Source organism: Ruegeria sp. AF3, assembly GCF_056536285.1.
The window spans coordinates 346,030-403,700 of sequence record NZ_JBQFJM010000002.1; the positions used below are offsets into that span (position 1 = coordinate 346,030).

A 57,671-nucleotide genomic window follows, 5' to 3' on the forward strand; every position below is an offset into this window, starting at 1 on the left:
GCATTATGCGCCGCTTTATGGGGAAAACATGTTTCTGTATTGCGGGCAGGCCAATCCGTTGTTCAGCCAGTCCGCTGACACGCTGAGCTTGCGGGACATTCAGGCGTTCAACTATGCGGGTCTGAACGTGAACTCGCCCAACCTGATCTACGGCCAGCAACTGGGGTTTCGGCGCGCCGCCAAAGTGCAGAACGAACAAGCCCTTGCAATACTTATTCTGTCGGGCAGCTATCTGGGCTTTCTTCCGGACCATCTGGCGCAGGAATTTGTTGATAAGGGGCTTATGAGGCAGGTGATGCCGCAGGAAATCAAATACAGAACGCGCTTTGCGGCGGTGACGCGGAAACAGCCGGATCCGACACGCGCGGCCAAACTGTTTCTGGAAACCCTGCTGAGCGTCCATTCCGAAGTGCCCTGAGCCCGGCCTCGTCGCCTGTTTGCGCGAGGGCACCCCGTTTATTAACCGAAGACATGCGCCAGCCGGGGGCGCACGGCCGCGCTTGTCGTGTCCACTAGGGCGAAAGGCACGGTGAAAATTGGTCGAAAACGTCTGATTGAAAACAAATTTGACTTGGCAATTCCAGTTTGATTTCAATCGGCGAAGACCATCACCTCTTGCCCCCAGATAACCGGAGAGCTGCATGTCATCCGACCCTGTTGCCGCCTTGCGCAATCAAACTGATCACGAGGCGCAATCATGAGCCGCGATGCCTTGCTGCAACCTTATCAGCTAAAACACCTGACGCTGAAAAACCGGATCATGACAACCAGTCATGAACCCGCCTATCCCGAAGGTGGGATGCCGACGGAACGCTATCGTGCCTATCACGAGGTGCGGGCCAAAGCGGGGGTTGCGATGACCATGACGGCGGGGTCGGCCGTTGTCAGCCGCGACAGCCCGCCTGCGTTCAACAATATCCTGGCATACAAGGACGAGGTGGTCCGCTGGATGGCGGAGCTGACGGATGCCTGCCATGCCCATGGCTGTGCGGTGATGATCCAGCTGACCCATTTGGGGCGGCGCACGGGCTGGAACAAGGGTGACTGGCTGCCGTCCCTGTCGCCGTCGCACGACCGGGAACCAGCGCACCGGGCCTTTGCCAAGAAGATGGAAGATTTCGACATCGCGCGGATCGTGACCGATTACGCCGATGCCGCCGAACGGATGCAGGCCGCCGGGCTGGATGGAATTGAATTGCAGGCCTACGGTCATCTGATCGATCAGTTCTGGTCGCCGATGACCAATCGGATGGAGGCGCCCTTTGGAGGCAATCTGGACAACCGGATGCGCTTTGGTTTCATGGTTCTGGACGCAATCCGCGACCGCGTCGGGAGCGATTTCATCATAGGGGTCCGTTACACCGCCGATGAGGTGGAAAAGGGCGGCATAACCGAAGCGGAAGGGCTGGAGATTGCCCGAAGGCTGCGCGACAGCGGTCAGGTCGATTTCCTGAACATCATTCGCGGGCGTATTCATACCGACCCGGCCATGACGGACGTGATCCCGGTTCAGGGCATGAAAAGCGCACCCCATCTGGATTTTGCCGGGCGGGTTCGGGCCGAGGTTGGGATGCCGACCTTTCACGCCGCGCGCATTCCCGATGTGGCGACGGCGCGGCATGCGGTGGCCTCGGGCCTGCTGGACATGGTCGGCATGACCCGCGCGCATATGGCAGATCCGATGATCGTTGCCAAAATCCGGGCTGGACGGGAAGAGGACATCCGGCCCTGTGTCGGTGCCACTTACTGTCTTGACCGCATTTATCAGGCGGGTGAGGCGCTGTGTGTCCACAACCCGGCCACCGGGCGCGAATTGTCGATGCCGCATCTGATCCCCGCCGCTGAAACGCGCCGCCGCGCGGTGATTGTGGGCGCAGGCCCCGGCGGGCTTGAGGCGGCGCGGGTCGCGGCCGAGCGCGGGCATGACGTCACCGTTATTGAGGCCGCCCCCGCACCCGGCGGTCAGGTGCGGCTGACCGCGCAGTCCCCGCGCCGGGCCGAGATGATCGGGATCATCGACTGGCGCATGGCCCAATGCGCCGCACGCGACGTGACATTTTGTTTCAACACCTTTGCGGACGCCGATGCTGTAACTGCGCTTGCGCCGGACATGGTGGTGATCGCAACCGGCGGATTGCCCGAGGTGACGGTTCTGGAGGCGGGTAACGATCTGGCGGTTACTGCCTGGGATATCCTGACCGGTGATGTGCGCCCCGGCGACAATGTCCTTATCTATGACGATGCAGGGGATCACCCGGCCCTGATGGCGGCTGAGGCTATCGCGCAAGCGGGGGGGCGGGTAGAAATCATGACCCGAGACCGCAGTTTTGCCCCCGAAATCATGGGGATGAACCTGGTGCCCTACATGCGCGCCCTGCAAAAGACCGGTGCCGAGTTCACAGTCGCCCGGACGCTGAAATCATTGGTGCGATCAGGCAATCAGCTGGAGGCAGCCATTGGTACGGATTACTCGGACCTGATAGAAAAGCGCCTGTATGATCAGGTGGTTGTCAATCAGGGTGTTTTGCCGCTGGATGATCTGTACTTCGATCTGAAACCGCTGTCGCGAAACTTGGGCGCCGTGGATTATGAAGCGCTGGTCGGCGGGTCCGGCCCCGTGTTTCCGCAATCGGTCCCAGAGGCGGGGTTTGATCTGTACCGGATCGGCGATGCCATTTCATCACGCAACACGCATGCCGCCATTTATGATGCGCTGCGCTTGGGGCTTCGATGGTGAGGCCATTGAAAAACCCCCCGGCCAAGCACGCCACAAACAGCTTTTCACCTGACAGTCAGTCAAAGGACCGGACATGAGCAACACAGAGGTCATCGAAACCGTTTGGATTCCCATGCCGGACGGCGCAAAACTTGCGGCACGGCTTTGGCTGCCCGGCTCGGCCCGAGCAACGCCCGTTCCCTGTGTTTTGGAATACATCCCCTATCGCCGCCGGGATCGCACCCGGATGCGGGATGAAAGCATGCATCCGCATTTCGCCGCTGCAGGCTATGCGTCGATCCGGGTGGACATCCGCGGCTATGGCGACAGCGACGGGATCCCCGAGGATGAGTATTCGCATCAGGAGATTCAGGACGGGCACGACATCATCCAGTGGATTGCCGATCAGGACTGGTGCGACGGAAATGTCGGAATGTTTGGCAAAAGCTGGGGGGCATATAACGCCTTTCAGGTGGCCGCTACCCGCCCGCCTGCGCTGAAGGCGATTGTGCCGGTGATGGGAACGGATGACCGCTGGCGCGAGGATATTCACTTTTACGGCGGCTGTCTGGCCAATGACAATTTCTGGTGGGGCTCGATCATGCAGCTGTACAATGCCATGCCGCCCGACCCTGAGATCGTGGGCGCGGATCGCTGGATCGACATGTGGCGTGCACGGTTGGAGGGGGCTGAATTCTGGCCCGCCATGTGGCTGGAACATCAGACCCATGATGACATGTGGCGGCGCGGCTCGATCTGCGAAAACTATGCGGATGTCGATGTACCGGTGTATTCCTTTGGCGGATGGATGGACCTGTATCGCGACACTCCGTTCCGCATCGCGGAACACCTGAGTGGGCCGGTCAAGATCCTGATGGGCCCCTGGGCGCATCTGTACCCGCAAGAAGGGGTGCCAAGGCCCCGGGTCGATTTCGTCGGCGAGGTGATCCGGTTCTGGGACCATTGGCTGAAGGGGATCGACACCGGCCTGATGGACGAGCCGCCCTTGCGGTTTTTCCTGCAGGACAGTGCCGCCCCGTCCGGAACTCATGTGCACCGCGAGGGGCGGTGGATCCAGGAGCCCAGTTGGCCATCGCCACATGTCAAGGACCAGCCCTTGTGGCTGAATGACGGAACGCTGGACGCCTCCGCCGGGTCGGGCGGGGAGATGTCGGTTTGTTCGCCGCAGAATTTCGGGGCCGCAGCGGGCGACATGTGTTCCTTTGCAATACCCGGAGATATGGCGGCAGATTGCCGGATCGAAGCCGCAGGGGCGCTGCAATTCAAAGCAGAGCCACTTGGAGAGCCGATCGATATTCTGGGCCAGCCCTCGGTAGACCTGACAGTTTCTGCCGATCGGGCGCAGGGTTTTGTTGCGGCCTTGCTGGTGGATGAGGCCCCGGATGGCGCGCAGACATTGATTGCACGCGGGTTCTGCAATCTGACCCACCGGATCAGCGACACTGAACCGACACCGATCACACCCGGCGAAGACATGCACGTGACTGTCCCGCTTTATGGAACCGGTTATCGGGTGTTGGCGGGTCATCGCATCGTTCTGCAAATCGCGTCCGCCTATTGGCCGGTCCTGTGGCCAGCGCCCGAGCCGGTTACGCTGACGATCCAACCCGGCACATCGCGGCTGATCCTGCCCGTGCGCAGCCAGCATGATGACGCGCCAGCCCCACGCCCCTTGCCCGAACCTCGGGGTCCCGACGTCGCCCCGCGGAAGACGAACGTTCGCTCCGGTTCGATGGAGCGTTCGGTCCACACCGATCTGACCAATGGCGAGGTGACACACAGGTATTTCCTTGACGGGGGTGTCTTTGGGCCGGTGGGCGATATTCGCCTCGACGATATCGGCACGGTGCTGAGCGATATGTCGGATCGACGCTATACCATCCAGCCGGATGATCCGTTGTCGGCAGTAGCCACAATGGAGCAAACCGCCGGTTTCGACCGCGAGGGGTGGTCCGCCAAGATCTGGACCTGTTCCGAACAAAGGGCGACTGCGACCGAATTTCACCTGACCGCTCGCCTAAAGGCGTGGTCGGGTGACGACCTGATCTTTGAGGAAGAACAGTCTTTTGTCATCCCCCGCAACGGGATGTAGGCGCAGAATGGTTTACAGACCTGCCGTCTTGTGATGCGTGGGCTGGTGTTCCCCTCGCGGGATCGAAATTGTTCAGGGCTCTCATCCGGGGGCAACGTGCATCAATCGGAACCTATCTTTGAGCGGGATTGCAAAACCCTGTAGCAATGACGAAAGAAAGCAGGACGAAGGAGAGTTGCCTTGACGAGTTTTTCTGAGAACCTGCGCGCCCTGCGGCATGAGTTTCACCGCAACCCCGAGCTTGGCTTTCAGGAGGACTGGACCAAGGCCCGGATCGCCGATCACCTGAGAAGCCTTGGCATCGAAGTGCATGAGGGTGTCGGCGTTGTTGGTGTTCTACGAGCGGGCCATGGCAACCGGTCCATCGGTCTGCGCGCGGATTTCGACGCGCTGCCCATTACCGAAGCCAACAGCTTTGCCTACAAGTCTCGGAACCCGGGCGTGATGCATGCCTGCGGCCATGACGGCCATACGACGATGCTGCTGGGCGCGGCCGAGCTTTTGGCCAGGGATCAGGGCTTTGACGGCACCGTTGTCTTCCTGTTCCAGCCCAACGAGGAGCACGGGCTGGGCGCGCGGGCGATGATTGAGGAAGGCGTCCTGCGGGATTTTCCGATTGACGAAATCTATGGCGCGCACAATCTGCCGGGCGAACCCGTCGGGCGGGTTTCAACCCGCGCCGGTGTCATTTGTTGCAGCGAAAGCCTATTCGAGATCACCATCACCGGTCAGGGCGGCCATGCCTCGATGCCCCATGTCGGGCGCGAGACAATCACGCCCGCAGCAGAGCTTGTTCTGGCCTTGCAAACCATCGTTTCGCGAAAGCTTGCCCCATTGTCTGGCGCGGTCGTTTCCGTGACCGAGTTCATCACCGATGGGCAGCGCAACGTCCTGCCGGGTCGAACAGTGTTGAAAGGGGACGCACGGGCGATGTCCCCCGATGACCGCGCGCGGATTGAAAACCATATGCGGCAGATCGCGGCGGGCCTGGCGGAAAGCCATGGTGTCGCGGTGACGGTGGAAATCCGGACCGAATTCATCGAGGCAATCAACGATGCCGACGCCGCAACCCATGTGGTTTCAGCAGCAAAAACGCTGGGCCTTGAGGTTGACGGCGACCGGACTGCCATGTCGTTTTCCGAGGATTTCGCGGAATTTGCGGCTGCGGTTCCGGGGTGTTTTCTGCTGATCGGCAATGGAACCGAGGGGTCGAATGGCCGCCCCCTGCACGCGGACGATTATGATTTCAACGACGCGCTGCTGCCATTGGGGGCAAACCTGTGGGCCGAACTGGTGCGGCAACGTCTGCCAGTGACCACCTGACTGCGCAGGACGATCCGTGGATGTTTCGGATCGCTTCCTCTGGTCACCTCAAACATTCGCCCACGGATGCCGGACTTTTCCAGAATGATCAGCGTGCCGCTTCGGTGGACACGCGTGCCGAACCCGACCATTCAGCACCGGATGCGCCGGTCAGGAACCCATCGCTTAGCCTTATACCGGGATCGTCCGTGCGCAGGGCATGTTCCAGATCGCCCCGGTCAAGTTGACCATCCAGCCGCTGACGGTAGAGCGCGCAAAGCCTTGGGAACCCCTGAGATTGCGGCGACAGTCGCAGGGCCGAGACGCCCGCGCTTTGCAGCAACTCGATCTGGTGATCCGTGCAGGCATAGCTGTCTGACAGGGTCTGCACACCGTTCATGGCCATGAACGGCTGTCCATCGCCGGTCAGCACATCCAGCCCGTTGGGATCGTTTTCGCAGGCAAACTGGCAATTATCCTTGCTGCGCCCATGCAGGCGCGCATGGTAACACCGGCCGGAGATGGCCAGCGGCAGGCGACCGTGGCCCCAAACCTCGACCGCGACACCCAAACTGGCGGCGGCCTGTGCCAGAACCCTGACCGAGGCGATTGGCAGTTCCGGCGGCAGGCATATGCGACGCGCCCCGCGTGACGCCAGCCATGCAAATGTGCCTTCGTTATAGACATTGATCAGCGGTCCGACATCGAAATCGGTGTTTTCGGGCAGATGCGCCAGCGCGGTCAGGTCGTTGATCTCGACCGTGACCCCCAGATCCGCCAGATCGGCGGTCAGCTTGCGTTCACGCCTGAGCGTCACCAGTGCAAGACTGGTCAGCGCAACCTGTTTGCCAGCCTCAACCAGCCGGGCAATCGCGTCGGGGATCCGGTCCTGATAGAACGGCAGGCGCTTGGAGCAAACCAGCTCACCCAGCACGATGCGGTCGACGGGGGTTTGGGCCAGATCCTCATAAAAGGATGCCCAGTTTTCGGCGGGCCAGAAAAACTGGTTGGGGCCAACGGTCAGTTCCATCGCGCTATCTCCAGGTTTTTTTGTAGGCGCCGGTTGTCATGGACTGCCCTTCGGACAAACGGGCCAGCATCCCTTCGGGCAGAGGGCGCCCGGCCTCAAGCGCGTCGACAGCGGCGCGGAAATTCCGAACCACCTGCGCGACGTAGGATTTCGAACGCTGGCGCCCTTCGATCTTCAGCGCGGTAACACCGGCCTTCTGCAATTGCGGGATCAGCCGTTCCGCGTTCAGGCTGACGGGGTCTTCGAACAGGTGGCCCGTCTTTTCACCTGCGGAAAAGCACCCTTTGCACAATGTCGGATAGGGTGCAGGCTGGTTTCGCTCGACCCGGTGGATCAGGTAGCCACCCAGACGGGTGTTCAACGCGCCCTTGTCGTTCTGGTATTCAACATGGCTGGCGGGCGAACAGACGCCATTCATGTTCGGAGACAGCCCGGTGGCATAAGAGGACAGCGAACAGCGGCCTTCGGCCATCACACAGAGCCCGCCGAACACAAAAACCTCGGTCTCGACTTCTGTTTCGGCGTTGATGGCGGCGATTTCGGGAACCGACAGCACGCGCGGCAGGACTACGCGTTTGACGCCGAAGGTTTCGGCATAGAAGTTGATCACATCGGCGTTTGCGGCTGCGGCCTGCACGGACAGGTGCCTGCGCAGCCCCGGATGGTTGCGCGCGGCATAATCCAGCAACCCTATATCGGCGAGGATCACGGCATCCGCGCCGCAGGTTTCCGCATCGGCCACGGCGCGGTGCCAGATTGCTTCGCTGCCCGCGAGGGGAAACGTGTTGATCGCAACCAGCACCCTGGCCCCGTGGTCATGGGCAAAGGCAACACCCGCGCGCATTTCGGCCCGGTCGAAGTTCAGGCCCGGAAAGTTGCGCGCGTTGGTTTCGTCATTGAAGCCGCAATAGACTGTATGCGCCCCGGCCTTGACGGCTGCGCGCAAGGCGGCGGGCGTTCCTGCCGGGCAGACGATTTCCATCACCATAGTACAGCGTCTTCCGGTCGGGCCAGGTACAGGCCGGTTCGACGTTCCACCAACGCGATGAGCTGCTTGAGCGGGCGCGCAAGCGGGCCGGAGAGGGTTGCGGCCTCGTGCGCGAGGTCCAGTTCCGCGTCGTCGATTGCATTGCGTAGCGCCAGCGCCGCAGCCGTATCGCCCTCGACCACCAGATCACGTGAGAAGAACAGCGCATCGCCGTCAAACGCGCCGTGAACCAGCCCAAGAAGGGCCGCCAGAGGGCCGGAAATACGCGCAACCCCTGTCCCGCCGCGCCGGGTCAGTGTCACCTTTGGGGCACCGCCATTCGGATTCAGCAGCAGGACAACAGGCAAATCCGTCGGATCAAGAACGAAAACTGATCTTCCGTATGCGCCAAGCCGTTGAAACATTTCCGGGTTTTTCTTTGCCAACTGGCGCGTGAAGACCGTCAGCGACAGTGATAAGGGGGCAAGCGGCGCTATCCGAAGCGTGGCCGCCAAAGCCGCCGGGCAGCGCGGTATCGTGTTCTCAGGAACGGGCAATGAGACCTCCTGCTGTCTCAACGTTGTGACCTTGGATGCCTTCCTAGGACGATCGCGGCAGGGGTGACTTGACGGTTGTCAATTCGACCCCTCGCTTTCGTTGCTAGAGGGTGGACACCACCGTCGGAGCAACCCCATTCGCACCCTGCCGCAATATCCCAGCCTTCGGCATTTTCTGAAATGGTGCGAGGACACCGGACAGTTCAGGCGCATCCCTGATCCGGTTTCCGTACGCCATCAGATGACCGCTGTTCACCGCGCCGTGCTTGAGGCGGGCGGACCGGTTCTGCAATTTGACCACCCGACTGACCTGCCCACTGATCGGCTCGATACCCCCGTCGTCGTCAACCTGTTCGGAACAGCGGAACGGGTCGCTGCCGGGCTGGGTGTCACACCCGCCGGGCTGGACGATCTGGGGGCCTTTCTGGCGGCGCTGCGAGCCCCGACGCCGCCGGACGGAGTGCGGGACGCGCTGGCCAGATGGCCGATGCTGAAGGCGGCCCTGTCGACCCGACCGAAACTGGTCAGAACCGCCCCGGTGCAAAGCCTCTGCCACAGCGGAGCGGATGTGGACCTGACCGCGCTGCCAATCCAGACCCACTGGCCCGGCGATGCGGGGCCGCTGATCACGTGGCCCGTGGTTCTTACCCGGCCCTACGGCAGCGATGCAAACGCGGCGCAAGGCTATAACGCGGGGGTTTACCGTGTTCAGGTGCTGGACCGGAATCGTGTCATCATGCGCTGGCTGCCTCATCGCGGCGGCGCGGCGCATCACAGAAGCTGGGCGAGGTGCGCCGAAAAGATGCCCGTCGCCATTGTGCTGGGCGCAAACCCCGCGACTTTGTTATCGGCGGCCTTGCCCTTGCCAGAAACGGTATCCGAGCTGACATTTGCCGGTGCCCTGAACCAGAAGCGCCCACATCTGATCCCGGCCAGAACTATCCCCATGTTGGTCCCTGCTGACGCTGAGATTGTTCTGGAAGGTTGGGTTTCACCAAGCGAGACCGCCCCCGAGGGGCCTTTTGGGGATCACACCGGCTATTACAACCCGGCTGAACCCTTTCCGGTGATGCAGGTCAGCGCTGTCACCCATCGGGACGCGCCGCTGTATCTTTCGACCTATACCGGGCGGCCACCGGACGAGCCGTCAATCATTGGCGAGGTATTCAACCGTCTGGCCCTGCCGACCATCCGCGCGCAGATCCCCGAAATCCACGATCTTTGGCTACCGCCCGCCGCCTGTTCCTATCGCATGGCAATCGTTGCCATCGACAAACGGTATCCGGGGCAGGCCCGGCGCGTGATGATGGCCCTGTGGGGAATGCTGCCGCAATTCAGCTATACGAAAATGATCATCGCGGTCGATGCCGATATCGATCCCCGAAACTGGGAGGATATTGCTTGGGCGCTTGCCACTCGCATGGACCCGGGCCGGGACGTGATGGTGCTGGACAGGACACCTATGGATTATCTGGATTTTGCATCACCCGAACCCGGTCTGGCCGGAAAAATCGGCATCGACGCCACGACGAAACTGGGCAGTGAAACGCTGCGGGAATGGGGGACTGTGATGCACACTGCGGATGGAGATCACGCCTTTGCGGAAGACCTTGTAAACCGATTGATGCCGGAGCTGAGAGCATGACAAACGCCCGTGTTGTTTTGGGGGTATCCGGTGCGTCAGGCGCGGCGTTGAGCCTTGCCGTGGCCCGGTGCCTGGCGTCATCGGATATCGAGGCCGATCTTGTGGTCAGCGCAGCCGGGATGCGGACCCTTGCGCAGGAATGCGGCCCGGACGCTTTGCAAAACCTGCGGCAACTGGTGACGCGGCATCACCCGAGCGCCGATATCGGTGCCAGCATTGCGTCCGGATCGGTTCCGGTATCCGGCATGATCGTTGCGCCCTGTTCCATGCGAACACTTGCCGCGATTGCGCATGGGCTGGACGATAACCTGCTGACGCGCGCCGCCAGTGTTCAGCTCAAGGAACGCAGGCCGTTGGTTTTACTGACACGCGAAGCGCCGCTGACGCTGGCCCATTTGCGCAACATGACGGCGGCGGCAGAAATGGGGGCCATCATCCTGCCCCCGGTTCCTGCGTTTTATCTGAAGCCTGACACCCTGATGGATATCGTGTCCCAGGTCGCTGCACGCGCGGTGGACTGCCTGCGCATTTGTGACCCGGTGGCGCAGCAATGGCGCCCGCAATGCGCAGGTGAGTGAGTTCGGACGCCTCCGGCGGGAGTATTTGGAAAAAGATGAAGTCGCCTGAAGTGCCGAGACGAGACATCTTTTGGAGCGTCTTATTGGCCTTGCCTGCCTGTAGACGGGTTTTGAGCGTTAACACCGCAGTCTGGCGCCTGTCGGGTCAAACGGTGCCTCGGCCAGTAGGCGCGCCTTGTGCGGTTTGCCGATGACCTGAATGACCACCTCTTCGCCCGGCTGTGCCGTGTTTGGGTTGCGGAACCCCAGCGCCAGCGATTTCCCGACCGAATAGCCGTATGCCCCCGAGGTGACACGACCCACGGGCGTGCCATCGGGGGTAAAGATCGGCTCACCCCCGGTTGCGTCGGCATCTTCGGTCACATCCAGTTCGAAGACGGACAGCACCTCGCGCGCGGGGTTGTCCTTGACGGACAGATAGGCGTCTTTGTGCAGGAAATCCTTGTCCAGCTTGATCAGACCCGCCAGCCCGACCTCTTGCGGCCAGTATTCCTGAGAATACTCTCGACCCCACGAGCCATAGCCCTTTTCGATCCGCAGCGCCCCCAGCGCGCGCCCGCCCACCGGACCGCCACCACAGTCTTTGGCGGCCTCAAGCAGGGCGGTGTAGAGCGCCACCTGATCCCCCTCGGCGCAGTGCAGTTCCCAGCCCAGATCGCCGGTAAAGCTGACCCGGATGGCCACGCATTCGACGCCAGCGACCGTGATTTTCTGCGACCGCATGAAGCGGAACGCCTCGTTCGACAGATCGGCATTGGTCAGGCGTGCCAACGCTTCGCGTGACCTGGGGCCTGCGATGTTGAACCCTGCGATGCGGTCGGTGGCGACCTCAAGCGTGGTGCCCTTGGGCATATCGACCATGTTGAAGAAGCGCTGATGATAGCGTTCGGCCATGCCGGACCCGACCATCATGTATTCATCCTCGGCCAGCTTGGTGATAGTGAAATCGCCCGCCACACCACCGCGAACCGAGATCAGCGGCGTCAGGCAGCTGCGCCCCACTTCGGCAGGCACCCGATTGGCCACCAGACGGTCCAGCCAGTCATGGGCACCAGGGCCCTTGATCACGTAATTGGCGAAGTTCGAGATGTCGATCACGCCCACGCTGTCGCGCAGCATCTGCACCTCACGGCCTACGGGCTTCCACCAGTTCTGGCGGGTAAAGCCAATGGTCTCTTCCACCTCGGGTTCATCGGCGAACCAGAGCGGATGTTCCCAGCCGCAATTGAGGCCAAAGACGCAGCCCATCTGCTTCTGCATCTCATAGGCGGGGCGCACACGGGCCGGGCGGCCTGCGCTGCGTTCTTCGTTAGGGAAATGGATCTTGAAGCGGTGGGTGTAGGCATCCTGAACGCGGGCCTTGGTGAATTTCTTGTCGGCCCAGTCGCCAAAGCGGGCCAGATCCCAGGCGAACATGTCATATTGCGGCTCGCCCTCGATCATCCATTGCGCCGCCAGCAGACCCAACCCACCGGATTGCGAGAAACCGGGGATCAAACCACCGCAGAGGAAATAGTTCTTCAGCTCGGGCACCGGCCCCCAGAGCATGTTGGCGTCGGGCGACCAGATCATCGGCCCGTTGATCACGCGTTTCACCCCGGCTGTGGCCGCGACCGGCACGCGTTCGGTGGCGCGGATCACGTTTTCCATGATCCGGTCGAGATCGTCGGGGAACAGATCATGGGCAAAATCCAGCGGCGTGCCGTCTTCGGCCCAGAATTTCATGTCTTTCTCATAAGCCCCGATCAGCAGGCCGTTGCCTTCCTGCCGGAAGTAGTATTCGCCGTCGCGGTCAGCGATCGAGGGCAGACGGCGCACCAGGCTGGCGACCTCGTCGATGCTTTCGGTCACGAAATACTGATGCTCGGTCGGTTGCAGCGGCAGGGTCAGACCCGCCAGCGCCGCCACCTCGCGCCCCCAGAGACCGGCGGCGTTGACAACCCACTGGGTGTGAATATCGCCTTTGGGCGTGCGCACGATCCAGCTGCCGTCGGGCTGTTGTTCGGTTCCTGTCACCGGGCAGAACCGTTCGATGGCGGCCCCCATGGCGCGGGCCCCGGCGGCATAGGCGTGCGGCACGCCCGACGGGTCGACATTGCCGCCATCGGGTTCGTACATGATGCAGCGGATGTCATCGAACTGCGCCAGCGGATGCAGTTCCTTGGCTTCTTCACGGCTGACTTCGTAGAAGTTCAGACCATAGAACCGGGCCTTGGCCTCTTGCAGGCGCAGCTGGTGCTCACGCTCTTCGGTCTGGGCCAGATAGAGCGAGCCGGGCTGGAATACGCCGCAGCTTTGGCCGGTTTCCTGTTCCAGCTGTTTATACAGATTCATCGTATAGTGCTGGATGCGGGTGATGTTGTTGTTATCGTGCAGCCCGTGAATATTCGCCGCTGCGTGCCAGGTCGAACCGGAGGTCAACTCGTTCCGTTCCAGCAGGACAACGTCGGTCCAGCCAAGTTTGGCCAGATGGTACAGGATCGAACAGCCGGCAAGGCCCCCTCCGATCACGACAGCTTGTGCATGGGTTTTCATGAGTGCTTGTCCCTTGGTCCGCCGCAGCTCAGGCGGCGATTTCTTTCATGACAGCCAGAAATTTGGCGACTTCGCCGATTGAGTTGTAGTGGCACATCGAGACCCGGACGCAGGCGTCATAACCCAGCGGCGTCAATATGTTGCCAGAATAGTGGTCGGCCTTGCGCAAATGGGTGCGAATACCTTCATCGTTCAGCCGTTTGACGACATCCGCCGAGGCCACGCCCTGTACGCGCAGCGACACCAGCCCTTCGCGTGCGGGGTTGTCGGCACCGCCCAGAATGGTGACCTTCTCCATCTCGGCCAGACCGCTCAGGTTGCCGGTGCCGTGGATCATCGCGTCGGTCAGTGCCTTTTCCTGCGCGTGAATGGCGTCACCCGCTGCCAGAAATCTGGCACGCCGGTCGGTGGCGTCGCTGACCTGACTGCCAAGCCATTCGAAATAAGACACAACGTCGGACATGGTCGCATAAGCCCCGGTGTCGCGCGTGCCCATTTCCCAGTTATCTGCCGGGCCGTCCAAAAGGGCATTGTGTTCAAGCCGCGTCAGCCGGTCGGAAATCCACGCCACGCCGTAGCCATGGCGCGAAAACACCTTGTAGGGCGAGATCACGTAGCCGTCGACGTCATACGCGCTGAGATCGATCCGGCCATGGGCGGCGTGCTGGATGCCATCGACAATTATGAAACAATCTGGCGCCACGGCGCGGATCGCTTGTGAAACTGCGGCCACATCAACGCCCATGCCCGTCACGGGTGAGGTGTGCAGGATTGTCGCCACTTTGGTGTCGGGTGTAACAGCTGCGGCATAGGCCCCGGCTGTCACGGTGCCGGTGTTGTCATCGTGGGGCACCAGCACATGGGTCTGCCCGGCAATACGGGCCCAGCGATCACAGGCTGAGCGTGTGGCGGGGTGTTCCAGTGTCGACCCCAGCACAATCCCCGGACCGGTTCCGAGACAGGCGTTCATGATCAGCCGGAACAGAAGTTCTGTGCCGCTTTCACCCACAAAGAACTGACCACCGGGTGCATTCATGAAATCCCGCATATCGGCCTTGGCCGCGTTGATCGTGGAAACCAGAGCATGAGACCCCGGATTGTCACGCCCCTGATTGTCGGGAATTGCGGCGTGACGCGCCGAGCTGTCCAGCACGGATTTCAGTGTCAAAGCCCCACCGGCGTTTTCGAAAAATATCCGCTCGCCCTGTTCGGGGCAGTGATCGATCTGGGCAAAACGGTTGCGGATCTGGTTCAGCAGGTTTTCCGAAATTTGACTCATGAAAAGCGGCACCTTTGTGTTTTGTGAACGTATGATGTTTCAGACAAGCCTAAGATGGTTTCCCCGCAGGGCTGGCCAAATCTCCCGTAACCGTGCGGATGGTTCAACATGTGCTTCATTCCCGAGCGGCCCTTATTCCGACTATGGCGTCGAGGGCGCGGTATCTTGTTCTTTTGCGACGTAAATACAGTCACGTCTGCGACACGGCGTGTTGAGTAGGCCAGAATACCCGCCCCATGTGTCGGGGCGAACCTGCCTTTGAGGCAGGCAGCCATCCGACGTGGGTTCCATGCTTTTGCCTGATCCGCGGCTATAGCAGATCAAACAACCGCCCCGGAACATTTCTGTGCCTTGGCAGGTCAAGCGCCCGCATTAGGGCAAACATCATGGCCTGATTGGACGTCACAACAGGTTTATCAAGGGCCGCTTCGATCCGGTCTATGGCCTCGACCGCGCGCATGTCGGTGCAGCTGAGTATGATGGCTTCGGCCTTTGGGTGGTCGGCCTGCATGGCAAGGTCTAAAACCTCGTCCGGGGTCAGTTCTCCCTGCCCGTAATTGCCCAGCTCGCGGCCGATATCGGCGCATTTCACCGTTGTGATCTGGTTTTGCGTCAGAAAATCCATGGCCTGCGTGTTGATCTCGCCCAGATAGGGTGAAGAAAAACCGACGCTGGACACGCCGAGCGCATGGATCGCACCAACCAGCGCCCCTGCGGCGGTAATACACACGGCGCCCGACGCAGCCCTGATGTCCTGCGCCAGCTGGTGATCAAAGGACGGGCCATGGGTCAGCGTGGCCGAGGTACAGCCATAGAGCACCACATCGGGCCGAACGCCCGAGATCATCTTGAGGTCATGGCTGATATCCGAGGCCCCCAGACCCGCCATCTGATCCGAGCCGGGGATCTCATCCACGTCATAGCCACCCATTCGCTGAAAATGCACCGTCGTGTCCGGGCAGCGCATCAGCATCATGTCAGCTTCGAGATTGGTGTTGGTAAAGGGCACCAGCACCCCGATTTTGGCCCGTGTCCGGGTTTCAAAGGTCATGACGTCACCTCTTTCAGAACAGTCAGGCAGCGCTCCATCACTGCCGTGTCACAGATCGTGGCGCGCAGGCAATCCGCGAGGCAATAGCCGCCCATTCCGCGCATGAGCAAACCCGCTTTGCGCAACGCTGCATCCGCTTTTTGCGCGGTGGCGGCATCGGCAAATCGGATCAGGACAAAATTGGTGTGGCTGTGCGGAACAGATAATCCCAGCGCCCGGCACCCGTCGGCAAAGCGATCCCGGATGGCGGCGGTTCTGGCAACCGTGTTGCGCATGTGGGGCTGATCTTGCACCGCTGCCGTTGCCATGGCCTGAGAGGGGGTCGATACGTTGTTGGGGTTGAGCAGTTTTCGCAGCTCAATCGCGACCTCAGACGGGAACAGACCCCAACCCACGCGCGCGCCCGCCAGACCGTAAGCCTTTGAGAAGGTGCGTATGACCACAGTATCCCCACGTGCGACGAGGGCAAAGATTTCAGCCGGGTCGTGGTCGCGATCAGCGAATTCTGCATAGGCCTGATCGACCACCAGCAGCACGTCCTCGGGCAATGTGTCGCGCAGGCGGATGATCTCGGCATTCGGGATCAGGGTGCCGGTCGGGTTGCCGGGGTTGCAGACAAAGACGATCCGGGTATCTGGTGTAACAGCCGCCAGAATGTCGTCGACCGAGACGGTCAGATCAACCTCGCGCGCTTTCACATAGTCTGCACGCACCTGCGCCGTCGCTGATGCCACATAGGCATAGCCGTAATCCGTGCCCAATACATGGTCGCCCGGCCCTGAATAGGCGCGGATAAGGCAGCCGATCAACTCCATCGATCCGGCACCGCACAGGATGTTGTCGGCTGGCACCCCGTGCACCTGAGCGATGGCGGCGCGTAGGTCCGACCAGTCGGGATCGGGATAAAGCGGCATCCGGTGCAATGCCACCTTCCCCGCCGCAATTGCGGCAGGGCTGACCGGGAAAGCGCTTTCATTCTGGGCTAGAGATACAGTGTCCGGCCCGCCCAGATCGGCCAGCGCATAGGCCGCCATGGCACGAATGTGATCAACCGCGCGGATCATGAGGCACTCCCATAGGCTTTGGCCCCTTCTTCCGTGACCAGACCGCGCCTGAGGTCCAGCGCCAGCGCCTTTGGGTCGCGCGCGGCCGGATCGCCAAAGCCGCCGCCACCGGGCGTGTCGAAGATCAGGTAATCGCCGCTTTCCACGCGTAGCTCGCCCTTGCCCGGAATGTCGCCGCCGCCATCGCGGAACCGGATACGTCCCGGCGCGCCGGCCAGGCCGCCCATGCGGCCCAGAGCGGGGAATTTCAGACGTTCGACCGACAGGAAGACGATGAAGGGGGCATCGTTGGCGGACGTCATCTCGATCCGCTGCCCCAATCCGCCCCTGAACTGGCCTGCGCCGCCCGAGTCGGGCAACAATTCGCGTCGCCACATGATCACCGGTGCGACACTTTCGGTTATTTCGACCTGCGAGCCGAACACCCCCGAAGGGTAGGCTGTCGCAGACAGGCCATCCGCATGGGGTCGCGCCCCGGTGCCGCCGTTGTGAACGGGTTCGATGGCAAATTCACGCCCGCCATTCGCCGCCACTTCGGGCGCGTGGCGCATTGGCAGATCGAACATGCACGAGGCCCCTTCGGCGGGCACCTGATCGGGCAGCGCCTGATGCAGGCAGCCCAGAACCAGATCCGGTGTAACCTGCCCCAGCGTATGCCGCATGGCCACAGGCACCGGATGCTGGGCGTTCAGGATGCAACCTTTGGGGCCGTCCACCGTGAAAGGTTCCAGCGAGCCCGCGTTGTTCGGGATATCCGGTCCAACGATGCAACGCAGGGCAAACACCGTATAGGCGGTCGCATAGTTCAAAGGCACGTTGATGCCCTTCTTCGAACACCCTGACGTGCCCGTGAAATCGACATGCATCCCTTCTTTGGTCACAGTGAGCGTTGCGTGCAGCTCCAGCTCTGCCTCATAACCGTCCATGCGCAGCACGTTTTTGTAAACGCCCTCGGGCACCTCGGCGATGGCCTGCAACGCACCTTTACGCGAGGTGTCGATGATATAGGTGCCAAGCCTGTCCAGATCATCGATCCCGAACTCCTCCATCATCGCAACAAGGCGGTTCACCCCGGCCTCGCAACAGGCGATCAGGGCGTAGATGTCGCCCTCATTCGCCACAGGCTCGCGCGAGTTGGCGCGGATGATTTCCATCAGCAGCGCATTGGGCGTTCCGGCCTCGACCAGTTTGCAAGGCGGGATCAGCAGGCCTTCGTCATAGATGTCCGAGCCTTCAGGCCCCATGCCAAGACCACCCAAATCCACCAGATGCGAGGTGCAGGAGGTAAAGCCCACCACCCTGCCGTCCTTGAACGCGGGCATCATCAGCAGGAAGTCGTTCAGATGCCCCGAGGCCAGCCATGGGTCGTTCGTCATGTAGATGTCGCCGGGGCGCATGTCCTGTACCGCGAAACGGGCGCGCAGGTGCAGCACGGCCTCGGCCATGGTGTTGATATGGCCCGGTGTTCCGGTCACGGCCTGCGTCAGCATCCGGCCATTCACGTCGAATATCCCGGCGGAAATGTCACCGCATTCACGCACGATGGGCGAAAAAGCTGCGCGGATCAGGGTCTGGCCCTGTTCTTCGACCACAGCCAGCAGACGGTTCCACATCACTTGCAGGCGGGCGGGGGACAGATCAGCGGTCATCATGCGCCTCCTTTCTGGTCCTGTATCAGGACAAGGTTGCCGATTGCGTCCATCTGGGCCGAGAAATCGGCGGAAACGAGTGTGGTTGTTTGTGGTTCATGGATCAGCGCGGGGCCTGCCACATGGTCACCGGGGCGCATATCGGCGCGGGCGAGAAAGGCGGCCTGTTTTACCGTGCCATCCAGATCACAGGTGATGGGGCGCGTCTGCGTGACCTGAAATGTGGTTTTGCCCGGCGTTTCCAACACCGTAGGCACCGCTTTGTCCGGGGTGGCAACGCGAACGGCCCAGTTGAGAACCTCGATCTTCATCCCCGGCACAGGACGTGAGAATTGTTTGCGGTATTCTTCTTCGAATGCGGCTGTCAGCGGGGCGATATCCGGGCGTGTCAGGGCGCGGTCCGGCAACGTAATCTCGATCTCATGCCCTTGCCCGCTATAGCGCATAAAGGCGGTGCGCAGGGTTTCGGTGGGTGCATCCCCTGCCCCTTGGGCGACGACCTCTTTTGCTTCGGCAATCATCGTATCGAACAGGGCGTTCACCCCGTCCATGTCCATGCTGTCGAGCAGAGAATAGCGCGAGCGGACGATTTCGAAGGATACCGGGGCAAACAGGAACCCAACCGCCGAACCGACACCGGGATTGGGTGGGATCACGATACGCGACACCCCGGCGGACCGGGCGACGCGGGTGGCATGCAGCGGCCCGTTGCCACCAAAGGCAATCATGGTGCGCGGGCCAAGGTCCTTGCCGCTTTCAACCGCGTGCATCCGCCCGGCGCTGGCCATGCTTTCGACAACGATGCGGCTGACCCCATCTGCCGCACCTGTTGCATCCAGCCCCAGTTTTTCCCCGATCACACGTCTCAGGGCGGCCTTTGCGCCATCGGGGTCAAGCTGGATATGCCCCTCGGCAAAGGTGTCGGGTACGATATAGCCCAGAGTGATGTCGCTGTCGGTCACGGTCGGATCGGTTCCGTCGCGCATAAAGGCGACCGGTCCGGGTTCCGAGCCTGCCGATTTCGGCCCGACCGTCAGACGCCCGAGACGGTCCACACCCGCGATCGAACCGCCGCCAGCGCCGATTTCAATCATCTCGATCACCGGAATGCGCACCGGCATTCCCGACCCTTTGATGAACCGTGCCGCGCGGGCGATTTCGAATGAGCGCGATGTCTGGGGGCGTGCCTTGTCGATCAGACAGAGCTTGGCGGTGGTGCCGCCGACGTCAAACGACAGGACCTGATCCAACCCGGCACGCGCGGCGATGCGGGCGGCCAGAATGGCCCCTCCGGCGGGGCCGGATTCCACCAGACGAATGGGGAAACGCGTGGCGGTGCCGATCGTGCACATACCGCCGCCTGCGGTCATCATAAGGATCGGACAGGTTACACCCTCGGCCCTGAACTGATCCGCGAACCGGGTCAGATAGCTTTCCATCAGAGGCTGAATATAGGCGTTGGCCACTGTGGTGCAGAGCCGGTCAAACTCTCGCGCTTCGGGGCTGACATCGGACGAGATCGAGACGGTCAAACCGGGGCGGCATCGCGCCAGACGATCGCGCAAACGCCGTTCGTGGGTCGGGTTGGCGTAGGAGTGCATCAGGCAGATGGCCACCGCCTCGGCCCCGCTGGCGTCAATCTCGGCCAGCAACCGGTCTACTTGCCCTTCATCCAGTTCAATCAGCACCTTGCCTTCTGCCGACATGCGTTCGCGTATGGTCAGCGAGCGTTCGCGCGGCACCAGCGTATCCGGCTTTTCAAGGTTAATGTCGTATTGGGAATACCGACGCTCGTACCCGATATCGAGAATATCGCGGAACCCTTCGGTGCAGACCGTGGTCACGACCGCCCCGCGCCGTTCGATCAGCGCGTTGGTCGCCAGAGTGGTTCCGTGAATAAATCCGGTGACATCATTCAGCGACCGGCCAGCCTGCGCCATGACGCGCCGTGCGCCCTCCAGTGCGCCTTCTGCCGGGTTCCGGTGGGTGGTCAGGGTTTTGGTAGAGGCCAGTATCGTCTCATCACCCGAGACGAGGACCGTGTCGGTAAAAGTGCCGCCAATATCGATGGCGAGGCGCAGAGCGGTTGTCATGAGGTATTCCGTTGTCGTCTGAAAGCAGGCAGGCAGAACGGCCCCGCAGGGCGGTTACCGGCGCGTCGTGACCAGATCACAGCCGGTCGCACGGCGATCCAGACGGGTGGGAATACACTGACAGGTCATACAGTTTTGTCCCCTACTGTGCCCCGCTTCACTAGCTGGTTTACGACAGATTGGCCCGCAAGCGACACATTTGTCACCGCAGAGGGTTCTGCCCTGAACCTGCCTGGGGTCAGTCTAAGGGTGCTTTAGGTGAACCGTTTCGCCGGTTTGCAGGGCCTGCTGCGCCGCCAATCCCATTCGCACCGCCCACAAACCGTCATGCACTGTCACATCCGGTTCGGCCTTGTGCCCGCGCACCAGATCCAGAAACCCCCTGTGCTGATAATAGGTCGAGCCGTTGTGGTCACCGACAGCCAGCAAGCGGGGATCGACAGGGATATCGTGCGATATTGGCCCCTTGGGGTCCCGCGGGCTGACGATGACCTGCGGCACGGGCGGCGATCCCAGATGGTCGGGCCAGAACCGTCCCGGCCCCGGCACCAGAGCCTCGATCTTGGCGTTGGGCCCGATGGCCGAAATCTCTTCCTGATAGCGGGCGCCTTCGGCGAACATGCACAGCTCGAGCATCGCGCGCGCGCCATTGGCGAAATCGACCAGAACATAGCCATGATCCAGTATATCGGGTGTTTCGCCCCCGTAGGTTTCGTCCAGATGGTTCACCGCCTGCCCGCCGCTTGCGGTGATCCGCACCGGGTCGGATTGCAGGATCAGCCGCATCAGATCGAAGAAGTGGCAGCATTTTTCAACAAAGGTGCCGCCGGTGTTGCGGTTGAACCGGTTCCAGTCGCCAACTTTGCGCAGAAACGGAAAGCGATGTTCCCGGATCGACAGCATCCGAACCCCGCCAGTGTCCCCGATCTTGTCGATCAGGGTCGCGATGGGCGGCATATAGCGGTATTCCATTGCGACCCAGATCGGGTGTGGATAGTCGCGCTGAACCTTCGCTAGCCTTGCGGCGTCCTGGGGGTTGGTGAACAGGGGCTTTTCCACCAATAGCGGCAAGGGGCGCGTTTGCGCGATTTCACAGATCTGGTCGACATGCAGGTGATTTGGGCTGGCTATGACAAGGCAGTCCAGGTCTTCGATATCCAACACCTCTTGCACCGAGCGTGCCAGAACCGCACCCGGCGCAATCGCCCGCGCGGCGTTTGCCATCCCGGGATCGGGTTCGAATATCGCCGCAACACGCGTGCCGTCCAGCAGGGCGATGTTGTGCAGGTGTTCCTGCCCCATCATGCCACATCCGATCAGCCCGTAATTGATGGTCCGGGTCATGCGCGTTTCCTTTTACTTCAGACGTTGGACATAGGTGGCCCGGTCCGGGTCGAACCAGGTCTTGGAAAATTCGACAGGTTCGGCCTTGTCCGACCAGCTGAACCGTTCGATATAGCCCACCGTTTCACCGGCGGCTTTGGTGAACGCCGCGGGCGTCCAATCGGGCAGCTGGCCAATCGATACGCGATCTTCGGCCCGTGATATCCAGAAACCCAGCTGGTGCTGATAATAGCGGTAGAGCGAGTCCGACAGCAGGCTTCGCTTGATCAGGCCGGCTGATTCGTCCAGCCAAATTTCCTCGACCGCGATGATTGTGTCATTCAGATAGCGCATCCGACGTACGCGCGATCCGGTGTCCGAGGTGCCAAAATCCGGCAGATCGGAAGGTTTCTTCAGATGATCGACGGACAGGATATCCGCACGCGGCAACCCGCCCCCTTGGGGCAGTTCCAGCCGGAACATCGCGTAGACGCTGTTCTGAGTTCCGGTCTCGCGGATGTAATTTCCTGACCCCTGAATACGCTCCAACATGCCTTTTTTCTCAAGCTCTGCGAGAGATTTTCGCAGCGTGCCGACCGACACGTTCAGCTCGGCCGCCATGTCGCGTTCTGGGGGCAGACGCTCACCATCGATCAAGCGGCCCGCAGCGACATCGCGGATCAGCAGCTCGGCAATCTGAACGTAGATAGGCAGGGCATTGGGGTTTCGGGTGTTGGGGGGCATTTCAGGCGCTTCATTCGGTCGCAGGAAAAATTGATACACTATTGATCTACATCAATGTGATTGCTACGCAAGAGGAAAGTAAAAGATGCACGGAGCGTGAATCAAATGACCATCGTCCCCATCACATCCCCTGATCTGGATGCGGCCGAGGTTTCGTGGTTCGCCGCCTTATGTTCGGACGATTATCAGTTCCTGGGTGTGCCCGATGGTGATCTGCGGTCCAGCTGGGAGCATTGCTCGGCCATCGTGAAAGAGGCCGAGGCACAGGGGTTCCGCAACATCCTGTGCCCGTCATCGTATCAGGTTGGGCAGGACACGCTGAGCTTTGTCGCCGGGTGTGCGCCGATCACGCAGAAGATCAACCTTTTGGCCGCCGTGCGCTGCGGCGAGATGCAGCCGATCATGCTGGCCCGCACGATCGCGACTTTGGATCACATGTTGAAGGGGCGGCTGACCGTCAACATCATTTCATCCGATTTTCCCGGCGAAAAGGCCGACAGTGCCTATCGTTATCAACGGTCGCGCGAAGTGGTCGAGATCCTGAAACAGGCCTGGACGCAGGAGGAGATCAACCATGCGGGCGAGGTCTACAACTTTACAGGTCTGACAACGGACCCGGCGCGGCCCTATCAGACTGGCGGGCCGCTGCTGTATTTCGGCGGTTATTCGCCCTCGGCGCTGGAGCTGTGCGGCGAGCATTGCGATGTGTACCTGATGTGGCCGGAAACCAAGGATCAACTGGCCGAGCGGATGAAAGCTGTTCATGCAGTGGCCGAAAATTATGACCGTACGCTCGACTATGGCTTGCGGGTTCACATGATCGTTCGCGATACCGAAGCCGAGGCGCAGGAATACGCGGATTACATCGTTTCAAAACTGGATGACGACTATGGCCGCGCGATCCGCGAACGGGCGTTGGATGCAACGTCGCTTGGCGTAGCGCATCAGGCCAGGAATCGTGATCTGGCGGATGAATATGGCTATGTGGAACCCGGTTTGTGGACCGGCGTCGGCCGCGCCCGCTCGGGCTGTGGTGCGGCACTGGTTGGATCAACCGATCAGGTCATGTCAAAGATCGAAGATTACCGGAAGATGGGCATTCGCGCGTTCATCTTCTCAGGCTATCCGCACATGGATGAGGCCAAGCATTTCGGTGCTCGTGTGATGCCGCATCTGAAAACCTGCTCGCTTCCCGAAGCCTACGGGCGTGTGCCCAAGACACCCCCGGCCACACCGCTGGGCAACGGAGTGCGCCGCTGATGCAACGTGTGAAACTATCCGACACACTGGAAATGAGCCGCCTTGTCTATGGCATGTGGCGGCTGGGTGACGATAGCGACACCTCGGCAGGGCATGTCGAGGCCAAGATTCAGGCCTGTCTTGATCAGGGCATCACCACCTTCGATCAGGCCGATATTTATGGTGGTTACGCGGCCGAAGCCGTTCTGGGCAACGCCTTGCGCGCCAATCCCGGCCTGCGCCAGAACATGGAGATCGTCACCAAATGTGACATCGTCGCGCCTGTGGGGCGGCATTCCGATGCGAAGGTCAAATACTATGACACCTCGCGCGCGCATATCCTGAAATCCATCGACATGTCCCTGTCGGAAATGGCCATCGACCACATCGATCTGCTGCTGATCCACCGTCCTGATCCGTTCATGGACCACCACGAAACCGGGGCTGCGCTGGATGAGGCTGTCGCCAGTGGCAAGGTGGGCGCGGTTGGTGTTTCGAACTTCCGCCCGTGGGACTGGACCCTGCTGCAATCGGCGATGAAAACCCGGCTGGTCACCAACCAGATCGAGATCTCACTGGGCGCGATCGCCCCTTTCACCAATGGCGATCTGGCGTTTCACCAGCAGCATGGGCACCACCTTATGGCGTGGTCGCCGCTGGGGGGTGGGCTGCTGATGGCCGGAAACCCGCCCGTCGGGGTTGTCGCTGATGAAATCGCGGAGGAGTTCGGTGTAGACCGGGCCGCTGTGGCCGTCGCCTTCCTGCTGGCTCATCCGGCGGGCATTCTGCCGGTTCTGGGCACCAACAACCTGAACCGTATCAAACGCATCTCAAACGCGTTGAACGTCACCATAGATCGCGAAACCTGGTTCCGCCTGTACGAGGCGGCGCTGGGGCATGAGGTAGCATGATGAACGCAATCTCAAGGAACATGACCCACACCTTTGTGCCACATAAGGACGACACCCGGACCCTGCGGGATGCTTTTGGTCGGTTTGCAACCGGCGTTACCATCGTGACATGCGACAGCGGTGATGGCCCTATCTGCATCACGGCCAACAGCTTTTCGTCACTGTCGCTGGACCCGCCACTGATCATGTGGGCCGGCGACCGCAACTCGCGCCGGTTCCCTTATTTTCGCGCGGCACGGCATTTCACGGTGCATGTGTTATCGTCGGCGCAGGCCGAGCTGTGTTTTGGATGCTCGAAAGATGCCCATGCCCTGCGCGACATCCGGCATGAGCGCTGTGCAAACGGCACCCCGCTGCTGTCGGATTGTCTGGCACGTTTCGAATGCGAACAACATGCCTATCACGACGCGGGCGATCACGTGATCGTGGTGGGCAAAGTCCTGAAGGCCAGCATGAGCGACGGCGACGCGCTGACGTTCTACGCCGGGAAAATGGGCCAATTCGCGCAGCACTAAGCGCGATCTGACGACCGCGGGACACACCTGCGGCTGAACAAGGGAGGATCCGCATGGGCGGACTGGCATCGGTGCTTGCGCCGATTGCATTCGTGAACGAAACCGCGCTGCGTCTGGGCCGCGCGGTTGGCGTCGTTGCGATTGCTTTCATGGTCATCGCAATCCTGATTCAGGTGTTCTTCCGATACGTTCTGGGCAACGCCCTGCCCTGGCCGGATGAGGCCGCGCGGTTCTGCATGTTGTGGATGACCGGTTTGATGGCACCGACGGCCTTTCGGCGCGGCGGTTTTGTAGCTATCGACATGCTGCAACGGTTTCTGCCGCGTATGCTCGGCCTGTCACTCAATCTGTTCCTCCTACTGATCTCGCTGGCCGTGCTTTTGGTTGCGGTCAAAATCGGCTGGTCCGAGGTCACGGGCTTTGGCGGCAGGTTTGCAACCGCCGCCCTGTACCTGCCGACATCGCTTGGGTTTGACGAGTGGTACCGCATTCCGCGCAGCTGGATGATGGCCTCGCTGCTGGTGGGGATCATTCTGCTGATCTCGGTCAATATCGAGCTTATCCTGCGTTCCGTGGTCACCTTGCTTGGCGGCGCGCATCTGTTGCCGGACATTCCCGACGCAGCCGTGGGGGCCGAATAGATGCTGATCTGGTTCCTGCCTACGTTCCTGATTTTCCTGCTGATTGGCCTGCCGGTCTTTTTCGCGCTTCTAGCGGCACCCGGCATCTTGCTGTGGCTGAACGGACAGACGAACGACATCACCCTGCTTTATCGTAATGTCTACAACGGCATGGACAGTTTCCCGCTGATGGCCATCCCGTTCTTCATGCTGGCCGGTGAAATGATGAACCGCGGCGGCATCACCATCCGCCTTGTCGAATTCAGCCAGGCCCTGATGGGCCACCTGCGCGGCGGACTGGCGCATGTAAACGTGCTGAGCTCGATCCTGTTCGCGGGCCTTTCGGGATCTGCGGTGGCTGACACATCCGCTCTGGGGTCGATGCTGATCCCGGCGATGGAAAAACAGGGCTACACCCGCAAATTCGCCGCCGCCATCACAGCCGCGAGTTCGGTGATCGGGCCGATCATCCCGCCCTCGGGCATTATGATCATCTATGCCTATGTCATGGGTGAAAGCGTGGCCGCCTTGTTCCTTGCGGGGATCGTGCCCGGAATCATGGTGGGTGTCGGCCTGATGGTGATGATCAAGTTCATGGCCGACAAGTACGATTTTCCCGTCGCCAGCCGGAAATACACATGGGATGAGCGGCGCAAAGCCAGCCTCAAGGCGTTCTTCCCGCTGATGACGCCCGTGATCATTCTGGGCGGCATTCTGGGGGGCATCTTTACTCCGACCGAGGCCGCCGCTGTTGCTGTGGGCTACGCCTTTATCATCGGATTTTTCGTTCTGCGTACACTGACCCTGAGGGAAATTCCGGATGTTCTGAGCAATGCAGGTATGACGTCGGCCGTGGTGCTGCTGCTGGTTGGCGCAGCAATGGCGTTCAAGACCGTGGTCAGCCTGAGCCATGCCCCGGAACAATTGGCCTCGTTGATCCTCAGCCTGTCGGAAAATCCGCTGATCCTGTTGTTTCTGATCAACCTGTTGTTGTTTATCGTCGGTATGTTTCTGGACGCAGGCCCCGCGATCATCATCCTTGGCCCGATCCTTGGTCCCATTTTCACCGGCCTCGGCGTAGACCCGATCCATTTCGCCATCATCATGAGCGTCAATCTGACCGTCGGCCTTGCCACGCCCCCTATGGGGCTGGTGCTGTTCGTGGCCGCCGCCGTGTCGCGGGAGCGGGTCGAGACGATCGCCAAGGCGATCCTGCCGTTTCTGGCGGTCGAAATCATCGTGATCTTTCTGATCACCTACATCCCCGCACTATCCATGACGATCCCGAGGATAACGGGATTTGCAAACTGACTGAGTATCACAGGGAGGAAACGCATGCTCGGAAACTTCATCAAAACAGCGGCGATTGCCACATCGCTTGTGGCCGCGTCTGCGGTCGCTGCGGTGGCTGCGGACTATACGCTGCGCGCCACTGCCAATTCGAACGAAAATGACGAGGATTACGACGGTCTGATCGTTTTCAAGAACTATGTCGAGGCGGCGTCGAACGGCGCCATCGAGGTTGAGCTGTTCATCGGCACCCAGCTGTGTTCGAACGGTGCAGAATGCCTGCAAGGCGTGGCGGATGGCACCATCGATATCTATATCTCTACCTCGGGCGGGGCCTCGGGCATCTTCCCCTATGTGCAGGTTCTGGACCTGCCCTATCTGATGGCCGATGACCGGATCGCCGAGCATGTTCTGTCGGGCGATTTCACCCGTAAGATGCGCGACATGGCGCTGGAGGATTCAGGTGGCGCGATCCGCCTGATGACCATCGGCAACACCGGCGGCTGGCGCAACTTCGCCAACACAAAGCACCGCGTCGCCGAGCCTGCCGACATGGAAGGTCTGAAAATCCGTACCGTCGTCGCCGACCTGCCACAGGAACTGGTCAAGGCACTAGGCGCGTCACCTACACCGATCCCGTGGCCGGAACTTTTCACCAGCTTCCAGACCGGCGTCGTCGAGGGGTCCAAGAACGGCATCACCGACATCATGGGCATGAAGTTCCCGGATGCCGGCCTGCAATATGTCACGCTGGACGGGCACGCCTATATGGGTGCGCTGTGGTGGATGAACAACGCCAAGTTCCAGGCGATGCCCGAAGATATGCGCCGGGTCGTTGTCGATGGGTTCTACGCCCTGCAACAGGCCACTTTTGCCTCGCCCAAGCGCAAATCGATTCAGGCCTATGAGGACTTCGTCGCAGGTGGCGGTGACCTGTATGTCCCGACACCCGAGCAGAAGGCTGCGTTCAAAGCCGCGGCTTCACCTGTCTATGACTGGTTCCAGACCAATGTTGCCCGTGGTGATGAAATCTTTGCCGCGCTGACCGAAGCGGTCACGGCGGCTGAGGCGGACGTGAACGCCTCGCGCAATGCAGACCTGAACTAAACGGACGGGTCGGGCCTTGTGGCCCGGCCCTTATCGAAACGGGTACATCCACCCTTTGTAGTCGTTGACCAGAACATGCGCCTTCTCGATCTGCTCCGGCGACATTTTCTTGATCACTTCCTCAAGGCTGATCGCCGCATCGGGATCGCCGCCAATGGCGCTGAGCGTGTACCACATATAGGCCCGCACCAGATCGGGGGCGGGCAATCCCAGACCCAGTTCGTAGTACCAGCCGACCCCCGACTGCGCCCCCGGATGCCCCTTCATCGAGGCACGCAGATACCATTCAAACGCTCTTTCGTGGTCCTGCTCGACCCCAAGACCCAGCCCGTACATCACACCAATCAGTTCCTCGGCCTCGGCATTGCCCGACCGGGCGGCGGGCAGCAGTTCCGCGCGCGCGGCTTCAAACTCTCCGGCCTCCATCATGTCACGGGCCTGTTCCAGCTCAGCCAGAGCCGGGGTCGCAAGAAAACAAAGGGTAAAGAGAAACTGGCGCATTGGGCGATTGTCCTCGTTTGGGCGGGGGCCGCGGTGGCGCAGGACCTGCCGCGCCCGCTGACAGATGATGACTTTATCCCATTTGATATGGAACAGGCCACTATCGGTCATCAACTGTTTTACGATCCGATCCTGTCAGGCAATCAGAACATTTCGTGCGCCCATTGCCATCACCCCGATTTCGGCACCTCTGACGGGTTGTCCCTGGGGATCGGCGAAGGCGGACAGGGTCTTGGCCCGGACCGCACACCGGGTACCGGGGCGGACAAGATCCGCAAACGCATTCCCCGAAATGCGCCGGGGTTGTGGAACCTCGGGGCAAAGGACATCCGTACCGTTTTCCACGATGGCCGCCTGAGCATCTCGGACATCTATGGCAACGGGTTCAACTCGCCTGCGCAGGAATGGCTGCCCGGGGGATTGAACTCGCTTCTGGCGGCGCAGGCCTTGTTCCCGCTGACCGCGCAATTCGAGATGGCCGGTAATGTCGCTGAAAATCAGGTGACCGGCGCGGTTCACGACAGGATCGACAAGGGCTGGCCGATCCTTGCCAAGCGCGTGCGGACCGATCCGCGCTATGGCCCCGCCATAGTCGCGGCTTTTGACAACATCGAGACCACCGAAGACATCACGATCACCCAGATCGCAAACGCGCTGGCGGCCTTCATGGCCATCGAGTGGCGCAGCACCGACAGCCCATTCGACCAGTACTTGGCCGGGGACAAGGATGCGCTGTCAGGCGTCCAGAAAGACGGGATGAACCTGTTTTATGGCAAAGCGCGATGTGCGACCTGCCATGCGGGTCCGTTGATGTCGGACCAAGAGTTTCACGCGCTAGGTTTGCCCCCTTTCGGGCCGGGCCGGACCCGGCAATGGGACCCATATGCGCGGGACGTTGGACGGATGGCGGAAAGCAACCGTCTGGAAGACGCCTATCGCTTTCGCACGCCGATGCTGCGCAATGTCGCCCTGACCGCGCCCTACGGGCATAACGGTGCTTTTGCGGACCTCGAAAGCATGATCCGTCACCATCTTGACCCCCAGACCAGCCTTGCCAAATGGAAACCCGACATGGCTGCGTTGCCCAAGGTTCCCTGGCTGCAAAAAGCGGATTTCGTGGTGTGGGAAGACCGGTACGAAATGGAACGCCAGCGCAGCAGGATCGACATTGCGCCAGTGACGCTTTCGGATGCGGAAATCACCGCCCTTGTCGCATTTCTGCATTCCCTGACGGGCACTGGCGTTGGCTCTCCTCCTTTCGGGGTGCCTGCCGATTTCAACCCCTGACGGCGGTTACGCCATAATGACAATTGATCCGGCAAAATGTCGGATTAGTCGATCACTTCGTCAAATTGCGGCCTATGAAATGTCTGGCCAGCCCTGCACCATAATATCAGGAACAGAAATTTACGGAGACGTTGATGTCCTGGAATATTTGCGTAATCGGGGCAGGCAAGATCGGTCAGATGATCGCGACGCTGCTGAGGGCCTCGCCAAACTATAAAGTGACCGTGGCCGATCATGACCTGAAAGCATTGGGCGATATCACAAGGCTTGGTATTGGTACAAAGCAGATTGATGCCCGGGATGCGGACAGTCTGGCAAAGGAACTGACCGGGTTTAACGCCGTGGTTTCAGCGGCACCGTTCTTTTTGACCCCGAACATTGCCAAGGCCGCCAAAGAGGCGGGCGCGCATTATTTCGACCTGACCGAAGACGTTGCGGCCACCGAGGCCGTACGCCAGCTGGCCGAAGGCAGTGAGACAGCTTTCATGCCGCAATGTGGTCTGGCACCTGGTTTTGTGGGTATCTCCGGAGCCGCGCTTGCAGCGGAGTTCGATGAGCTGGACAGCCTGCATATGCGGGTGGGGGCACTGCCGCTTTATCCGACCAATGCGCTGAAGTACAATCTGACCTGGTCGACCGATGGGTTGATCAACGAGTACTGCAATCCTTGCGACGCCATTGTGAACGGCAAACTGGTCAAGACAGCACCACTGGAAGATTACGAGATTCTGGGTCACGATGGTGTGGAATACGAGTGTTTCAACACCTCGGGCGGGTTGGGCACGCTGCCGGAAACGCTGGAAGGCAAGGCGCGGGCCGTGTCTTATCGCACGATCCGGTATCCCGGCCATTGTGAAATCCTGAAGCTGCTGCTGCACGATCTGGGGCTGGAACGCCGCCGCGATCTGCTGAAAGAGATCTTCGAGACCGCCCTGCCCCGCACCGATCAGGACGTGGTGCTGGTCTATTGCACGGCCAAGGGTATGATCAATGGCGTTCTGCGCGAGAAATCCCTGATCAACAAGAGCTTTGCCCGCACCATCAACGGACAGGTCTGGAGTGCCATTCAGGTCACGACAGCTGCGGGTATTCTGGGCGTCGTTGACCTGATGCGCACCGGCACGCTGCCTTCGAAAGGGTTTGTCCGGCAGGAACAGGTCAAACTGAACGACTTCCTGAAAACAGAATTTGGCCAGCTGTATCGTGCTGGTGACGTGACCCGGCAAAACAAGGCGGCCTGAGATATGAAAGACATCGTAATGACAGCCCAAACCACGCTTGCAAATCTGGATCTGACGGGTGCCGCATTGAAGGGCGGCACCCTGAAAGTGACGTCGCCGATTGACGGCAGCCTGCTGGCCGACGTGCATGAAACTCCGGCCACCGAAATGGACGCGATCATTGCCCGCGCCAAAACCGCGTTCAAGGCGTGGCGCGTTGTGCCGGCCCCGCGTCGAGGCGAGCTGATCCGCCTGTTGGGCGAAGAGCTGCGCGCCGCCAAGGACGATCTGGGCGCGCTTGTCAGCTGGGAGGCCGGCAAGATCACGTCCGAAGGTCTGGGCGAAGTGCAGGAGATGATCGATATATGCGACTTTGCCGTTGGCCTGTCGCGTCAGCTTTACGGTCTGACCATCGCGTCGGAACGTCCGGGGCACCGGATGATGGAAACCTGGCATCCGGCGGGCCCGGTCGGGGTGATCTCGGCCTTCAATTTCCCGGTTGCGGTCTGGTCGTGGAACGCCGCTTTGGCACTGGTCTGTGGCGATCCGGTGATCTGGAAACCGTCCGAGAAGACCCCGCTGACAGCGATGGCCTGCCAGAAGATCTTTGAACGCGCGCTGGTGCGGTTTGGCGATGCCCCCGAAGGGTTGCTTCAGGTCCTGATCGGTGGCGCGGAATTGGGCGAGGCGCTGGTGGCCAGCGAAGATGTTCCGATCATCTCGGCCACGGGGTCCACACGAATGGGTCGTGCGGTTGCACCTATCGTTGCGGCACGCTTTGGCAAATGCATTCTGGAACTGGGTGGCAACAACGCGATGATCGTTGGCCCTTCGGCGGATCTGGAAATGGCCGTGCGCGCCATTGTCTTCTCGGCCGTTGGGACCGCCGGTCAGCGCTGTACCACGCTGCGCCGTCTGATCGTGCACAACTCGATCCGCGAGGAACTGGTGGGCCGTCTGAAAAAGGCTTATGCCGGTTTGCCCATCGGCAATCCGCTGTCTGAGGGCACGTTGATCGGGCCACTGGTAGATGAGGCATCGGGTGCCGCCATGACAGCCGCACTGGAAGCCGCACGGGCCGAAGGCGGCACCGTGTTTGGTGGCGCGCGCGTGACCGAAGGGCTTCCTGCGGGTGTCTATATGCAGCCCGCAATCGTCGAAATGCCCGGCCAAAGTGCGGTTGTGAAAACCGAGACATTCGCACCGATCCTTTATGTCATGGGCTATGACGATTTTGACGATGCGATCCAGATTCAAAACGATGTGCCGCAAGGGCTGTCATCCTGTGTGTTCACGCTGAACATGCGCGAGGCCGAGCAATTCCTGACTGCGGCGGGGTCGGATTGCGGTATTGCCAACGTCAACATCGGCCCCTCGGGCGCCGAGATCGGTGGCGCATTCGGAGGCGAGAAAGAAACCGGTGGCGGACGCGAAAGCGGTGCGGACGCGTGGAAGGCCTATATGCGCCGCCAGACCAACACCGTGAACTACTCGGCAGAGCTCCCGCTGGCGCAGGGTGTCAAATTCGACATCTGAACCAGCGCGCAAACTGACGGACATTCTGATCCCCCCGGAGCCTTGATGTTTCGGGGGGATTGCTTTTGTCGCGCAGGGTTTGGCACTGGCAGGCTGAAGCAGGCACAAAACCGGTGGTTCTTGACGAAATCCCTGCCGTGCGGCATGTGATGTCGCTGGGGGGAACGGCATGTCCGATAAGGTCAGATGGCCCGACACGGCATGTATGAACAGATTAAGCGTCCGAGTGGCCCCGATGGCTGGCTGCTTTTATACCGGAAGGTAAGTAAGATATGTGCCCTGCACCCGTTGATGCAGAGACCCCGCGCGGGTTCATCATCCCGATCGGCGGCGGCGAAGACCGCGTCAAGGAAATGCAGATCCACCGTAAGTTCGTAGAGCTTTCAGGTGGTGAGAATGCCGATATTGTCGTGATCCCGACAGCCTCGATGCTGGAAGAGACCGGACCGGATTACAATCGCATCTTTTCCGAACTGGGTGCCGGCAAGGTCGAATTTCTGCCCATCTCGCGGCGTGCCGATTGCGATAATCCCGATTATGCCGAGATGCTAGACCGCGCCACAGGGGTTTTCATGACCGGTGGCAATCAGCTGCGACTGTCGGCGATTCTGGGTGGCACGCTTGTTGCGCAGAAAATTCGCCGTCGGAATGCGGCCGGTGTGCCGGTTGCCGGCACTTCAGCCGGGGCATCAATCATGTCCGAACACATGGTGGCCGGGGGCAGCAGCAACTCGGCCCCGGCTGAGGGCAATATCACGCTGGCTCCGGGCATGGGCTTGACCAACGCCGTCATCATCGACCAGCATTTCACACAGCGCAATCGGCTGGGACGTTTGTTAACTGCTTCATCTTTCAACCCTTTTTTGATCGGACTGGGTATCGACGAAGACACGGCAGCCTTCATCGGACCCGATAATGTCCTTGAAGTCGTGGGCAGTGGATCGGTTACCGTCGTTGACGCCAGTCATCTGACTCATTCGTCGATGTGGGACGCGCGCCGCGGTGAAGCACTGAGCCTGCTTGGACTTCGGCTTGACGTTCTGGGCGAAGGGTGCCGTTATGATCTGACGGCTCGCCAGGCTTTTCCGCCGGATGAGCATATGGCGTTCTGCACATTGCCGGACATGTCCGGTCAAGAGGCCGCCAGCGGGGGGAATAATAGCTAACCAACGGGGAGCCTCATGAAAATAATCTCGACCAATGTCTTTGTCGGCCCAAATGTCTGGGCAAGTTTTCCGGTCATTCGCCACGTCATCGATCTGGGTGTTCTGGAAGAGTGGCCCTCGGCAAAAATTGGTTCCGAGTTTATTGACGCCTTGATCAAGGCGCTTCCCGGTCTGGCGGAACATGGCTGCTCCTATCGCGAACCCGGCGGCTTCATCCGCCGCCTGCGCGAGGATGAAGGCACCTGGTTGGGGCATGTGCTGGAACATTGCGCCATCGAAGTGCAGAACGTGGCCGGGTCCGACGTGACCTTTGGCCGTACGCGCGGCACAGGTGAGCCGGGCCAGTACAATATGGTCTATGAATACCGCCAGCGTGACGTCGGTCTGGATGCGGGCAATTTGGCGATGCGGTTGCTGATGCACCTGCTGCCGCAATCCCTGAAAGATCAGGTGGATTACGAATTCGACCCGGACTTCAACTGGGATGAAGAACTGCGCAGCTTTGTGCTGAGGGCGCAACGCAAGGAATTTGGCCCGTCGACCGGATCGCTGGTCAAGGCGGCGCAGGAACGCGACATCCCGTGGATCAGGCTGAATTCCGGCTCGCTTGTGCAATTCGGACACGGCAAGTTTCAGAAACGCATTCAGGCGACAATTACGTCCGAGACCAAGCATATCTCGGTCGAGATTTCCTGCGACAAGGAAGACACCCATAATCTGCTGAACGATCTTGGCCTGCCGGTACCGCAGCAACGCATGGTCTATTCGGCCCGCGAGGCCGTTCGTGCGGCAGCGCGGATCGGGTTTCCGGTGGTGGTCAAACCGTTGGACGCCAACCATGGGCGCGGCGTGTCGATCAATCTGAATTCCGATGCCGAGGTCGAGGCGGGATTTGCCGAGGCCAAGGAGCATTCACGCAGCCGCGCCATTCTGGTTGAAAGCTTCATCACCGGCTTTGATCACCGGATGCTGGTCGTGAACGACAAACTGGTTGCGGTGGCCAAACGCGTCCCCGGCCATGTAATAGGCGACGGCACCCATACGATTGCCGAACTGGTCGACATCGTGAACCAAGACCCGCGTCGGGGCATCGGGCATGAAAAAGTGCTGACCAGGCTCGAGCTGGACAATCAGGCTAACCGCCTGATGGAGAATGCGGGCGTGACGGAAGACACTGTCTTGCCCGAGGGCGAGGTTTTCTATCTGCGCTCGACCGCGAACCTGTCAACGGGTGGCACCGCCATCGACCTGACCGACGTGGTGCATCCCGACAACCGCGACATGGCCGAACGCGCCATCATGGCCGTCGGGCTGGATGTGGGCGGTGTCGATTTCCTGATCGACGATATTACCAAATCCTACAAAGATATCGGTGGCGCGATTGTCGAAGTAAACGCCGCCCCCGGTTTCCGGATGCATGTGGCCCCGTCCGAAGGTCAGCCGCGCGATGTGGCGGGCAAGGTCATCGACATGCTGTTCCCCCCCAATGAACAGACCCGCATCCCGATTGCGGCCATAACCGGCACCAACGGCAAGACGACCACGTCGCGGATGCTGGGTCATATCATGAAAACCAGCGGCAAGATCGTTGGCATGACCTCGACCGACGGCGTCTATGTGGATGGCAAGCTGAGCGTCAAGGGGGACATGACCGGCCCGAAATCGGCACAGATCGTCCTGCGTGATCCGATGGTCGATTTTGCGGTGATGGAAACCGCGCGGGGCGGGCTGGTGCGCTCGGGTCTGGGCTATCAACGCTCGAACGTGGCGGCCTGTCTGAACGTCTCGGCAGATCATCTGGGTCTGGGCGGGATCAACACGGTAGAGGAGCTGGCCGTCGTCAAACGGGTGGTGGTGGAAAGCGCGACCGATACGGCCGTGCTGAACGCCGACGACATCAATTGTCTGAAAATGGCCGATTATGCCGGGGCGGATCAGATCTTCTATGTCACGACCAACCCCGGTCACAGTCTGGTCAAGGAACATATCAAGACAGGGGGCAAAGCCATCGTGCTGGAAAAAGGCATGAATGGCGACATGCTGACCATCTATGACAAAGGGCTTCACATCCCGGTTCTGTGGTCGCATCTGATCCCCGCCACCCTTGAGGGCAAGGCGATCTTCAACGTGCAAAACGCCATGGTCGCGGCGGCAATGGCCTATAGTTTTGGGGTCGATCTGGACAATATCCGGCATGGTCTGCGCACTTTCGACACCAGTTATTTCCAAGCGCCGGGGCGGATGAACGTCTATGATGAACATCCCTTCAAAGTGATTCTTGATTACGGCCACAACCCAGCCGCGCTGAAAGCGATGGCCGCATTGGCCGATCAGTTGGACGTCAAGGGCCGCAGGCTGTGCGTTGTTGCGATGCCCGGCGACCGCCGCGATGAAGACATCGTTGATGGAGCCGCAGCGCTCGCCGGGCATTTTGATCATTTCATCTGCAAGGCCGATGACCGCCGCCGGGGTCGCGGGCATGACGAAGTGCCGCAAATGATGCGGCAGGCCCTGATCGATTGCGGGACACCGGATGAGGCGATCACGATCATCCCGGATGAGGTTGAGGCCGTGACCGCCGCGCTTGAGATGGCGGCACCGGGCGATCTGCTGGTGATCTTTGGCGATGACACCACACGGTGCTGGAAACAGATCATCTACTTCAATTCCGATGGCGAAACCTCTGAAACCGAGGCGGCACCCAGGACCAGCCCCGCCGACACCACGTTCGAGGACATGTTCGACAGCGACCAGAACCTGATCCGGGACGAACGCGGCGTAAGACTGGCGCGTGAAGTCAGCGAAGACGCGGATTGAGCGAGGGCACCGGAATGGACCGGATCGAAGAGCTTGAAACCGCGCTGATCATCGAATGCGCGACCGCTGATCATATTCAGGTGGATGACGCGCGGCGTCTGACCGGCCCCGGCCTGTTATGGGATCACCCCGGCGCGGTGATGGATGTGTTTTTCACGGATATCGACCCCGCGCAGGTCATTGCACTGTGGGAAAAACATGCCCGGCGCGTTCTTGATGCGCTTGGCTGGCAGGATCAGGCACTGACCCACCGTACCTTCACCGGTGGTGTCAATCTGGCAATCTCGGCACCGATGGATCAGCTTTATTCCGCGATCTTTGCAGCGCAGACCGCCTGGCATTTCTGTGCGGCAGAGTTGTTGGCGACGACGCCGGGCGATTTTGATCAGATGATCCGGGACGTCAAAGGCGTCATGGCGAAGGAGGCCAATCCTGCGCTGATCGCCCTGATCGCGGCAGCCGAGGCGCATGGCGTGGATATCCTGTGCGACGATGACGAAATTTCCATCGGGCATGGCACCGGCAGTCAAACCTGGCCTGTCGACGCATTGCCCGCCCCGGATGACGTGGACTGGCCCGACCTTCACAACATCCCCGTCGCCTTCATCACCGGAACAAATGGCAAGACCACGACGACACGGTTGCTGGAGGCCATCGCTCGCGCCTCGGGCAAGGTCGCGGGGCTGACCTCGACCGAGTTTGTGCGAGTGGGCGACGATATTCTGGATCGCGGCGACTATTCCGGCCCCGGCGGAGGACGGATGTTACTGCGCGACAAGCGGCTTGAAATCGGCTGCCTTGAAGTGGCCCGTGGGGGTATCTTGCGCCGCGGCCTGCCGACACGTGCCGCCATGGCCGCCACTGTCACCAACGTGGCGAACGATCATCTGGGGCAATACGGCGTCAACACGGTGCCCGAGCTGGCTCAGGCGAAATTCGCCGTGCACCGGACACTGACCAAGGGCGGCGTTCTGGCCCTGAATGCCGATGATCCTTTTGTCCGTGCCGAGGCTGAAAACACTACGGCAAATATCTGGTGGTTTTCTCTGGATGCCGGGAATGATCTGATCCGTCGGGCACGGGACGCGGGAACATGCTGCGCCTATGTTTCGCAGGGCAATGTCGTCTTTTTCGACGGCCGTTCCGAGCAGGTGGTCATAGCTGTGTCCGACGTGCCCCTGACCATGGATGGGGCCGCGAAATACAACATCCTGAACGCCCTGGCGGCTATGTGCCTTGCGCTGGCTTTGAAGCTGACGCTTGAGGCGGTGCGGAATGGGTTGGCCGGGTTCAAACCGGATGCCAGGGACAATCCGGGTCGCTGTAACGAATTCCTATACAACGGCGCTCAGGTTTTCGTGGATTTCGCGCATAACCCGCATTCGATTTCTGCCGTGTGCGATGCGCTGTCGGCCCTGCCGGCAAAACGGCGGTTCATCATGCTCAGCCATGCCGGAGACCGCTCGGATCAGGACATTCGGGACGTCACCGCAACCGCGTTGAACTTCCAACCCGACGTGGTCGTTGCTGCTGAACTGGAAGGGTATCTACGGGGCCGCTCATTGGGAGAGATACCGGACCTGATCGAAAAGTCTGCCCTGGAACAGGGATATGACAAGACCCAGATCCAGAGGGCCGCGTCCCCGTCCGAAGCCTCTGCGATGATCCTGAAACAGGTGGAACCGGGCGATCTAGCCTTGCTGCTGGTTCTGTCGGAACGCGACGCCGTGCTTGAGATGCTGAACCAGCACGCGACCTAGCGGGTTGAGGAATCAGCTAAGCAACGAACCACCATTTCCGTCTGCGATCATCTGAGCAGCAAATCGCGCATCACCCTTGCATTGACACCCAGCCTGACAATACTCGCCTAACACAGGCAACAGGTGGTTGAGGTTAGGTGTTATGGAGATTGAGCAGACGGGGTTGTCGGGTGTGTTGGTTATTCGCCCGCAGCGGCATGGGGATTTGCGCGGGTTTTTTTCTGAGAGCTGGAACAAGGCGCGGCTGGAGGAGGCTGGGGTTGTGTTGCCGGAATTTGTGCAGGACAACCATTCGCTGTCGTCCGCGGTGGGGACATTGCGCGGCCTGCATTTTCAGGCGCCTCCGCATGCGCAGGGCAAATTGGTGCGGGCGGGCCGGGGGGCGCTTTATGATGTCGCTGTCGATATCCGCAAGGGATCGCCGACCTATGGGCAATCTTTCGGCATCGAGCTCAGCTTTGAGAACGGGCGACAGCTTTGGGTGCCGCCGGGTTTTGCCCATGGTTTTGTGACGTTAGAGCCCGACACCGAAATCTGCTACAAATGTACCAGCTCTTACAATGCGGATGCTGATGGGGGTGTGCGCTGGGACAGCTGTGGTATTGATTGGCCCTTGCAGGGGAACCCGGTGCTGAGCGACAAGGACAGGATTGCGCCTGCGCTGGCCGATTTTGACAGCCCGTTTGTTTACGAAGGATAGAATATGAAACTGTTGGTGACAGGTGGTGCGGGTTTCATCGGGTCCGCGGTCGTGCGGCGTGCCATTGCGGACGGACATCAGGTCGTGAACCTTGATGCGCTGACCTATGCGGCCTGCCTCGACAATGTTGCCGAGGTTGCAGAGAACCCGAACTATGCCTTTGTTCACGCAGATATCCGCGACCCTGCGGCCCTGAAGGCGGTGTTTGCCGAACATGCGCCTGATGCGGTAATGCACCTGGCGGCAGAATCCCATGTTGACCGGTCCATCGACGGGCCGGGGGCTTTCATCGAAACCAATGTCCTGGGCACATACAACATGCTGGAGGCGGCGCGCAGCTATTGGGCCGGACAGGGAAAACCGGACACTTTCAGGTTCCACCATATCTCGACCGATGAAGTCTTTGGCAGCCTGGGGCCCTCCGGCCAGTTCACCGAGGATACTCCCTATGATCCGCGGTCACCCTATTCCGCATCGAAAGCCTCCAGCGATCATCTGGTCCGGGCCTGGCACGAGACCTATGGCCTGCCGGTGGTGCTGACCAACTGTTCGAACAATTACGGACCCTATCATTTCCCTGAAAAGCTGATCCCCGTTGTGATCCTGAACGCAATCGCGGGCAAGGCGCTGCCGATCTATGGTGACGGCTCGAATGTCCGCGACTGGCTGTATGTCGAGGATCACGCCGACGCGCTTTTTGCTGGTGGTGCAAAAGGGGGCTGTCGGCCGGTCCTACAACATCGGTGGCGAGAACGAGCGCAGCAATCTGGAACTGGTGCAGACGCTTTGCACGATCCTGGACGATCTGCGCCCGAAACCGCAGGGGGTCTATGCGGACCAGATCACCTTTGTCACAGACCGCCCCGGGCATGATGCGCGTTACGCCATCGATCCCTCGCGGATGCGCAACGAAATGAACTGGCGCCCATCCGTGACGGTAGAGGAGGGTCTGCGCAGAACGGTTGAATGGTACCTGAACAATGAAGAGTGGTGGCGGTCCCTGCAAGGCCGGTCCGGCGTTGGCGAACGGCTGGGGGTCAGCGCGTGAAACTTCTGGTCTTCGGGGCGACCGGTCAGCTGGGCCGGGAACTGATCCGGTGTGGCGGGGAAATCTCGGTTGAAGCGCTTGGGCGCGACAAGGCGGATTTTACCGATCCCGAAGGGTGCGCGGCCTTAGTTCGCAACACCGATGCGGATGCGGTGATCAACGCCGCCGCATATACCGCCGTCGACAAGGCCGAAGCGGAGGAAGACCTTGCCCTGCTGATCAACGGAGCCACGCCCACGGCGCTGGCCAAAGCCGCGGCCGGGCGCGGATTGCCGTTTGTTCAGGTCTCGACAGATTATGTGTTTGACGGGGCGGGCACGGCCCCGTTCTTACCCAACCACGCGACCGGCCCGCTGGGCGCCTATGGGCGCACCAAGCTGGCGGGTGAGGCCGGTGTGATTGCGGCGGGCGGACCCCATGCAATCATACGAACCTCGTGGGTGGTGTCGTCACATGGGCATAACTTCGTCAAAACCATGCTGCGCCTCGGCAAAGAGCGTGACCACCTGACGATCGTCGCAGACCAGATTGGCGGTCCAACCCCGGCATCGGCACTGGCCGGGGCCTGTATCGGCGCGGCCCGTGCCCTTTTGACAAACCCGGATGAAAAGACCGGAATTTACCATTGCAGCGGTGGCCCTGATGTCAGCTGGGCCGATTTTGCCCGCGAGATCTTCGATCAGGCCGGCATTGACTGCAATGTCGAAGACATCCCGTCCAGCGCATACCCGACCCCGCGAAACGCCCCTGAACAGCCGCCTGGACTGCACGACACTGACAACGGACCTGGGCGTGCCCCGTCCGGATTGGAAGGCGGGCCTGCACAGCATACTTGAAGACCTTGGAGAGCTCGGCACATGACGACCCGGAACGGCAAGAAACGCAAAGGTATCATTCTGGCAGGCGGGTCAGGTACCCGTCTTTATCCGATCACGATGGGCGTCTCGAAGCAGCTTTTGCCCATCTATGACAAGCCGATGATCTATTACCCCCTTTCGGTGCTGATGCTGGCCGGGATCCGCGACATCGCGATGATCACGACGCCGCAGGATCAGGAGCAGTTTCAGCGCCTGTTGGGCGACGGAAGCCAATGGGGCCTGTCCCTGACCTGGATTGTTCAACCTTCTCCTGACGGGTTGGCGCAAGCCTATATTCTGGCAGAAGACTTTCTGGATGGTGCCCCCTCGGCCATGGTGCTGGGCGACAACATTTTCTTCGGGCACGGCCTGCCCGAGATCCTGCAATCGGCAGACGCCAAAGAGACGGGAGGCACCGTCTTCGGCTATCGGGTCGCTGATCCCGAACGCTACGGGGTCGTGGCCTATGACGAGGCTGGCGCCGTCACCCAGATTGTCGAGAAACCTCAAGTGCCGCCATCGAACTACGCCGTGACCGGGCTGTACTTTCTGGACGGCTCTGCCCCTGAACGGGCCCGCGCCGTAAAACCGTCTGCACGCGGCGAGCTTGAGATTGTCACCTTGCTTGAAATGTACCTTGAGGCCGGGTTGCTCAGCGTCAACCGCATGGGACGCGGTTATGCCTGGCTGGATACCGGAACCCATGCAAGCCTGCTGGACGCCGGAAACTTCGTGCGCACGCTTCAGGACAGGCAAGGCCTGCAAACCGGATCACCCGACGAAATCGCCCATACGCTGGGCTGGATCAACGACCACGACCTCGAAGCCCGCGCCCGCAAATTCGGCAAAAACGAATACGGAAAATACCTCAAAAACCTGCTCAACCAGTAGCCGTTCGATTGCGATTTTTGCTTGCTTGAGTTTTTTGGTATTGGTTGCGGGTTTGAGGGTTAGGTCTTATTTAGCGTGTTTGGATGTTGGGATGGGTTGGTCTGCCGCAGGGTTGCATCTGTCCTTTAGGCGCGGCGGGATATGGGGTATCTGGGCGTGCGCACCGTTTCACGGATTTGGAGAACGCAATGATGAAGCGCGCCTGGAACAAGTGGCGATCGGGCTATATGGGCCGGCTTGTCGGTGAGAGCTTTTATGCGCAGGGCGGGCTTTACGGCGTTGCGATCCTGGCGATGATCGCGGTGGCGGTCACCACCGCCGGCTCGGCTTACATGATGGAATATATCATCGATGCCATGACCAACCCGGAATTGCGGGGATGGGCGCATGTCATTGCGCTGGGGTTGTGCTTCTGTTCCTGACCAAGGCGGTGGCCTCGTATATTCAGGCCGTTTTTCTGGCACGCGCGGGCAACCGGATTGTGGCCCAGCAGCAGGAGAAGCTGTACCGCAAGCTGGTCCGGCACGGAGTGTCGTTCTTCTCGACCACTGAATCGTCGGATCTGCTGATGCGCACGACCAATGGCGCGCAATCGGCCCGGGGCCTGATCGATGTTCTGGTCACCGGGTTTGTCCGCGATGCCCTGACCCTGGTCGGCCTGATTGCGGTCATGGTGTATCAGCAGCCGGTCCTGTCGGTGATGTTCTTTGTGGTGGGCCCGATTGCCCTGCTGGGGGTGCGGTATCTGCTGAAAAGCGTGCGCTCGATCATGCAGGCCGAGTTCAAATCGCTGGCAGAGATCATCCGGGTGCTGCAGGAGACCTCGGCGGGGATCAAGGTGATCAAGGTGTTTGCGCTTGAAGATCGCATGATCGACCGAATGGAGACCGCGATCCGGAAGGTCGAACAGCGCTCGAACGACATCGCCCGGCTGCAGGCCATTGCCAGCCCGCTGATGGAGTTTCTGGCCGGTCTGGCGGTTGCCGGGGTTCTCATTGTCAGCACGATGGGTATCGCGGGTGCCGAACAGCCGACCGCGGGTCAGCTGATGTCCTTCATCACCGCTTTGCTGATGGCCTATGAACCTGCCAAGCGCCTGTCCAGGATGCGGGTCCAGATTGAAACCTGCATGGTCGGTGTCGGCATGTTGTTCAGCCTGCTGGATCAGGAGGACACGATGGTGGAAAGCCCCGGGCCCGTGACCTGAGTGACGGCCCCGGACAGATCACGCTGCGCAATGTGACCTTTGGCTATCAGGGCACGGTGCCGGTGATCGACAACATGAGCGCCACTTTCGAGGCCGGGAAAACCACCGCCCTTGTCGGCCAGTCCGGTGGTGGCAAATCCACGTTGTTTGGCCTGATCATGCGGTTTTACGACCCCGATCAGGGCAGCGTCGAGATTGATGGCCAGGACCTGAGGGAGGTCAGCTTTGCCTCGCTGCGGCGGAAAATCTCGTATGTCGGTCAGGACACGTTCCTGTTCTCGGCCTCGGTGATGGACAACCTGCGCTGCTCGGCGCCCGATGCAAGCGATGAAGAGGTGATCGCGGCAGCCCGGGCCGCACATGCGCATCAGTTCATCACCGACCTGCCGCAGGGCTATGAGACCCCGGTGGGCGAGAACGGAACCTTTCTGTCGGGCGGTCAGAAACAGCGCATCGCGATTGCCCGTGCCATTCTGCGAAAGGCCGAGATCCTGCTGCTGGACGAGGCCACAAGCGCGCTGGACGCGGAATCGGAATCGCTGGTCAAAGAGGCACTGGACGCCCTGACACAGGATGTCACCGTCATCGTCATCGCCCACCGCCTGTCAACCGTGCTGGAGGCAGACAAGATCATCGTCATCCAGGACGGCGCTATCGCCGAACAGGGAAACCTCGACCAACTCATGCAGAAAAACGGCCCCTTCAAAAACCTCTTCGACCAACAGTTCAACAAACACAAACAAAAAGTCGCACAGTAATAGGGGGAGCTGAAAACAGAGCGCAATGCTCTTTTCAGGCCAATAACTTCCTGATTGCCACGTGCCGTTGAACAGAGGGCTTCCGCGCTTCACACAATATGCGCATGTTTGAAGCGCATATCGTGTGATGATAAAATGGCGCAGTTCAGAGGGTAGTCAAATGAATGCTCCATCTCGCAAACCGACAAATCTATCACTGGATGGCGATATGCTGTCCGAGGCGCGGGATCTGAAGATCAACCTATCCCGCGCAGCCGAAGACGGCATTCGGGCCGCAGTCGCCAGCGCAAAAGCTGAACGCTGGAAAGCCGAAAACAAGGCCGCACTTGAGAGTTCCAACGCGTATGTCGAGCATAATGGCTTACCGCTGGATGCCTACAGACAGTTCTGATGCCAAAATACGACGTGTTCCCCGACCCGTCAGGTGACGGGTATCTTCTGGACATCCAGAGCGATCTGCTGAGCGGGTTGAACACACGCGTCGTCGTGCCCCTGCTTCCCGAAGCGACGGCGCCGATCCCAGCCACCCGGCTCAATCCCGTCTTTGATATCCAGGGCAAACCGTTTGTAATGGCGACCCAATTCATGGCTGCCGTTCCGGTGGGCATTCTAAAATCGCCAGTCGACAACCTTGATGATCACTTTGCGCAGATCACCGCCGGCATCAACATGCTAATGCAGGGATTCTGACAAGCTTCTGGCCCTTGGAGAACCAAGAGCCAGGAACAAGTATGACAATGAAAATCAGTCGTACAGCACTGCCGCGATCTTCGGATCGTCGATGTTGGATGCGTCGTAGTAGTAGAACCCGGTATCAATCAGGGCAGGAACTTCTTCGCCCTTCATCGTAGCTACAGCAGCCTTGACGGTTTCATACCCGATGCCCACGGGATTCTGAGTGATTGCACCCGCCATCAACCCGCTTTTGATCGCATCTTTCTGGGCCTTACCGCTGTCATACCCGATGATGACCAGCCCCTCGGTCCCCAGTTCTTGCACCCCGTTCACCACACCGATGGCCGAGCCCTCGTTGGTGCCGAAGATGCCATTCAGATCGGGGTTCGCCGTCAGGATTGCTTTGGTCACCTCGGTCGATTTCAGGTGGTCACCCTGACCGTATTGAACCGTGACAACTTCGATGTCCGGGTATTTTTCGGCAATACGATTGACGAAGCCGTCACGCCGGTCGATGCCTGTGCGGCTGGTCTGGTCATGCGCAACAACGGCCACTTTGCCTTTGCCGCCAATCATCTCGGCCATCTTGTCCGCAGCCAGCGCAGCCGCGGCCTGATTGTCTGTGGTTGCTGTAGAAACCGGAATGTCGCTGTCAACGCCACTGTCAAAGGCGATGATCGGAATGCCTTTTTCATCAGCTTGCTTCAACAGTGGAATGGCGGCCTGGCTGTCCAGAGCGGCAAAACCGATGGCCTTGGGGTTATTGGCCAGGGCCGCCGCCAGCATGTCGATCTGACGATCCACCATGGTTTCGTTGTCCGGGCCTTCAAAGGTGATCGTGACACCGTATTCCTCGGCGGCTTGTTCCGCACCCGACTTTACCGCCTGCCAGAACTGGTGCTGAAACCCTTTGGACACCAGCGGAATATATATGTCTTCCGCTGATGACATTGATGCAGGTATCGAAAGGCTGGCCGCACTCAGGGCCCCCAAAATGAAACGACGTGTTAGCATGTCTTCTCCTCCAGTTGGTCTTCGTTTCTAATTTTTGTGAATGTTCAACCTGTCTTCCTGCGCCGCGCCATATCGGCGTAAACGGCCAGAATGATGATCGCGCCGGTGACAACGGTCTGCCATTCCTGCGCGACGGACAGCACCCGCAAACCATTGGTCAGAACTGCCATGATCAGGGCACCGATCAGGGTGCCAAGGATCGTACCGCGCCCACCGGACAGGGACGTGCCCCCGATCACGACGGCAGCAATAGCTTCCAGCTCGTAGCCAAGCCCCAGCGCGGGCTGCGCCGAATTCAGACGCGACGCGATCAGGATTCCACCGATACCGCAGATCGCGCCTGCCAGAGCGTAAATACGCATCTTCCAAAGATCGGTATTCACCCCCGAAAGGCGCACCGCTTCTTCGTTCGATCCGAGCGCAAAGGTGTATCTGCCCAGAACCGTGCGTCCGAGAATGTACGAAGCTGCAATGGCAACAAGGAAAAGGATCAGCACGCCATTTGGGATCGGCAAAGCAGGGAAAACCTCTCCGATCAGCGACCCGCGCGAAATCTGGTCAAAACCCGGCGTGTCGTTGAAGTAGATAGGCCGCGTGCCCGAGATCACTAGCGACAACCCTTTTAGGATCAGCATCATACCTAGCGTGGCAATGAAGGGAGGGATTTTCATCTTGGCGACAAAGGTGCCCGAACACAGCCCGCAGAACGCACCCGCCGCAATCGCTGCCACAACCCCCAGCAACAGCGGCATTCCGAGATAGGTCAGCACGACACCGGCAATGACGGCGCAGAACGTCATCAGAGTTCCCACGGACAGATCGATCCCGCCAGTTATGATGACCAGTGTTGCAGCAACCGCCAGCACCCCATTGACCGATGTCGCCTGCAAAATGGCGATCATGTTTGAGGTTTGCATGAAATTCGGCGACGCGATTGAAAACCCGATCAGCAAGGCAATCAAGCTGGCGAAGGCCAGCAGCTTTTGATAGGCGCCGCTTTCGGAGAGACCCGCCAGCGGGCTTTTCTTTTCGATATCCGTTGCTGAGGTCATTACGCTGTTCCTGTTACCTGCATCGCTGCCACCCGCTGGGTCGCCAGATGCATGATATCTTCCTGAGTGGTGTTTTTGCCGCCCGGCAGAATGCCGGTCAGCCGGCCTTCACACATCACAGCGATGCGATGGCTTAGGCGCATGATCTCGGGCAGTTCCGACGAAATCACGATGATCGTCTTGCCCTGCCCGGCAAGTTCTTCCAGCAGCTTGTAGATTTCAGATTTTGCGCCCACGTCGATGCCACGCGTGGGTTCATCGAAAATCAGGATATCGCAATCCCGCAGCAGCCATTTGGCAATGACAACTTTCTGCTGATTGCCCCCGGACAGAAGACGCACCTCCTGCGTGTCCGAAGGCGTGCGAATACCCAGCTGCATTATGTAACTCTTGGCTGTCGTGCTGATTTCACTGTCGTTCAGAACACCGACACGTCCGGTGAACATATCCATCGACGCCAAGGCAACATTGTCACGAACGCTCATCCCAGTGGCGAGGCCGAAATGCTTGCGATCCTCGGAAAGATAGCCAATGCCAGCCTTGACGGCATCGGATGGCGTGCGGATCGAGACCACCTGCCCATGCACCCGGATTTCTCCGCTATCCTTGGGATCTGCCCCGAAGATTGCCCGCGCAACTTCGGTACGTCCGGCCCCCATCAGCCCGGCAAAGCCCAGGATTTCACCCTTCAGAACCGAGAAGCTGACATCGTGGATTTCGTGACCCCGACACAGCCCGGTCACTTCCAGCGAAACTTCGGCATCGCTCAGATCGGGGGGAACCAGCGGCTCTTCCTTGACTTCGCGACCCACCATCATCGCGATAATCTGGCTGATCGGCGTTGCTGCCGCGTCAACTGTGCCAACGTATTCTCCGTCGCGCATCACCGTGACCCGGTCGGCGATCTGCTTCAGCTCATCCATTTTGTGGCTGATATAGACAATGCCCACGCCTTCGGCCTTCAGACGGCGGATGATGACGAACAGCTCGGCAATTTCAGCATCGTTTAGGGCCGCGGTCGGTTCATCCATGATCAGAACCCTGGACCGGAAAGACAGGGCCTTGGCGATCTCGACCATCTGTTGTTTGGCGATGGTCAGACTGCCGACCTGCGCCCTGGGGTCGAGGTTTAGGTTCATGGACGCAAAAATCTCGGCTGTCTGTGCATTCAACTCGGCATCGTTCAGTCGGCCAAACCGTTTACGAGGTTCGCGGCCAATAAAAATATTCTGTGCCACCGTCAGATCATTCATAAGGCTCAGTTCCTGATGGATGATACCGATACCCAAAGCCTGCGCCTCGCGTGGCGTGGTTGGGTTTGCATTACGCCCTTCGATTTGCAGTGTGCCGCCGTCGCGCTGATAGATCCCCGAGAGGATTTTCATCAGCGTGCTTTTGCCTGCACCGTTCTCGCCCATCAGCGCATGGACTTCACCGGGCACCAGATCGAACTGCACTGATTTCAGCGCATGGACTCCGGGAAAGTGTTTCTCGATCCCCGACATGTCGACCAGTTTTGTCATTTACCCTCCCAAACACCCCTCTCCCCAAGGGGTGGTGCGGCCTACATCACCGCGCCGATTTGCCAGGGGACAAATTCGACCCCGCCAAAGCCAAGTTCTTCGCTTTTTGTTTGTTCACCCGATGCAACGCGGATCAGCATTTCGAACAGCTCTTCGCCTTTTGCCTCGATGCTCACGCCGTCTGTGACGATGTCCCCGCAGTTCAAATCCATGTCTTCCGACATCCGGGCAAACATTTCGGAATTGGTTGCCAGCTTGATGCAGGGCGTTGGTTGATAACCCGAAACCGAGCCCCGCCCGGTGGTGAACACGATCAGGTTCGCGCCTGATGCCACCTGCCCCGTGACCGAGCATGGGTCGAAACCGGGGCTGTCCATGAAAACAAACCCGGTCCTGTCGATTTTCTCGCCAAACTTGTAAACACCGCGCAAGGGCGCGGTTCCGCCTTTGGCGACAGCGCCCAGCGATTTCTCAAGAATGGTCGTCAACCCGCCGCGCTTGTTTCCGGGGCTAGGGTTGTTGTTCATCTCGCCACCGTTGCGGTGAGTATACCCCTCCCACCAGCGAATGCGTTCTATCAGCTTTTCCCCGACTTCAACGGTCTCGGCCCGCCGGGTCAAAAGGTGTTCTGCACCGTAGATTTCCGAGGTTTCGGACAAGATCGTCGTACCGCCATGCCGCACCAGCAAATCCGAGGCATAACCCAAAGCGGGATTGGCGGTGATCCCGGAATAGCCATCCGACCCGCCGCATTGCATTCCAACCGTTATCGCACTGATCGGCGCAGGTTTGCGTTCGGCCTTGTTCGCGAGTTCGGCAATCCCGCGCAGCTCGTTCAATCCACGTTCAATGGTACGGCGCGTACCGCCCTCACTTTGAATGGTCATGTAACGCAGCACGCCATCAGGACGGATCGGACGACCCCCAACCAGATCGGCTACCTGCATCACCTCGCACCCCAAACCGATCAGAAGGATACCGGCGAAATTCGGGTGCTGGGCATATCCAGCTAATGTCCGGAACAGTGTGGCATAGCCTTCATCTTTTCCCGACATCCCGCATCCGGTGCCATGAACGATCGGGACGATACCGTCCACATTCGGGTACGCGTCCAACAAGCCCCGTTTCTCGGTGGCTTCGGCTATGAACCTCGCCACGGAGCCAGAGCAATTCACTGTTGTCAAAATGCCGATGTAGTTGCGCGTGCCGACCTTGCCATCGGCGCGGTGGAAGCCCTGGAAGATACGGGAGCCTGAAATCTCGGGCAGCGGCGTGTTCGCGCTTGCATATGCGTAGTCCTGCTGATGCGCCCCCATACCCAGATTATGGACATGAACATGCTCGCCTGCGGCGATATCCGCTTTGGCCTGACCTATGATCTGTCCATAGCGGATCACATTCTCACCTGCCGCAATCGGGGCGGTGGCGATCTTGTGCCCGCGTGCGATTTCCGTGGGAAGCTGCACCGATAACCCATCCGGTTGCGCGCCGGCTTTCAGGTCGCGCAACGCGATGATCACGTTGTCATCCGGGTTCAGCCGGATTGTGTCACGGGCGGGGCCGCCCTGGGTTTTGATCTCTGAAACTGGGTGCATGGATTCCCCGCTTGTTCGCCACAGAGCTACGGGGATAATCCTCTCTTGTCAACTAACATGTTAGTATGATAGTTCAGATTTATGAACCACCCATACGACATTGACGCCACCCGCCTGCCCGACATTTCAACACTTGAGGGGTCGCTCGCGCAGCGGGTTTACCAATCCATCAAACAGGCGATCCTGGCATTGGATTTCCCCCCCGGCGCTAACCTTCGGAAGGCGCCGATCTGCGCGCAGTTGGGTGTGTCCCGCGCACCTGTCGCGGACGCCATAACCAGGCTTTCCGCCGAAGGGCTGGTGGATGTGGTGCCGCAATCGGGTACACGTGTGTCCTATTTCTCGATGGATGAAATTCGCGAAGGCGCCTTTCTGCGAGAGGCCTTGGAGCTGGCAACAGTGGCCAAGGTTGCGCGTGACCTGACCGAAGATCAGCGCAAAAAGCTGAGCCGCAATGTGCGCCTGCAACAGTTGTTGATCGAAGATGAAGACATTGCCGGGTTCTATCACGCAGATGAGGAATTTCACGCCCTGTTGATGGCGTTCACCGGGATGCTTCGCCTGCCGGATGTGGCACAGACCGTGTCGCTACAGGTCAGCCGCGCACGGATGTTGCTGTTGCCGACACCCGGCCGCATTGCGGAAACACTGGCCGAACACCGGGCGATATTCGATGCCATCAGTGCCCATGACGAACGTGCGGCACAAGACGCCATGCGCCATCACCTTGGGCAACTGATGCCTCGGATCGAACGGCTGCAACAGGAAAGACCGCAGCTGTTCAACTTAACGCCCCAAACCACCCGAGAGGCAGGATGACCGTTTCGCAAACCGCTCTTCTGAACAACAGAACGTCCCGGCCCGTGCCGCTGACCCGCATGGGGTTTGGCGGCGCACCTTTGGGCAATCTTTATCGCAAGGTCTCGGATGCTGATGCGCAAGCTGCGCTCCAATCCGCATTTGACGCAGGCATCCGGTTTTTCGACACCGCGCCGCAATACGGGTTGGGCCGGTCCGAGTATCGCTTTGGCGAAGCGATCAGGCGGTTTGGACGTGAGAACATCCAGCTATCGACCAAAATTGGTCGTCTGCTGCTGGATTGCGAACCACATGAGGTGACGCCCGAAGCGTTTGTGGACGTTCCGCAGAAAAGCATTGTGTTCGACTATACCTATGACGGCGTCATGCGGTCATATGAGGCAAGCAGGGACCGGATCGGTATTGCCAATGCGGATATTCTTCTGGTGCATGACGTCTGCGCTTTCAGTCAGGGCAGTCAGGAAATGTCAGACGCCAAAGTGCGCGAGTTGTTCGATGACGGCGGTTACAAGGCGCTGGTTGAACTGCGCGATGCCGGTGAAATCGCCGCGATTGGCGCGGGCGTGAACGAATGGCAGGTTTGCGAGAAACTGCTGGGTCTTGGCGATTTCGACGGGTTTCTTCTGGCGGGTCGGTATACGCTTTTGGAACAGGAAGCCTTGAACAGTTTTCTGCCACTTTGCGAAAAACGTGATGTAGGCATCATTCTGGGTGGGCCGTATAACTCGGGCATCCTCGCCACCGGAGCGGTGCCAGGGGCCAAGTATAACTACTCCGATGCGCCTGAGGATATTCTTGAACGGGTGCGCAGGATCGAAACTGTCTGTGCGGCCCATGACACACCGTTGATCGCAGCCGCGCTGCAATTTGTTTTGGGACATCCCGCCGTGAAAACGGTTGTTCCGGGCGCTGTCAATGCGGCCGAGGTTCAAGCCAATGCCGCCCTGCTGGAGCGGACTATCCCCGCCCAGCTTTGGTCAGACCTGCGTACCGAAGGCCTGATCCGGCCAGATGCCCCCTTGCCCAAGGAACCTGTCAATGCTGCGTAACCTCGACCCGCTGCTGTCTCCTGAATTGCTGTACGCCTTGCGCGCCATGGGCCATGGCGATGACATCGTTATTGCGGACGCCAATTTCCCAGGCTCCAGCCTTGGGCCCGACTGCATCCGTGCGGATGGTTCAACAGCAAGCGACCTGCTTGGCGCCGTGTTGTCTGTCATGCCGCTGGATACATTCGTGCCCGACCCCGCGCTGACCATGCAGGTTGTCGGTGATCCCGAAGCCGTGCCCGAGGCCGTCGCAGATTTCCAAAAGATCATCGACGCGCAGGCTGATAACCCCGCGCAAATTCAGGGTCTGGACCGGTTCGCCTTCTACCAACGCGCGGCATCCGCATTTGCCATCATTCAGACCGGCGAGCGCAGGCTCTACGGCAACATCATTCTGAAGAAGGGCGTGATCGCATGAAGATCGACGCCCATCAGCATTTTTGGGCGCTGTCGCGTGGTGATTATGGGTGGCTGACACCCAACCTGGGCCAGATTTACCGGGACTTCGGGCCAGATGACCTTGCGCCATTGTTGCGAGCACAGGGCATCGACGGGACAATTCTGGTTCAGGCCGCGCCGACCGTCGCCGAGACGGAGTACCTGTTGTCACTGGCCGACAAGACACCCTTTATCAAGGGTGTGGTTGGCTGGGTCGATTTTGACGCCCCTGATGCGCGTGCACAAATCACCAGACTTGCCGCTCATCCCGCTTTGGTTGGATTGCGGCCGATGATTCAGGACATCGCTGATCCGAACTGGATGCTCGGCGCGGCACTGACGCCTGCCTTTGAGGCCATCCAGTCAAACGATCTGACTTTTGATGCCCTCACCCTACCCCGACACCTAGGCCCGTTACGTCAACTTTTGGCGCGGCACCCAAACATGCGTGTTGTGATTGACCATGGTTCGAAACCGCTGATCCGGGAGGGTGTACTTGACGGGTGGGCCGAAGACATGGCCGCCATCGCGCGAGACACCAACGCGTTCTGCAAATTGTCCGGTCTCGTCACCGAAGCCGCGCCTGACTGGACGGTTCGGGACTTGTACCCCTATGTAGATCACTTACTGAACACGTTCGGACCATCGCGGTTGATCTGGGGCAGCGACTGGCCGGTCTGCACACTGGCCAGCAGCTATGAACGCTGGATCGATGCAACCGCTGAACTGCTAAGCGCACTTTCCTCCAATGACTGCGAAACCATCCTCGGAGGGAATGCGGCCAAGGCTTATCACATCAGGATTTGATGGTGCTGCGCCGGACCCCAAACACGCGACGCACTGCTTTGCGCCCGCTGATCCTGCCCAGTGTTTTCCCTGAGGCGCGAACAGACGGGTAGTTATCCCCAACACACCACCCGGTTTCGGGAAAACCATGAGGACCAGAATGACATCGCATCAGCCTTCTGACCGACTAAAAGGCAAAACCGCATTCATCAGCGCCGCTGGACAGGGCATCGGACGTGCCACGGCCGAACTGTTCGCAGCCGAAGGCGCGCATGTCTTTGCCAGCGACATCAACGAAACCACATTGGCCGAGCTTTCGGAAATCGACGGGATCTCTCCGATCCATCTCGACGTGACAGATGCGCATGCCGTGAAACGTGCCGTGGCTGAGTTGCCACCGCTGGATATCCTGTTCAATTGCGCGGGTTACGTGGCAAACGGAACCATTCTTGACTGTGAAGAGGACGACTGGGATTTCAGTTTCGATCTTAATGTGAAGGCCATGTATCGCATGATCCGTCTGACCCTGCCCGCGATGTTGAAAAACGGCGGGGGATCGATCATCAATATGTCCTCAGTCGCCTCGTCGATGAAGGGCGTTCCAAACCGGTTTGTATATTGCGCATCAAAGGCTGCCGTAATTGGCCTGACCAAGTCGATCGCCGCCGATTTCGTCACGCAAGGCATTCGGTGCAACGCCATCTGTCCCGGCACTGTCGACAGCCCCAGCCTGCACGAGCGTTTGCGGGCGACGGGCGACTACGAAAAGGCGATGACGGATTTCATCGCCCGCCAGCCAATGGGGCGCATTGGAACCGCGGACGAGATTGCCGATCTGGCGCTCTACCTTGCGAGCGACAGCAGTGCATTTACCACTGGTCAGCCCTTTGCCATTGATGGCGGATGGGCGATTTAAGCTGAAAGGGATCACAATATGAAACTACTGCGGTTTGGCGCCTTGGGTGCTGAAAAGCCCGGGCTGCTGCACGACGATGGCACAATTCGCGACCTGTCAGGCGTCATCGACGATATTTCGGGCGACGTTCTCAGCGACGAAGGGTTGGCGCGACTGCGCGCGCTGGATCCACGAGATTTACCGATGATTGAAGGCAACACCCGTTTAGGGGCATGTGTCGGCCATGTGGGCAAGTTCATTTGCATCGGCCTGAACTATGCCGACCACGCGGCAGAAAGCGGTATGGAATTGCCGCAGGAACCTGTGATCTTTTTCAAGGCGACATCGGCCATTATCGGGCCGAACGACACGGTGGAAATCCCGCGCGGGTCCGTCAAGACCGACTGGGAGGTCGAGTTGGGCGTGGTGATCGGCAAGGAAACAAAATACATCTCCGAGGCCGAAGCGATGGATCACGTCGCTGGCTATTGCGTGGTCAATGACCTGTCGGAACGTGATTTTCAGCTTCACCGCTCGGGGCAGTGGGTCAAGGGCAAGTCGGCAGATACATTCGGCCCCATCGGTCCGTGGCTGGTGACGCGGGACGAGGTTGCAGACCCACAGAATCTGCCGATGTATCTTGAGGTCAACGGCCACCGTTATCAGGACGGCTCGACCCGGACGATGCATTTCGGGGTGGCAACTGTGATCTCACACCTGTCGCAATTCATGTCTTTACAGCCGGGCGATGTGATCTCGACCGGAACTCCGCCGGGTGTGGGCATGGGGCAAAACCCGCAAGTCTATCTGAAACCCGGCGACACGATGGAACTGGGCATCGAAGGCCTGGGTGTTCAAAAACAGAATGTGATCGCGGGATAATCGGGCACTACCAGATGTCAGCCCGAACACAATATCAGGCGAGGTTTCCCTCGCCTGATACTTATGACTTAGGCTACCAGATCGAACCGGTCGTTGTTCATGATCTTAGTCCAGGCCGCTACGAAGTCGCGCACGAACTTCTGGGCATTATCGTCCTGGGCATAGACCTCGGCGTAGCCACGCAGGATCGAGTTCGAGCCGAAGACCAGATCCGCGCTGGTTGCGGTGAACCTGACCTCACCCGAGGCACGATCACGCAGCTCATAGGTGCCGCCATCGACCGGATGCCAGCTAAGCGACATATCCGTCAGATTGACGAAGAAGTCGGTGGTCAACTGACCCACGCGATCCGTGAAGACCCCATGCTCTGATCCACCGTGATTGGCACCCAGCACACGCAGGCCACCAACCAGAACCGTCATCTCGGCTGCGGTCAGACCCAGCAGTTGCGCGCGATCCAGCATCATCGCCTCGGGTGATACAGCGTATTCCTTCAGCTGCCAGTTTCTGAACCCGTCCGCCAGCGGCTCCAGCACCGAGAAGCTGTCGGCATCGGTCTGCTCATCCGTCGCATCGCCGCGACCGGCCGAGAACGGAACCGCCACGTGAAAGCCTGCGGCTTTGATCGACTGTTCTAGACCAACGTTGCCCGCCAGAACGATCACGTCTGCAATCGAGGCCCCGGTTTCCGCTGCAATCGGCTCCAGCACGCCCAGCACTTTTGCCAGACGCTCGGGCTCATTCCCTGCCCAGTCTTTCTGTGGTGCCAGACGGATACGCGCACCATTTGCGCCGCCGCGTTTGTCCGAGCCACGGAAGGTACGGGCGCTGTCCCATGCGGTGGTGATCATCTCGACCGCGGTCAGACCGCTGTCGGCGATCTTTGCCTTGACGGCACCGACGTCATACGCGGTCGAACCCGCAGGGATCGGGTCCTGCCAGATCAGCTCTTCTGACGGGACGTTTGGGCCATAGTAGTTGACGCGTGGCCCCATATCGCGGTGGGTCAGCTTGAACCACGCGCGGGCAAAGGTGTCAGCAAAGTAATCCGGGTCGGCCATGAACTTCTGACAGATCGCGTTGTAAATCGGATCGATCTTCATTGCCATGTCCGCATCGGTCATGACCGGCATACGCCGAACCGAAGGGTCGGTCGGGTCGACCGGCTTTTCATCTTCCGGCATGTCGATAGGCTGCCACTGTTGTGCACCCGCGGGCGATTTACCCAATTCCCACTCATATCCGAACAGGTAATCGAAAAAGCCCATGTCGAATTTGGTCGGGTTTTTCGTCCACGCACCCTCGATACCAGAGGTGAATGCGTTGGTTGCCTTGCCGTTCTGATCGGGGTTGTTCCAACCCAGGCCCTGACCGGAGACCGGGCAGGCTTCGGGCTCGGCACCGATATGATCGCCTGCCATCGCACCATGGGCTTTGCCGACTGTGTGACCACCGCAGGTCAGCGCCGCCGTCTCTTCGTCATTCATCGCCATACGGGCAAAGGTTTCGCGGATGTGCAGAGCAGTTCTTGCAGGATCTGGATTGCCGTTCACACCTTCGGGGTTCACATAGATCAGGCCCATATGCACCGCGCCCAGCGGGTTTTCCAGCGTGCCGGGGGTTTCCAGATCGCCATAGCGGTTCTCGGACGGAGCCAGCCACTGGTTTTCCGAACCCCAGTAGACGTCTTTTTCCGGGCCCCAGATATCTTCGCGGCCAAAGCCAAAGCCAAAGGTCTTCAGACCCATGGCTTCGTAGGCAACCGTTCCCGACAGAACAATCAGGTCTGCCCAGGACAGCGCATTGCCGTATTTCTTTTTCACCGGCCAGAGCAGACGGCGCGCTTTATCCAGGCTTGCATTGTCGGGCCATGAGTTCAGCGGTGCAAAACGGATGTTGCCCGAACCTGCGCCACCACGACCATCCCCCAGACGGTACGACCCGGCAGAGTGCCACGCCAGTCGGATCATCAGGCCGCCATAGTGGCCCCAATCGGCCGGCCACCAGTCCTGACTGTCGGTCAGCAACGCTTCGACGTCGGCGCGAACAGCGTTGAAATCCAGCCCTTTGACTGCTTCGCGGTGGTTGTAATCCGCGTCCATCGGGTTGGTGCGGGTGTCGTGCTGGCTCAGAATGTCCAGGTTCAGCGCATCCGGCCACCATTTGGTGACAGAGTTGCCCGTGCCCGTGTTCCCGCCATGCAAGACTGGGCAGCCGCCGGATTGGTGATTGTGGGGATTACCGTCCATTGTAGATCTCCTGAGTATTTACCGAGGGGTTCAGATGTCTTGACTCGTACCTTACGGTTTCGATAATTGGAAATTTGTAATTACTATCGTTGCAATTAATTTTTCCTATGAAGTCGCTCACACTTAAACACCTGCGCTACTTCGAAGCGCTTGCCACCCACGGCCACTTTGGAAAGGCGGCGGCGGCCAGCGCGATATCGCAACCCGCGCTTTCCATACAAATCAAGGAGCTGGAGGCCATCATGGGTGGCCCCTTGGTCGAACGCGCAGCGCGTGAAACCCGCCTGACCGCGCTTGGCGAAGACGTTCTAAAACATGGCCGCGAAATCCTGACGCGGGTCGAGGATTTGGGGAATCTTGTGCAATCTTCCGCTGGTCCCTTGTCGGGTCGCATCAGAATCGGGGTCATCCCCACGGTCGCGCCTTATTTGCTGCCATCAATCATTAAGGCACTGTCGCAACGATTCCCGCAGCTGACGATCGAACCCAAAGAGACCATCACCCAAACCCTGATCGGCGAAATTTTGGACTCCAGACTGGATTTTGCTGTTGTCGCTTTGCCTGTATCGGAGCCCAACCTTCGGGAATTTTCGTTGTTCAACGAAGACTTTCTGCTGG

Annotated in this window: 49 protein-coding genes and 2 pseudogenes (2 of these 51 only partly in view); 34 read left to right on the plus strand and 17 right to left on the minus strand. The window is 59.9% G+C overall.

What is annotated here, in order from left to right; genetic code table 11:
* The 4 genes from ACR3FC_RS18200 to ACR3FC_RS18215 form a co-directional block, all read left to right on the plus strand.
* Positions 1-418 carry the end of a LysR family transcriptional regulator gene (locus ACR3FC_RS18200; RefSeq protein WP_480477507.1) on the plus strand. 509 nt of this gene lie to the left of the window's left edge, so only the last 418 of its 927 coding nucleotides appear in the window; the start codon falls outside the window, past its left edge; its stop codon occupies positions 416-418.
* 279 nt (positions 419-697) lie between these two features.
* Complete coding sequence (locus ACR3FC_RS18205; protein WP_480477509.1) at positions 698-2,737, plus strand: oxidoreductase; 2,040 nt, start codon at positions 698-700, stop codon at positions 2,735-2,737.
* A 73-nt stretch (positions 2,738-2,810) separates the two neighbouring features.
* The gene (locus ACR3FC_RS18210) at positions 2,811-4,829 is read left to right on the plus strand and encodes a CocE/NonD family hydrolase (RefSeq protein WP_480477511.1); all 2,019 of its coding nucleotides are present in this window, start codon (positions 2,811-2,813) and stop codon (positions 4,827-4,829) included.
* 180 nt (positions 4,830-5,009) lie between these two features.
* Entirely contained in the window at positions 5,010-6,152 is a 1,143-nt protein-coding gene (locus ACR3FC_RS18215) for an amidohydrolase (RefSeq protein WP_480477513.1), read from the plus strand.
* Between the two features lie 88 nt (positions 6,153-6,240).
* Here the strand turns inward: ACR3FC_RS18215 and ubiV are convergent, their stop codons facing one another.
* From ubiV to ubiT, 3 genes are read right to left on the minus strand one after another with little or no spacing between them, the layout of a single operon-like run.
* Entirely contained in the window at positions 6,241-7,161 is a 921-nt protein-coding gene (gene ubiV / locus ACR3FC_RS18220) for a ubiquinone anaerobic biosynthesis protein UbiV (RefSeq protein ID WP_480477515.1), read from the minus strand.
* A 4-nt stretch (positions 7,162-7,165) separates the two neighbouring features.
* Entirely contained in the window at positions 7,166-8,143 is a 978-nt protein-coding gene (ubiU, locus tag ACR3FC_RS18225) for a ubiquinone anaerobic biosynthesis protein UbiU (RefSeq protein ID WP_480478197.1), read from the minus strand.
* Positions 8,143-8,685 (minus strand): ubiquinone anaerobic biosynthesis accessory factor UbiT, encoded by a 543-nt coding sequence (gene ubiT / locus ACR3FC_RS18230; protein WP_480477517.1) that lies wholly within the window; start codon positions 8,683-8,685, stop codon positions 8,143-8,145. Before ubiT ends, ubiU begins: the two co-directional genes overlap by 1 nt.
* A 136-nt stretch (positions 8,686-8,821) precedes the next feature.
* Between ubiT and ACR3FC_RS18235 the strand changes: the two genes are divergently transcribed.
* Positions 8,822-10,330, plus strand: coding sequence for a UbiD family decarboxylase (locus ACR3FC_RS18235; protein ID WP_480478199.1), 1,509 nt, complete (start codon positions 8,822-8,824; stop codon positions 10,328-10,330).
* Positions 10,327-10,908 (plus strand): UbiX family flavin prenyltransferase, encoded by a 582-nt coding sequence (locus tag ACR3FC_RS18240; protein WP_480477519.1) that lies wholly within the window; start codon positions 10,327-10,329, stop codon positions 10,906-10,908. The genes ACR3FC_RS18235 and ACR3FC_RS18240 overlap by 4 nt, the downstream gene beginning before the upstream one ends.
* Positions 10,909-11,025: 117 nt before the next feature.
* On the opposite strand, the gene ACR3FC_RS18245 is transcribed toward ACR3FC_RS18240, so the two are convergent.
* The 8 genes from ACR3FC_RS18245 to ACR3FC_RS18280 form a co-directional block, all read right to left on the minus strand.
* A complete protein-coding gene (locus tag ACR3FC_RS18245; RefSeq protein ID WP_480477521.1) occupies positions 11,026-13,443 on the minus strand; it encodes a GcvT family protein in 2,418 nt (805 codons plus the stop codon).
* A 28-nt stretch (positions 13,444-13,471) separates the two neighbouring features.
* The gene (locus tag ACR3FC_RS18250; protein WP_480477523.1) at positions 13,472-14,722 is read right to left on the minus strand and encodes an aminotransferase class V-fold PLP-dependent enzyme; all 1,251 of its coding nucleotides are present in this window, start codon (positions 14,720-14,722) and stop codon (positions 13,472-13,474) included.
* Between the two features lie 310 nt (positions 14,723-15,032).
* The gene (locus tag ACR3FC_RS18255; protein WP_480477525.1) at positions 15,033-15,773 is read right to left on the minus strand and encodes a maleate cis-trans isomerase family protein; all 741 of its coding nucleotides are present in this window, start codon (positions 15,771-15,773) and stop codon (positions 15,033-15,035) included.
* Positions 15,770-16,837 carry a pyridoxal phosphate-dependent aminotransferase gene (locus tag ACR3FC_RS18260; protein ID WP_480477527.1) on the minus strand — a complete coding sequence of 356 codons (1,068 nt, stop codon included), beginning with the start codon at positions 16,835-16,837 and terminating at the stop codon, positions 15,770-15,772. The genes ACR3FC_RS18255 and ACR3FC_RS18260 overlap by 4 nt, the downstream gene beginning before the upstream one ends.
* Entirely contained in the window at positions 16,834-18,486 is a 1,653-nt protein-coding gene (locus tag ACR3FC_RS18265) for a hydantoinase B/oxoprolinase family protein (protein ID WP_480477529.1), read from the minus strand. The genes ACR3FC_RS18260 and ACR3FC_RS18265 overlap by 4 nt, the downstream gene beginning before the upstream one ends.
* Positions 18,486-20,579: a hydantoinase/oxoprolinase family protein gene (locus tag ACR3FC_RS18270; RefSeq protein ID WP_480477531.1), complete on the minus strand. Its 2,094-nt coding sequence runs from the start codon at positions 20,577-20,579 to the stop codon at positions 18,486-18,488. The genes ACR3FC_RS18265 and ACR3FC_RS18270 overlap by 1 nt, the downstream gene beginning before the upstream one ends.
* Before the next feature lie 243 nt (positions 20,580-20,822).
* On the minus strand, positions 20,823-21,923 hold the full coding sequence (locus tag ACR3FC_RS18275; protein ID WP_480477533.1) for a Gfo/Idh/MocA family protein: 1,101 nt from the start codon (positions 21,921-21,923) through the stop codon (positions 20,823-20,825).
* 12 nt (positions 21,924-21,935) lie between these two features.
* Positions 21,936-22,646, minus strand: a complete 711-nt coding sequence (locus ACR3FC_RS18280; RefSeq protein WP_480477535.1) for a GntR family transcriptional regulator — start codon at positions 22,644-22,646, stop codon at positions 21,936-21,938.
* A gap of 105 nt (positions 22,647-22,751) precedes the next feature.
* Here ACR3FC_RS18280 and ACR3FC_RS18285 point away from each other — a divergent pair, with 105 nt between their 5' ends.
* Genes ACR3FC_RS18285 through ACR3FC_RS18310 form a run of 6 tightly spaced genes read left to right on the plus strand, consistent with a single transcriptional unit; the run spans position 22,752 to position 28,328 of the window.
* Positions 22,752-23,906 (plus strand): LLM class flavin-dependent oxidoreductase, encoded by a 1,155-nt coding sequence (locus ACR3FC_RS18285; RefSeq protein ID WP_480477537.1) that lies wholly within the window; start codon positions 22,752-22,754, stop codon positions 23,904-23,906.
* Positions 23,906-24,796 (plus strand): aldo/keto reductase, encoded by an 891-nt coding sequence (locus tag ACR3FC_RS18290; RefSeq protein ID WP_480477539.1) that lies wholly within the window; start codon positions 23,906-23,908, stop codon positions 24,794-24,796. The genes ACR3FC_RS18285 and ACR3FC_RS18290 overlap by 1 nt, the downstream gene beginning before the upstream one ends.
* Complete coding sequence (locus tag ACR3FC_RS18295) at positions 24,796-25,311, plus strand: flavin reductase family protein (RefSeq protein WP_480477541.1); 516 nt, start codon at positions 24,796-24,798, stop codon at positions 25,309-25,311. The genes ACR3FC_RS18290 and ACR3FC_RS18295 overlap by 1 nt, the downstream gene beginning before the upstream one ends.
* 53 nt (positions 25,312-25,364) lie before the next feature.
* Positions 25,365-25,952, plus strand: a complete 588-nt coding sequence (locus ACR3FC_RS18300) for a TRAP transporter small permease (protein WP_480477543.1) — start codon at positions 25,365-25,367, stop codon at positions 25,950-25,952.
* Complete coding sequence (locus tag ACR3FC_RS18305; RefSeq protein ID WP_480477545.1) at positions 25,953-27,242, plus strand: TRAP transporter large permease; 1,290 nt, start codon at positions 25,953-25,955, stop codon at positions 27,240-27,242.
* 24 nt (positions 27,243-27,266) lie between these two features.
* A complete protein-coding gene (locus tag ACR3FC_RS18310) occupies positions 27,267-28,328 on the plus strand; it encodes a TRAP transporter substrate-binding protein (RefSeq protein WP_480477547.1) in 1,062 nt (353 codons plus the stop codon).
* A 30-nt stretch (positions 28,329-28,358) separates the two neighbouring features.
* On the opposite strand, the gene ACR3FC_RS18315 is transcribed toward ACR3FC_RS18310, so the two are convergent.
* Positions 28,359-28,829 (minus strand): tetratricopeptide repeat protein, encoded by a 471-nt coding sequence (locus ACR3FC_RS18315; RefSeq protein ID WP_480477549.1) that lies wholly within the window; start codon positions 28,827-28,829, stop codon positions 28,359-28,361.
* 33 nt (positions 28,830-28,862) lie between these two features.
* On the opposite strand from ACR3FC_RS18315, the gene ACR3FC_RS18320 reads away from it, so the two are divergent.
* The 15 genes and pseudogenes from ACR3FC_RS18320 (at position 28,863) to ACR3FC_RS18390 (ending at position 44,766) form a co-directional block, all read left to right on the plus strand.
* Entirely contained in the window at positions 28,863-30,116 is a 1,254-nt protein-coding gene (locus tag ACR3FC_RS18320; RefSeq protein ID WP_480477551.1) for a cytochrome-c peroxidase, read from the plus strand.
* Between the two features lie 134 nt (positions 30,117-30,250).
* Positions 30,251-31,357, plus strand: a complete 1,107-nt coding sequence (locus tag ACR3FC_RS18325) for a saccharopine dehydrogenase family protein (RefSeq protein WP_480477553.1) — start codon at positions 30,251-30,253, stop codon at positions 31,355-31,357.
* Between the two features lie 3 nt (positions 31,358-31,360).
* Complete coding sequence (amaB, locus tag ACR3FC_RS18330) at positions 31,361-32,872, plus strand: L-piperidine-6-carboxylate dehydrogenase (protein WP_480477555.1); 1,512 nt, start codon at positions 31,361-31,363, stop codon at positions 32,870-32,872.
* 272 nt (positions 32,873-33,144) lie between these two features.
* A complete protein-coding gene (locus ACR3FC_RS18335; protein ID WP_480477557.1) occupies positions 33,145-34,038 on the plus strand; it encodes a cyanophycinase in 894 nt (297 codons plus the stop codon).
* A 15-nt stretch (positions 34,039-34,053) separates the two neighbouring features.
* The gene (cphA, locus tag ACR3FC_RS18340; protein ID WP_480477559.1) at positions 34,054-36,855 is read left to right on the plus strand and encodes a cyanophycin synthetase; all 2,802 of its coding nucleotides are present in this window, start codon (positions 34,054-34,056) and stop codon (positions 36,853-36,855) included.
* A gap of 14 nt (positions 36,856-36,869) precedes the next feature.
* Positions 36,870-38,615 (plus strand): Mur ligase family protein, encoded by a 1,746-nt coding sequence (locus tag ACR3FC_RS18345; protein ID WP_480477561.1) that lies wholly within the window; start codon positions 36,870-36,872, stop codon positions 38,613-38,615.
* A gap of 142 nt (positions 38,616-38,757) precedes the next feature.
* Positions 38,758-39,315 carry a dTDP-4-dehydrorhamnose 3,5-epimerase gene (gene rfbC / locus ACR3FC_RS18350; protein ID WP_480477563.1) on the plus strand — a complete coding sequence of 186 codons (558 nt, stop codon included), beginning with the start codon at positions 38,758-38,760 and terminating at the stop codon, positions 39,313-39,315.
* Positions 39,316-39,318: 3 nt separating this feature from the next.
* Positions 39,319-40,363, plus strand: a pseudogene (gene rfbB / locus ACR3FC_RS18355) (dTDP-glucose 4,6-dehydratase).
* Positions 40,360-41,224 (plus strand): annotated as a pseudogene (gene rfbD, locus ACR3FC_RS18360) (dTDP-4-dehydrorhamnose reductase). The pseudogenes rfbB and rfbD overlap by 4 nt, the downstream one beginning before the upstream one ends.
* Positions 41,221-42,111: a glucose-1-phosphate thymidylyltransferase RfbA gene (rfbA, locus tag ACR3FC_RS18365; protein WP_480477565.1), complete on the plus strand. Its 891-nt coding sequence runs from the start codon at positions 41,221-41,223 to the stop codon at positions 42,109-42,111. The pseudogene rfbD and the gene rfbA overlap by 4 nt, the downstream one beginning before the upstream one ends.
* A 188-nt stretch (positions 42,112-42,299) precedes the next feature.
* Positions 42,300-42,533 carry a hypothetical protein gene (locus ACR3FC_RS18370; protein WP_480477567.1) on the plus strand — a complete coding sequence of 78 codons (234 nt, stop codon included), beginning with the start codon at positions 42,300-42,302 and terminating at the stop codon, positions 42,531-42,533.
* On the plus strand, positions 42,518-43,318 hold the full coding sequence (locus ACR3FC_RS18375; protein WP_480477569.1) for an ABC transporter permease: 801 nt from the start codon (positions 42,518-42,520) through the stop codon (positions 43,316-43,318). Before ACR3FC_RS18370 ends, ACR3FC_RS18375 begins: the two co-directional genes overlap by 16 nt.
* A 32-nt stretch (positions 43,319-43,350) precedes the next feature.
* A complete protein-coding gene (locus ACR3FC_RS18380) occupies positions 43,351-44,076 on the plus strand; it encodes an ABC transporter ATP-binding protein (RefSeq protein WP_480477011.1) in 726 nt (241 codons plus the stop codon).
* Positions 44,077-44,236: 160 nt separating this feature from the next.
* Positions 44,237-44,467 (plus strand): type II toxin-antitoxin system CcdA family antitoxin, encoded by a 231-nt coding sequence (locus ACR3FC_RS18385; RefSeq protein ID WP_480477571.1) that lies wholly within the window; start codon positions 44,237-44,239, stop codon positions 44,465-44,467.
* Positions 44,467-44,766, plus strand: coding sequence for a CcdB family protein (locus ACR3FC_RS18390; RefSeq protein WP_480477573.1), 300 nt, complete (start codon positions 44,467-44,469; stop codon positions 44,764-44,766). Before ACR3FC_RS18385 ends, ACR3FC_RS18390 begins: the two co-directional genes overlap by 1 nt.
* Positions 44,767-44,820: 54 nt before the next feature.
* On the opposite strand, the gene ACR3FC_RS18395 is transcribed toward ACR3FC_RS18390, so the two are convergent.
* The 4 genes from ACR3FC_RS18395 to ACR3FC_RS18410 are packed head-to-tail and all read right to left on the minus strand — an operon-like array spanning position 44,821 to position 49,935.
* Positions 44,821-45,765: a substrate-binding domain-containing protein gene (locus ACR3FC_RS18395; RefSeq protein ID WP_480477575.1), complete on the minus strand. Its 945-nt coding sequence runs from the start codon at positions 45,763-45,765 to the stop codon at positions 44,821-44,823.
* Between the two features lie 44 nt (positions 45,766-45,809).
* Entirely contained in the window at positions 45,810-46,817 is a 1,008-nt protein-coding gene (locus tag ACR3FC_RS18400) for an ABC transporter permease (protein ID WP_480477577.1), read from the minus strand.
* Positions 46,817-48,340: a sugar ABC transporter ATP-binding protein gene (locus ACR3FC_RS18405; protein ID WP_480477579.1), complete on the minus strand. Its 1,524-nt coding sequence runs from the start codon at positions 48,338-48,340 to the stop codon at positions 46,817-46,819. Before ACR3FC_RS18405 ends, ACR3FC_RS18400 begins: the two co-directional genes overlap by 1 nt.
* 41 nt (positions 48,341-48,381) lie before the next feature.
* Positions 48,382-49,935, minus strand: a complete 1,554-nt coding sequence (locus ACR3FC_RS18410; protein WP_480477581.1) for a UxaA family hydrolase — start codon at positions 49,933-49,935, stop codon at positions 48,382-48,384.
* Positions 49,936-50,016: 81 nt separating this feature from the next.
* Between ACR3FC_RS18410 and ACR3FC_RS18415 the strand changes: the two genes are divergently transcribed.
* The 6 genes from ACR3FC_RS18415 (at position 50,017) to ACR3FC_RS18440 (ending at position 54,804) form a co-directional block, all read left to right on the plus strand.
* Complete coding sequence (locus tag ACR3FC_RS18415; RefSeq protein ID WP_480477583.1) at positions 50,017-50,754, plus strand: GntR family transcriptional regulator; 738 nt, start codon at positions 50,017-50,019, stop codon at positions 50,752-50,754.
* Positions 50,751-51,803: an aldo/keto reductase gene (locus ACR3FC_RS18420; protein ID WP_480477585.1), complete on the plus strand. Its 1,053-nt coding sequence runs from the start codon at positions 50,751-50,753 to the stop codon at positions 51,801-51,803. Before ACR3FC_RS18415 ends, ACR3FC_RS18420 begins: the two co-directional genes overlap by 4 nt.
* The gene (locus ACR3FC_RS18425) at positions 51,793-52,221 is read left to right on the plus strand and encodes an RbsD/FucU family protein (RefSeq protein ID WP_480477587.1); all 429 of its coding nucleotides are present in this window, start codon (positions 51,793-51,795) and stop codon (positions 52,219-52,221) included. Before ACR3FC_RS18420 ends, ACR3FC_RS18425 begins: the two co-directional genes overlap by 11 nt.
* On the plus strand, positions 52,218-53,048 hold the full coding sequence (locus ACR3FC_RS18430) for an amidohydrolase family protein (RefSeq protein ID WP_480477589.1): 831 nt from the start codon (positions 52,218-52,220) through the stop codon (positions 53,046-53,048). Before ACR3FC_RS18425 ends, ACR3FC_RS18430 begins: the two co-directional genes overlap by 4 nt.
* A 139-nt stretch (positions 53,049-53,187) precedes the next feature.
* Entirely contained in the window at positions 53,188-53,943 is a 756-nt protein-coding gene (locus ACR3FC_RS18435) for an SDR family oxidoreductase (protein WP_480477591.1), read from the plus strand.
* Positions 53,944-53,961: 18 nt separating this feature from the next.
* Entirely contained in the window at positions 53,962-54,804 is an 843-nt protein-coding gene (locus tag ACR3FC_RS18440) for a fumarylacetoacetate hydrolase family protein (RefSeq protein ID WP_480477593.1), read from the plus strand.
* A 68-nt stretch (positions 54,805-54,872) separates the two neighbouring features.
* Here ACR3FC_RS18440 and katG read toward each other — a convergent pair whose 3' ends face one another.
* Entirely contained in the window at positions 54,873-57,053 is a 2,181-nt protein-coding gene (katG, locus tag ACR3FC_RS18445; protein ID WP_480477595.1) for a catalase/peroxidase HPI, read from the minus strand.
* Between the two features lie 107 nt (positions 57,054-57,160).
* On the opposite strand from katG, the gene ACR3FC_RS18450 reads away from it, so the two are divergent.
* Positions 57,161-57,671, plus strand: the 5' portion of a protein-coding gene (locus tag ACR3FC_RS18450; RefSeq protein WP_480477597.1) for a hydrogen peroxide-inducible genes activator. 422 nt of this gene lie beyond the right edge of the window; only the first 511 of its 933 coding nucleotides appear in the window; it begins with the start codon at positions 57,161-57,163; the stop codon falls past the right edge of the window.

Excerpts from the sequence above, each read along its gene's own strand:
- ACR3FC_RS18265 (WP_480477529.1), bottom strand. The coding sequence starts at position 18,486 with ATGACCGCTGATCTGTCCCCCGCCCGCCTGCAAGTGATGTGGAACCGT.
- ACR3FC_RS18335 (WP_480477557.1), top strand. The coding sequence starts at position 33,145 with ATGTGCCCTGCACCCGTTGATGCAGAGACCCCGCGCGGGTTCATCATC.
- ACR3FC_RS18430 (WP_480477589.1), top strand. The coding sequence starts at position 52,218 with ATGAAGATCGACGCCCATCAGCATTTTTGGGCGCTGTCGCGTGGTGAT.
- amaB (WP_480477555.1), top strand. The coding sequence starts at position 31,361 with ATGAAAGACATCGTAATGACAGCCCAAACCACGCTTGCAAATCTGGAT.
- ACR3FC_RS18300 (WP_480477543.1), top strand. The coding sequence starts at position 25,365 with ATGGGCGGACTGGCATCGGTGCTTGCGCCGATTGCATTCGTGAACGAA.
- ACR3FC_RS18420 (WP_480477585.1), top strand. The coding sequence starts at position 50,751 with ATGACCGTTTCGCAAACCGCTCTTCTGAACAACAGAACGTCCCGGCCC.
- ACR3FC_RS18410 (WP_480477581.1), bottom strand. The coding sequence starts at position 49,935 with ATGCACCCAGTTTCAGAGATCAAAACCCAGGGCGGCCCCGCCCGTGAC.
- ACR3FC_RS18425 (WP_480477587.1), top strand. The coding sequence starts at position 51,793 with ATGCTGCGTAACCTCGACCCGCTGCTGTCTCCTGAATTGCTGTACGCC.
- ACR3FC_RS18370 (WP_480477567.1), top strand. The coding sequence starts at position 42,300 with ATGATGAAGCGCGCCTGGAACAAGTGGCGATCGGGCTATATGGGCCGG.
- ACR3FC_RS18240 (WP_480477519.1), top strand. The coding sequence starts at position 10,327 with ATGACAAACGCCCGTGTTGTTTTGGGGGTATCCGGTGCGTCAGGCGCG.
- ACR3FC_RS18245 (WP_480477521.1), bottom strand. The coding sequence starts at position 13,443 with ATGAAAACCCATGCACAAGCTGTCGTGATCGGAGGGGGCCTTGCCGGC.
- ACR3FC_RS18290 (WP_480477539.1), top strand. The coding sequence starts at position 23,906 with ATGCAACGTGTGAAACTATCCGACACACTGGAAATGAGCCGCCTTGTC.
- ACR3FC_RS18275 (WP_480477533.1), bottom strand. The coding sequence starts at position 21,923 with ATGACCCGGACCATCAATTACGGGCTGATCGGATGTGGCATGATGGGG.
- ACR3FC_RS18315 (WP_480477549.1), bottom strand. The coding sequence starts at position 28,829 with ATGCGCCAGTTTCTCTTTACCCTTTGTTTTCTTGCGACCCCGGCTCTG.
- ACR3FC_RS18405 (WP_480477579.1), bottom strand. The coding sequence starts at position 48,340 with ATGACAAAACTGGTCGACATGTCGGGGATCGAGAAACACTTTCCCGGA.
- ACR3FC_RS18255 (WP_480477525.1), bottom strand. The coding sequence starts at position 15,773 with ATGACCTTTGAAACCCGGACACGGGCCAAAATCGGGGTGCTGGTGCCC.
- katG (WP_480477595.1), bottom strand. The coding sequence starts at position 57,053 with ATGGACGGTAATCCCCACAATCACCAATCCGGCGGCTGCCCAGTCTTG.
- ACR3FC_RS18310 (WP_480477547.1), top strand. The coding sequence starts at position 27,267 with ATGCTCGGAAACTTCATCAAAACAGCGGCGATTGCCACATCGCTTGTG.
- ACR3FC_RS18415 (WP_480477583.1), top strand. The coding sequence starts at position 50,017 with ATGAACCACCCATACGACATTGACGCCACCCGCCTGCCCGACATTTCA.
- ubiU (WP_480478197.1), bottom strand. The coding sequence starts at position 8,143 with ATGGAAATCGTCTGCCCGGCAGGAACGCCCGCCGCCTTGCGCGCAGCC.
- ACR3FC_RS18205 (WP_480477509.1), top strand. The coding sequence starts at position 698 with ATGAGCCGCGATGCCTTGCTGCAACCTTATCAGCTAAAACACCTGACG.
- ACR3FC_RS18435 (WP_480477591.1), top strand. The coding sequence starts at position 53,188 with ATGACATCGCATCAGCCTTCTGACCGACTAAAAGGCAAAACCGCATTC.
- ACR3FC_RS18210 (WP_480477511.1), top strand. The coding sequence starts at position 2,811 with ATGAGCAACACAGAGGTCATCGAAACCGTTTGGATTCCCATGCCGGAC.
- cphA (WP_480477559.1), top strand. The coding sequence starts at position 34,054 with ATGAAAATAATCTCGACCAATGTCTTTGTCGGCCCAAATGTCTGGGCA.
- ubiV (WP_480477515.1), bottom strand. The coding sequence starts at position 7,161 with ATGGAACTGACCGTTGGCCCCAACCAGTTTTTCTGGCCCGCCGAAAAC.
- ACR3FC_RS18295 (WP_480477541.1), top strand. The coding sequence starts at position 24,796 with ATGAACGCAATCTCAAGGAACATGACCCACACCTTTGTGCCACATAAG.
- ACR3FC_RS18400 (WP_480477577.1), bottom strand. The coding sequence starts at position 46,817 with ATGACCTCAGCAACGGATATCGAAAAGAAAAGCCCGCTGGCGGGTCTC.
- ACR3FC_RS18305 (WP_480477545.1), top strand. The coding sequence starts at position 25,953 with ATGCTGATCTGGTTCCTGCCTACGTTCCTGATTTTCCTGCTGATTGGC.
- ACR3FC_RS18390 (WP_480477573.1), top strand. The coding sequence starts at position 44,467 with ATGCCAAAATACGACGTGTTCCCCGACCCGTCAGGTGACGGGTATCTT.
- ACR3FC_RS18345 (WP_480477561.1), top strand. The coding sequence starts at position 36,870 with ATGGACCGGATCGAAGAGCTTGAAACCGCGCTGATCATCGAATGCGCG.
- ACR3FC_RS18325 (WP_480477553.1), top strand. The coding sequence starts at position 30,251 with ATGTCCTGGAATATTTGCGTAATCGGGGCAGGCAAGATCGGTCAGATG.
- rfbA (WP_480477565.1), top strand. The coding sequence starts at position 41,221 with ATGACGACCCGGAACGGCAAGAAACGCAAAGGTATCATTCTGGCAGGC.
- ACR3FC_RS18285 (WP_480477537.1), top strand. The coding sequence starts at position 22,752 with ATGACCATCGTCCCCATCACATCCCCTGATCTGGATGCGGCCGAGGTT.
- ACR3FC_RS18385 (WP_480477571.1), top strand. The coding sequence starts at position 44,237 with ATGAATGCTCCATCTCGCAAACCGACAAATCTATCACTGGATGGCGAT.
- rfbC (WP_480477563.1), top strand. The coding sequence starts at position 38,758 with ATGGAGATTGAGCAGACGGGGTTGTCGGGTGTGTTGGTTATTCGCCCG.
- ACR3FC_RS18270 (WP_480477531.1), bottom strand. The coding sequence starts at position 20,579 with ATGACAACCGCTCTGCGCCTCGCCATCGATATTGGCGGCACTTTTACC.
- ACR3FC_RS18250 (WP_480477523.1), bottom strand. The coding sequence starts at position 14,722 with ATGAGTCAAATTTCGGAAAACCTGCTGAACCAGATCCGCAACCGTTTT.
- ACR3FC_RS18395 (WP_480477575.1), bottom strand. The coding sequence starts at position 45,765 with ATGCTAACACGTCGTTTCATTTTGGGGGCCCTGAGTGCGGCCAGCCTT.
- ACR3FC_RS18280 (WP_480477535.1), bottom strand. The coding sequence starts at position 22,646 with ATGCCCCCCAACACCCGAAACCCCAATGCCCTGCCTATCTACGTTCAG.
- ACR3FC_RS18260 (WP_480477527.1), bottom strand. The coding sequence starts at position 16,837 with ATGATCCGCGCGGTTGATCACATTCGTGCCATGGCGGCCTATGCGCTG.
- ACR3FC_RS18440 (WP_480477593.1), top strand. The coding sequence starts at position 53,962 with ATGAAACTACTGCGGTTTGGCGCCTTGGGTGCTGAAAAGCCCGGGCTG.